We start from the raw sequence: 55,078 nt of genomic DNA on the forward strand, positions 1-55,078 counted from the left end.
CGGCCTGATGGCGACCCTCAAGGCCCTCCCGCTCGCCTACAACCGCGACCTCCAGGAGGACAAGGAGCCGGTCTTCGACTCCTGCGACCAACTGGAGGTCCTGCTCCCGGCGTTCACCGGCATGATGGCCACGCTCACGGTCAACCGGCAGCGGATGGAGGAGCTGGCCCCGGCCGGCTTCTCGCTCGCCACGGACATCGCCGAGTGGCTGGTCAAGCAGGGCGTGCCGTTCCGTGTCGCGCACGAGGTCGCGGGCGAGTGCGTCAAGGTCGCCGAGTCCGAGGACAAGGAGCTCGACGAGCTGACCGACGACCAGTTCGCGAAGATCTCCGAGCACCTCACCCCCGAGGTCCGTACGGTGCTGAACGTGGCGGGGGCGCTCGCCTCCCGCTCCGGCCGCGGCGGCACCGCACCGAGCGCGGTCGCCGTCCAGCTCGCCGAGGTCAAGCAAGACCTGACGGTGCAGCGGACTTGGGCCGACGCCAAGAAGCAGCCGTAACAGGCAGGCAGGCAGGGCAGGGCAGGGCCCGGTTCGTCCGTACGCGGACGGGCCGGGCCCGCTGCTGTGCGCGCCCCGGGCTCAGCGCCGGGACCGCGCCCCGCTCCCGTAACTGGACATGTCGAGCAGCAGCCCGATCAGCACCACGAACCAGCCGATGCCCCGCACCCCGACGACCGGGGCGTACGCGAAGACGTAGGCGAGGGTCGTCCACGGCACGAAGAGCAGCCCGAGGAACGGCAGCAGCCTGCCGGTGAAGGCGCGGTCCACGACGTTCGTGAACAGCCAGGCGAGAACGAGCGCGACCCGCGGCCCGATCGCCGCCATCGCCGCGAAGACGCAGCACCCCATGCCCGTACCTCCCACGAACCCGCTGGACTCACTGCTGCCAGTCGTAACACCGGGTGAACGGGGCGGCCACCGGAGTGACGCGGCGGCCCCCGCACGCGCACGGTGAGACGTTGATGTCTCACATGCGTTACTCTCGTCTCATGCCAGTCGATCGCGAACAGGTGCTGCGCAGCGCCGCCGCCCTGCTCACCCGCAAGTCCACGGCCACGATGGACGAGGTCGCACGGGCCGCCGGTATCAGCCGCGCCACCCTGCACCGCCAGTTCGCCGGCCGCGACGCCCTCGTCCGCGCCCTGGAGGACCTCGGCATCCGCGAGTGCGAGACCGCGCTCGACCGGGCCCGCCTCGACGAGGACCGGGCCGAGGACGCGCTGCGCCGGCTCATCGGCGCGATGGAGGACGCGGCCCCGCTCCTCGCCTTCCTCGTCACCGAGAACCAGCTCTTCGAGGGCGACGGGATGAACGAGGGCTGGGCCCGCCTGGACGCCCGGATAGCGGCACTGTTCCGGCGCGGCCAGGAAGCGGGCGAGTTCCGGATCGACCTGACGCCCGTATGGCTGACCGAGGCGCTCTACGGCCTCATCGGCAGCGGCGCCTGGGCCGTGCAGGACGGACGGGTGGCCGCGAAGGACTTCACCTACATGATCGCCGAGCTGCTGCTCGGCGGCGCACGACGGAGAGTGGAACCATGACAAGCACGAAGCAGCACACCCCCGAGGCGGAGGTGGTGTCGCGCCCCGCACGGTGGCTCGCGCTCAGCGTCCTCGTGCTCGCGGTGCTGCTCGTCGCCGTCGACGCGACGGTCCTCGGCCTCGCGACCCCGTACATCAGCGAGGACCTGAAGCCGTCCGGCACGCAGCTGCTGTGGATCGGCGACGTCTACTCGTTCGTCATCGCCGGACTCCTCGTCTCCATGGGCAGCCTCGGCGACCGCATCGGCCGCAAGAAGCTGCTGCTCGTGGGCGCGGTCGCGTTCGGCGCGGTCTCCGTCCTCAACGCGTACGCCACCTCGCCGGAGCTGATGATCCTCGCGCGCGCCCTGCTCGGCGTGGCCGGCGCGACGCTGATGCCCTCGACCCTCGCGCTGATCCGCAACATCTTCCACGACCCGCGCGAACGCTCCCTGGCCGTCGGCATCTGGGGCGCCATGGCGTCGGCGGGCGCGGCGGTCGGCCCGGTCGTCGGCGGGTTCCTGCTCGAACACTTCTGGTGGGGCTCGGTCTTCCTCATCAACCTGCCCGTCATGGCCGTCCTCGTCGTGGTCGGCGTCAAGCTCATCCCCGAGTCGAAGAACCCGGTCCCCGGGCCCTGGGACCTCGTCAGCGTCCTGCTCTCCCTCGTCGGCATGATCGGTGTCGTCTACGCGGTGAAGGAGGCGGCGGCGCACGGCTTCCGCTGGGACGTGGCGGTGTCGGCGGTCCTCGGCGTCGCGGCGCTCACCTGGTTCGTCCGCCGCCAGCTCACGCTGCGCGCGCCCCTGCTGGACATGCGGCTCTTCCGCAGGCGCGGCTTCTCGGGGGCGGTCCTGGCCGACCTGCTCACCGTCCTCGGCCTGTCCGGCCTTGTCTTCTTCCTCTCCCAGTTCCTCCAGCTCGTGCAGGGGCGGCGGCCGTTCGAGGCGGGCATGGCCGAACTGCCCGCCGCCGTCGGCGCGGTGGTGGCCGGGCTCATCGCCGGAGTGGTGGCGCGCCGCTTCTCCGTGCGGGGCGTCGTCGCGGGCGGCCTCGCGGCCATCGGCCTGGCCCTCGCCGCGCTCACGACGCTGAGCCAGGACACGGGCTACCCGCTGCTCGGCGCGGTGCTCCTGGTCGTCGGCGTCGGCGCGGGCTTCTCCTTCACGGTCACCGCCGACGTGATCCTCTCCAGCGTCCCCAAGGAGCAGGCGGGCGCCGCCTCGGCGGTCTCCGAGACGGCGTACGAACTCGGCGCGGCCCTCGGCATCGCCCTGCTCGGCTCCATCGTCACGGGCGTCTACGCGGGCTTCACCGCGCCCGCGGGCACCCCGGCGGACGTGGCGTCGGCGGCGCACGAATCGCTCGGCGGCGCGGTCGAGGCGTCCTCGTCACTCCCGGCCGAGCAGGCGCAGACGCTGCTGGCCTCGGCCCGGACGGCGTTCGTGGACGGTCTCCAGGTCGCGGCGGGCATCGGCGCCGCGGTCCTGCTCGCGACGGCGGTCGCGGCCTGGTTCCTGCTCAGGGGCCAGCACCTGGAGAAGTGACCCGGGCCCGGTGGCCCGCCCCTGACGAACCGACCCGGACATGTGTGAGCCCCGGTCACCGACCGGGGCTCACACTGGCGGAACGACTTACGCGGCCTTCGCCTTCGTGGCGTACATGTCCACGTACTCCTGGCCCGACAGGCGCATGACCTCCGTCATCACCGAGTCCGTCACGGCCCGCAGCACGTAGCGGTCGCGGCCCATCCCGTCGTAGCGGGAGAACTCCATCGGTTCACCGAACCGCACGGTGACCCGGCCGGGGCGCGGCATGCCCGCGCCGCCCGGCTGCAGCTTGTCCGTGCCGATCATCGCGAACGGGACGACGGGCGCGCCCGTCATGAGGGTGAGCCGGGCGATGCCGGTGCGGCCGCGGTACAGACGGCCGTCGGGGGAGCGGGTGCCCTCCGGGTAGATGCCGAAGATCCGGCCCTCCTCCAGGACACGGCGGCCGGTCATGAGCGCGGCGACGCCGCCGTTGGCGCCGTCCCGGTCGACCGGGATCATGCCGACGCCGGTGAAGAACCAGGCCATCGCGCGGCCCTTGAGGCTCTTGCCGGTGACGTACTCGTCCTTGCCGATGAAGCAGACCTGCCGGTTGCAGACGAGCGGCAGGATCATCGAGTCGATGAACGTCAGATGGTTGCCCGCCAGGATGACGGGACCGGTGCCCGGAATGTTCTCGGCGCCTTCCACACGCGTGGGGAACATCAGGCGCATGATCGGTCCGAGCACTGCCTTGATGAACGCGAAGCGGGACAACGGGCCCTCCGGTGTCAAGGAATGGGTGATGGGGTCTGTGCAGGTGAGGACCATACTCGCGGGCGGGTACCCCACGCACATCGGGTTCACGGACCTGAAACGCACAGTTGACGCGAATCAGACGTCCCGCACATGGCGAAAACGACACCCAGGATCCATCCCGCACCACCCTGACGTTCCGTCCGGGGTCTCCCCCTCGTCACTTCCGCCCACCTACGATCGGTCGCGCCCCGACGGGCGCAAGGCGGTCACCGGCAGGAGGAGTGCTTGATGGGGAACGAGAAGGCACAGCGGGCGCAGGGCGCGCAGGAGTCACGGGCCGAGGGAGCGCTGGGCCGTCGCACGCTGCTGGGGGCCGCCGTGCTGAGCGCGGGCGCCGCAGCGTTCGCCGCGCCCGGCGTGGCCGCGGCCGCAGACCGCGACAGTGGCGGACATCACTCCGGAAAGGGGTACAAGAGCCTGCCCGTGCCCACGATCGTGGCGCACCGCGGTGCCAGCGGCTACCGCCCCGAGCACACCCTGGGCTCGTACCAGCTGGCGCTCGACATGGGCGCGCACGTCATCGAGGCGGGCGACATCGTCCCCACCAAGGACGGCCATCTCGTATGCCGTCACGAGCCCGAAATCGGCGGCACCACGGACGTGTCCGCGCACCCCGAGTTCGCCGGCCGCAAGACCACGAAGGTCATCGACGGAGTCTCCACGACGGGCTGGTTCACCGAGGACTTCACGCTCGCCGAGCTGAAGACGCTCCGCGCCGAGGAGCGCATCCCGGGCACCCGTCAGCACAACACCCTCTACGACGGCCGCTGGGAGATACCCACCTTCGAAGAGGTCCTCACGTGGCGCGCCGCGCAGAGCAAGAAGCGCGGCCGCGAGGTCTGGATCCACGTCGAGACCAAGCACCCCACCTACTTCCGCAAGCTCGGCCTGGGCCTCGAGGAGCGCCTCGCCAAGCTGCTGCGCGCCCACCGCCTCGACAAGAAGGACTCGCCCGCCTTCCTGCAGTCCTTCGAGCCGACGAGCATCCAGCGCCTGAACAAGCTGGTCGCCAACCCGCTCGTCGTCCTGCTCTCGACGGCGGGCTCCCGCCCGGCGGACTTCGTCGACATCGGCGACCCGCGCACCGTCGCCGACCTGATCACCCCCAAGGGGCTCAAGGAGATCGCGGCCTACGCGCAGGGCATCGGCCCGACCCTGGACCTGATCATCCCCAAGGACGCGGCGGGCAAGCTCAAGGAGCCGACCACCCTGGTCAACGACGCGCACCGCGCCGGGCTGATCCTCCACCCGTACACGATGCGCAACGAGAACACCTTCCTGCCCGCCGACTTCAGGAAGGGCACGGACCCGAACGCCTACGGCGACGCGTTCGGCGCCTTCCAGGCGTACTTCGCCACCGGCATCGACGGGATCTTCACCGACAACTGCGACACCGGCCTCCTCGCCCGCGAGGACTTCCTCAACGGCTGAGCCGCCCGCGAGGCGTCGTCAACGGCTGACCGGTTCGCCCCGGTTGGAGTGAGACGCGGCATCCCCGGCAACCCGTTGCCGGGGATGCCGCGTCCCGCCGGGCATGACGTACGACAAGGTGATCGAGGCGCTGCGGCCCCTCCTCGCGGCCGAGGTCCGCGCCGAACTGCCCGGCGCCGCCGAACCCCGCGACCTCGAACAGGCCGTCTGGGTCCGCCTCCTGGAACACCTCGCCGCCCAGGGCCCGCCGCCCGACCCGGCCGCCTGGCTCACGGCGACGGTCCGCACCGAGGCGAGCCTCCAGCGCGGCGCCAGCCTGCGAGAACTCCCGTACGCCGATGAAGGCGCCGCCGAGCGGGAGAGGTCGGACCCCGAGCACCGCGCCCTGGACCGGGAACGCGCCCGCGCGCTGTACGCGGCGATCCGCCGGCTGCCCGGACGGTGCCCGCGCCTCATGAACGCGCTTCTGTCCCCCGAGGACCTCACCTACCGTGAAATCGCAGGCGAGTTGGGTATCTCACAGGGCAGTCTTGGACCGGAACGTGCCAGATGTCTGGGATGCCTCCGCAGAATCCTCGCGTCCGAGGTTGCGCCCGCACCCCGTAGGGGAAAAGGGTGAGGGAACAACCGGCGGAACAGGTGAGCGGGAGGCATGCACACATGGGCATGAGCGTGACCATCTCTGCGGCGACCGAAGCGGACACCGAGCAGATCCTCAAGCTGCAGTACCTCTGCTACCAGAGCGAGGCGCAGCTCTACGGCGACTACTCCATCGAGCCGCTCACCCAGTCCCTGGACTCGGTCAGGGCGGAACTGGCGGGCGGCACCGTCCTGGTGGCCCGCCTCGGCGACGAAGTGGTGGCGTCGGTGCGCGGCACGGTCGACGCCGACGGCACCGCCCGGATCGACAAGCTGATCGTGCACCCGCGCATGCAGCGCCACGGCCTCGGCGGGCGCCTGCTCGCCGCCGTCGAGTCCGCGCTCACCTCGCCGGGCGCGGCCAAGCGGATCGAACTCTTCACGGGCCACCGCAGCGAGCACAACCTGCGCCTGTACCGCAAGCACGGCTACATGGCCGTCTCGACCAGGCGGGTCGACGACCGGCTGACGCTGATCACGCTGGCCAAGGACGTCGAGGCGGTGGCCGCGGCGCCGGCGGCCGGGGCGTTCGTGGCTAGCGCGTAGCGATCCGTGCCCGGCGCAGCCAGAACAGCGCCGAGACGGGCAGGAGCACCGGGATGAACAGGTACTCCATGCCGTAGTCGGACCAGACGGTGGAGTCCGCGAACGCCGAGGGCTCCACCAGCGTCCACGTCCCGACCGCGAGGACGCCCACCAGCTCGGCGGCGCAGCACACCCGCGCCGCCTTGCGGGCCGTCTCGCCGCCGCGCACCAGCGAGTACGTGATGAAGCCGTAGACGACGCCCGCGACCGCGGAGAGCGAATAGGCGAGCGGCGCCTTGCCGAAGTCCGTCGCGATCTGGAAGACGGAGCGCGACACGGCGCCGACCACCATCACGCCGTACAGCCATACGAGCAGGGTGCCGGGTCCGCTGGTCAGCCGCCGGGAGCCGACGCTCTTGTCGGTCTCTTCCGCGTTCCCGGTGTTCTCGGAAGCCACAGCCACCTCATCCTCCCCAGATGTCATAGAGCCGTACTTCGAGAACGGCGAGGACCACGCCGCCCGCGGCGACCGTGACCGAACCCCAGCGCGTGCGCTCCGCCAGCGACATGAACCCGGCCGCCGGGACACAGGCGAAGGCCCCGATCAGATACGCGACGAAGATCGTCGTGCCCTGGTCCGGCTTCTCGCCCCGGGCCAGCTGCACGATCCCGATCACCAGCTGTACAAGGGCGAGCGCCGAGACCACGGCCATACCGATGAAGTGCCAGTCCTTGGTCGGCTGGTCGCGGTAGGCGGCGAAACCGCACCACGCGGCGAGCGCGAGCGCGGCGAGACCCGTCACCAGGGTCAGGGCATCAAGCATGGGCGCACCCTATTACGGGCCAAAAGGCCCGATGCGCTCGGCCCTGCGCCGCCGGGCCGGGACCGTGGCATTGCCCACAACGTACGAGGCGCGCGAGGCCGAGCGGACCCCGCGGTGGACGACCTGTCCACCGTGTCAGCACTGGCCACCGGGGCGGACGCGAAGATCACCGCACAAGCCGGCGCCCCTGGTGGCACGTCCAGCGCTGTCCGCTATTCGGACAACGCGGGCCACGCCTGTCCTCACGTCTGCTTTACTTGCCCGCATGACCACGACGAGCAGCCGCACCCTTGCGACCGAGGCGACGATGACGCCCGGTGCTCGTTGTATGTGTCGAATGTGCGCCTTCTGAGGGCCCCCGCTTTGCCTGTTTCGCGCCCCGAAGCGAGACGACCCCGGGTCTGCCCGCGCACAGCTTCCGTACTGATGCCAGTACCGCTCCGCACCGCTCGGAGCGCGAGCCTGCCGCGCCCGGAACTTGAGCAAGTTCCCGAAATGAATGCCCCGTGCCCGGCGCCACCCGTGCCGCGCACTCGACAGTGACGGAAACCCACGTGATCACCACCCAGGGCCTCACCAAGGTCTACCGCTCGCGCGGCCGCGAGATCACCGCACTCGACGGCGTGGATCTGCACGTGCGCGAAGGCGAGGTGTACGGCGTCATCGGCCAGTCGGGCGCCGGAAAGTCCTCGCTCATCCGCTGCGTGAACCTCCTCGAACGCCCCACGGCCGGGACCGTGTCGGTCGCGGGACAGGACCTCACCGCGCTCGCCGGACGCGGACCGCGCGCCGGACGCGAGCTGCGCGAGGCGCGCAGCCGGATCGGTATGGTCTTCCAGCACTTCAACCTGCTGTCCTCGCGCACCGTCCAGGACAACATCGAGCTGCCGCTCGAAATCCTCGGCAAATCGGGGAAGGAACGTTCCGCCAAGGCGCTCGGACTGCTCGACCTCGTCGGCCTCGCCGACAAGGCGAAGTCCTACCCGGCCCAGCTCTCCGGCGGTCAGAAGCAGCGCGTCGGCATCGCCCGCGCCCTCGCCGGCGACCCGAAGGTGCTCCTCTCCGACGAGGCGACCAGCGCCCTCGACCCGGAGACCACGCGCTCCATCCTCCAGCTCCTGCGCGACCTCAACCGGCAGCTCGGCCTGACCGTCCTGCTCATCACGCACGAGATGGACGTCGTCAAGACAGTCTGCGACTCCGCCGCCCTGATGGAGCGCGGGCAGATCATCGAGTCGGGCACCGTCAGCGAACTCCTCGCGACGCCCGGCTCCGAGCTCGCCGCCGCGCTCTTCCCCGTCAGCGGCGACGCCTCCGGCGCGGACCGCACGGTCATCGACGTCACCTTCCACGGCGAGTCGGCGACCCAGCCGGTCATCTCGCAGCTCTCGCGCACCTACAACATCGACATCTCGATCCTCGGCGCCGCGATGGACACCGTCGCGGGCAAGCAGGTCGGCCGCATGCGCATCGAGCTGCCGGGACGCTACGAGGAGAACGTCGTCCCCATCGGGTTCCTGCGCGAGCAGGGCCTCCAGGTCGAGATACAGGGCCGCGAGGACCGCGCGTCCGCAACTCTGAAGGAAGGTGTCACCAAGTGACCTGGTCGGAGATGCAGCCCCTGCTGTCGCAGGCGTGTTGGGACACCTTCTACATGGTCGGCTGGTCCACGCTGATCGCCGTCGTCGCCGGACTCCCGCTCGGCGTCCTGCTCGTCCTCACCGACCGCGGCGGACTGCTGCAGAACGTCGTGGCGAACAAGGTCATCGGGCAGGTCGTGAACATCGTCCGCTCGATGCCGTTCATCATCCTCATGGTCGCGCTGATGACCTTCACGCGCTGGATCGTCGGCACCACCATCGGCCGCGAGGCCGCCATCGTGCCGCTCGCCGTCGGCGCCATCCCGTTCTTCGCCCGGCTCGTCGAGACGTCCGTGCGCGAGGTCGACGGCGGGCTCGTCGAGGCCGTGCAGTCGATGGGCGGCAACACCTGGACCGTCGTGCGCAAGGTGCTCGTCCCCGAGTCGCTGCCGTCGCTGATCTCCGCCACCACCACGACGATCGTCGCCATCATCGGCTACTCCGCCATGGCCGGCACGGTCGGCGCGGGCGGCCTCGGCGACCTCGCCATCCGCTACGGCTACCAGCGCTTCGAGACCGAGATGATGTGGATCATCGTGGCGATCCTCGCGGTCGTCATCGCCCTCATCCAGTTCGCCGGCGACAGCGGCGCCCGCACCCTGCACCGCCGCGCGGGCAAGGGCGGCGAACCCCTCCGCTTCCGCGCCCTCGGCGGCTTCCGGCCCGGCGGCCCGGCCGCCGCGAAGACCGCCCCCGCGAAGGCCGCTTCCGCCGACACCGCGCCCGTCAAGACCCGCTGACCCGCGGATCACCGTCTCCCCGCCCTACCCCGGCGGGTCGCACCACCCATGGAGAAAGGCACTTTTCGTGCGTAACACCACCAAGATCACCGCAGCTGTCCTCGCCACCGGCGCCCTCACCCTGTCCCTGACCGCCTGCGGCTCCGACGACAAGGGCGACACCAAGGCCAAGGCGTCCGACAAGCTCGTCGTCGCGGCGACCCCCGTCCCGCACGCCGAGATCCTCGAGTACATCAAGGACAACCTGGCGAAGAAGGAAGGCCTCAACCTCGAGGTCAAGGAGTTCACTGACTACGTCACGCCGAACACGGCGACCGAGGACGGGTCCGTGGACGCCAACTACTTCCAGACCACGCCCTACCTCAAGGACTTCAACAAGAAGCAGGGCACGCACCTCGCCTCGGTCGCCACCGTGCACCTGGAGCCGCTCGGCCTCTACTCCGAGAAGGCCGACAAGCTCGACGGCATCAAGAAGGGCGGCACCATCGCTCTCCCCAACGACGCCGACAACGAGAGCCGCGCCCTGCGCTTCCTCGCCAAGAGCGGCCTCATCACGCTCAAGAGCGGCTCCGAGGCCACCGCGACGCCGCAGGACATCGCGAAGAACCCCAAGGACCTGGAGTTCAAGGAGGTCGAGGCGGCCCAGACGCCGCGCTCCCTCAAGGACGTCGACGGCGCCGTCATCAACGGCAACTACGCGATCGGCGCGGGCCTGAGCCCCGCCGAGGACGCCCTCGCCCTGGAGTCCACCGAGAACAACGAGTACAACAACGTGCTCGCGGTCAAGGAGGGCAACGAGGACGACCCGCGCGTCGAGAAGCTCGCCAAGCTCCTGACGTCGCCCGAGGTCAAGAAGTTCATCGAGGACAAGTACAAGGGCTCGGTCCTGCCCTCGTTCTGATCCTTTCCGACCGATCTGACACCGCCTCACACGAGGGGCCGCGCCCGGCCACCGGGGCGGCCCCCATGTGCAGTTACGTGCCTGCATGCTGCATGCTGGGCACTTCACCCGGCGGCCGGCGCGATGTCCGGCGGGCCGCCACGAAGGTTACGGAGCGGCGTATGACGAACACCTTCCCCGACATCTCCATCAGTACGGAGCGACTGGTGCTGCGTCCGCTCGAGGACGAGGACGCCCCCGCCCTCGCCGAGATGATGAACGACGAACTCGTCGCCGCCTGGACCTCCGTGCCCCAGCCCTTCACCGAGGACGACGCACAGCGCTGGATCACCGAGTACGCGCCGAAGGAGCGCGCCGCGGGCACCGGACTCGACCTCGCCGTCACCGAGTTCCTCACCCAGCGCCTCGTCGGCATCGTCCAGCTCACCAAGACCAACTGGCACGTCCGCGCCACCGAACTCTCCTACATCGTCGCCCCCTGGGCCCGCGGCGAGGGATACGCCTCCGAAGCCGCCCTCGCGATGGCCCAGTGGCTCTTCCGTGACCAGGGCATGGAGCGCATCGAGATGCGCACCGCCGCCGACAACACCGCGTCCCAGCAGGTCGCGCAGAAGATCGGCAGCATCAGCGAAGGCGTCCTGCGCAACGCCTGCATAGCGCGCACCCGCACCGAGGACGGCGGGTGGGCCGAGGTCCGCACCGACTTCATCGTGTACGGCCTGCTCCCCGAGGACATCGAGGGCGTCACCGAGCAGCTCGCGGAGGCCGGCGGCTTCACCGCCTTCTCGGACTGGAACTGACCCGGACCGGGACCGGCCTCACAGGCGGTCGCCAGACCCAGCGGGTACGCTCTCCGGTGCCCATCCCGGCTCCCCACACGCCGACGGCATCCCCCGACCCGTGTACGTCCCCTTCGCGCGTACGCACCCGAGCACACCCTGGAGACTGACGACGATGGCCGACCGGGTCACGGTGATCGGCTGGGACGGCTCTCCGCCGACCGCGGCGGCCCGCTCCGCGCTGAGCGCGGCCACCCTCGTGGCAGGCGCCGCCCACCACCTGGCGCTCCCCGAAATCCCCGCCCACGCCGAGCGGATCCGCCTCGGCAGCGTGGCGCTCGCCGCCCGCCGCATCGCGGGCCACCGCGGCACCGCCGTGGTCCTCGCCGACGGCGACCCCGGCTTCTTCGGCGTCGTCCGCACCCTGCGCGCCCCGCAGTACGGCCTCGAGGTCGAGGTGGTGCCCGCCGTCTCCGCCGTCGCCCAGGCCTTCGCCCGCGCCGGGATGCCCTGGGACGACGCCCAGGTCGTCGTCGCCCACCGGCGCACCCTGCGCCGCGCCGTCAACGTCTGCCGCGCCCACACCAAGGTCGCCGTCCTCACCTCGCCCGGCGCCGGCCCCGCCGAACTCGGCCTCCTCCTCGAAGGCGTCCACCGCACCTTCGTCATCTGCGAGGAGCTCGGCACCGACCGCGAACAGGTCACCGTCGTCACCTCCGACAAGGCCGCCGACCACAGCTGGCGCGACCCAAACGTCGTCATCGTCATCGGCGGCACCGTCACCGTCGGCGCCCACGAGAACGGGGGCTGGCTGGCAGGCGGCGACCCCGACACCACCCCGCGCGGCTGGGCGCTGCCCGCCGCCGAGTACGCGGGCCCCTTCGGCGAGGGCGAGAGCGAACAGCTGCGCGCCGCCCAGCTCGCCCGCCTCGGCCCGCGCACCGGCGACCTCGTCTGGGACATCGGCTGCGGCAGCGGCGCCTTCACCGCGGAGGCGGGACGCTTCGGCGCCGCCGTCATCGCCGTCGACCGCGACCCCGACGCCTGCGCCCGCACCCTCGCCACCGCCCGCCGCTTCGGCGTCCAGGCCCAGATCGTCCACGGCACCGCCCCGCACGTCCTGGAGAACCTGCCCGAACCCGACGTCGTACGCGTTGGGGCCGGGGGAGCGGCGGTCGTCTCCGCCGTCGTCGACCGGCGGCCCGCGCGCATTGTCACGCACGCCGCGACCCGCGACGCCGCCGAACTCGTCGGCAGGGATCTGACCGAACACGGGTACGACGTCGAGTGCGCGCTCCTGCAATCCGTCGAACTGGACACGCGTGCCTGGACGGAGAAGGAGCGGACCGTGGGGTTCCTTCTTTCGGGTCGTCTTCCCGACCGCCACCCGTGACCCTGAAGGACCGGCGCGCGCGGTAGGCTGGCCGATCGTTGTACCGCACCAGGACGTACGCCGCTTCGTCGGCCAATGTCCGGGAAACGCACCACTCTTGGCGCGCTTGTGGTACGGCGGCGACCGGAGGACGCGCAACGTGGCGCAGTCCACAGGAGACCGTGGCCGAACCACCTGCCACAGTCGCGATCCGGCCGGGACAATACCTGTTGTCCGGGGCGGTTCGTGCCGTGCGGCTCGCGTGCTCGTTCTCCAAGGAGATGTTCCAAGGAGAGCGGACGCCGGGTTACTCCGGTCTGCGGCTCGCAAGGGGCGCGCGGCTCCGGCGGACGGCCGGGAGCGGCCAGGAAGTTCTCATCGATGGGCGAGGGGTAGGCATGACCGACACCGGTCAGGTTCCGGGCGAAGGGCTGCCGGAGAACGCAGGCGCGGTGGGACAGCCGGGCGTTCCCGCTCCGGGCGCGTACACCTACCTCGATCCCGCCGCCACCGGCGGTGAGGAGGACGAGATGCTCCTCATGCCCGGATCCCAGGGCGCCTGGGGCGAGCCGCAGGCACCGACGCCCCCGCCGCAGCAGTACCCGCAACCCCCCGAGTACGCCGAGTACGCCGAGTACGCGGAGTACGCGGAGTACGCGCAGGCGCCCGCCGCCCACGAGCCGGGCCCGCACGAGATGGCGGGCCGCGACAGCGGACACCACGACATGGGCGCGATGCAGGCGCCGGGCCAGCCGCAGGCCCCGCAGGCGCCCGCCGCGCCGCGCCGCCCGCTCCACATGGGCCCGCCCACGCCGGAGCCCGGCGTCGGCCCCGTCCGCTCGCTGGCCGACCGCGGCCCCGCGCAGCAGACCCCGGCGCAGCCCATGCCCGTACGGCAGGCGGGTCCGCCCACCACGGGCCCCGAGTACCTCGACATCCCGCCGCAGGGCGGCACCCCGTGGGCGCCCGCCGGGTCCGGGCAGCCGCAGGCCCCGGCCGAGCCGGAGCCGCAGCCCGGCCTGTACGCCGAGCAGACCCCGCACTTCCCGCACCCGCAGCACCCCGACGCCTCCCAGCAGTTCGCGCCCGCCGCCGAGCCGGTCGCCGCCTACGCGGGCCACGGCGAGCAGTCGGGCGAGTACGCCGTGCACCAGCCGCAGGCGTACGACCTGCCGCAGCAGCCCGCGCCCGAACAGCCGCTCGGCCAGTTCGTGCCCGTCGAGGGCTCGGTGCCGACGACGCCGCACCTGGCGCCGACGCCGCCGCAGGCCATGGTGGTGCCACCGCTGCCGGAGGAGCCGGTACTCCCTGAGAGCGCTGAGAGCGCTGAGAGCGCCGAGAGCGCCGAGGTGCCGGAGCCCGCGCAGGGGCCGGTGGCAGCCGAGCAGCTGCCGGTGGCCGAGCCCGTCGCCGAGGCGCCCGCTGAGCAGGTGGTGGAGCAGCCTTCGGTGGAGCAGCCCGCCGAGCCGGTCGCGGAGGCCGTGGCGCCCGAGGCCGTGGTGCCCGAGGCCGTTCCCGTCGAGGAGCAGCCCGTGCAGGAGGCCGCGCCCGTCGAGGCCCCGGCCGCCGAAGCCCCCGCCCCCGTAGAGGAACCGGTCGCGGAACCGGTCGCGGAAGCGATCGCCGAGCCCGCCGACGAGCCCGCCGAGCTGGAGATCCTGGCCGTCGTGCCCGCGCCGCGCGAGGGCGACCCGGCCGCGCCCGCCGAACCGGTGGCCGACGACTTCGAGGCCGACGAGCCCGACCTGATCGAGGTCGCCCCGAAGCCCGAGACGGCGCAGACCGTCGAGGCGGCCCCCGAGGCCGGGCCGCTGCCCGTGCCGGACGCCGCCGAGGAACTGGAGCCCGAGGCCGCCGCCGCGTCCGGTTACGACGACGCCGAGCGCGAAGCGGTTCTGCGCGTCATGCGCGAGCGCCGCGACATCCGCAACGGCTTCCGCTCCGACCCCATCCCGCACGAGGTACTGCTCCGCGTTCTGGAGGCGGCCCACACGGCGCCGTCCGTGGGCCACTCGCAGCCCTGGGACTTCGTCGTCATCCGCTCGGCGGAGACCCGCCGCACCATGCACGAACTGGCGATGCGGCAGAAGGACGCCTACGCCAAGTCGCTGCCCAAGGGCCGCGCGAAGCAGTTCAAGGAACTGAAGATCGAGGCCATCCTCGACACCCCGGTCAACATCGTGGTCACCGCCGACCCGACCCGGGGCGGCCGCCACACCCTCGGCCGTCACACGCAGCCGCAGATGGCCCCGTACTCCTCCGCGCTCGCCGTGGAGAACCTGTGGCTCGCGGCCCGCGCCGAGGGCCTCGGCGTCGGCTGGGTCAGCTTCTTCGACGAGCGCGAGATGGTCCGCACCCTGGGCCTGCCCGAGCACCTCGAGGTCGTCGCCTACCTGTGCGTGGGCTATGTCGACGAGTTCCCGGAGGAGCCCGAGCTGATGCAGGCGGGCTGGTCCAAGCGCCGCCCCCTGTCCTGGGTCGTGCACGAGGAGACGTACGGGCGCCGGGCCCTGCCCGGCGAGGACCCGCACGACCTGCTCGCCGAGACCGTCTCCAACATCCGCCCGCTGGACGCCAAGGCGCTCGGCGAGGCGTGGGAGCGGCAGAAGCGGATGACCAAGCCCGCCGGCGCCCTCGGCATGCTGGAGATCATCTCCGCGCAGCTGTCCGGACTCTCCCGGATGTGCCCGCCGCCGATCCCGGAGCCCGCGGCCGTCGCGATCTTCGCCGGTGACCACGGTGTGCACGCCCAGGGCGTCACCCCCTGGCCGCAGGAGGTGACCGGCCAGATGGTCGCGAACTTCCTGGGCGGCGGCGCGGTCTGCAACGCGTTCGCGAACCAGGTCGGCGCCGAGGTCTGCGTCGTCGACGTGGGCGTCGCCTCCGAACTCCCGGCCACCCCGGGCCTGTTGCCCCGCAAGGTCCGCGCGGGCACCGCCGACATGACGACCGGGCCCGCCCTGTCCCGCGAAGAGGTCAAGGCGGCCATCGAGGTCGGCATCGAGACGGCCCGCGACCTCGTCGCGGCAGGCAACAAGGCGCTGCTCACCGGCGAGATGGGCATCGCGAACACCACCGCGTCCGCCGCCCTGATCTCCGTCTACACCGACGCCGACCCCGCCGAGGTCACCGGGCGCGGCACCGGCATCAACGACGAGACGCACGCCCGCAAGGTCGAGGTCGTCCGCCGCGCTCTCGACGTGCACCAGCCCGACCCGGCCGACCCCATCGGCGTCCTCGCGGGCGTCGGCGGCCTGGAGCACGCCGCCCTGGTCGGCCTGCTCCTGGGCGGCGCCTCGCTGCGTACGCCGGTCATCCTCGACGGCGTCAGCGCCGGCGCGGCCGCCCTGGTCGCCCGCGCCATCGCCCCCGAGGTCCTGGCCGCCTGCATCGCGGGCCACCGCAGCGCCGAGCCCGGCCACGTCGCAGCCCTCAACAAGCTGGGCCTGCGCCCCCTGGTCGACCTCGACCTGCGCCTCGGCGAGGGCACGGGCGCCCTCCTCGCCCTCCCGATCGTGCAGAGCGCGGCCCGCGCGATGCACGAGGTCGCCACGTTCGACTCGGCGGGCGTCACCGAGAAGTAACCCCCAGCCCGTGAACGGGACGCCTGCCGGCCTTCGGCGCTGTGGGCAGGCGTCCCGCATGGCGGGACGGGTGGGCACAGCACTCCAGCACCGAGCAACTGTTTCAGGGGGCCAGGCCATAAGCTGACGTCACCCGAACCCGCACGTCACAGGGCTCCAACGTCGCAGCCCAAGAGCCCAGCCGCCAGGAGCCGAACAGACATGCCCGCCGCACAGCACCCCGCATACCCCGTAGGCCTCCGCCTCACCGACCGCAGGACGATAGTGATCGGCGGCGGCCAGGTGGCCCAGCGCCGGCTCCCCGCACTCATCGCGGCCGGCGCGGACCTCACCCTGATCTCCCCCTCGGCGACCCCCTCCGTGGAAGCCATGGCGGACGCGGGCGAGCTGACCTGGATCAAGCGCCGCTACGAGCAGGGCGACCTCGAAGGCGCCTGGTACGTCCTGATCGCCACTGGCGACCGCACCGCCAACGAGCAGGCGTCCGCCGAGGCGGAAGCGGCCCGCGTCTGGTGCGTGCGCTCCGACGACGCCGAGGCGGCCACCGCCTGGACCCCGGCGACGGGCCGCACCGAGGGCGTGACCGTCGCGGTCCTGTCCGCCGAGGCCGCCGACCGCGACCCGCGCCGCACCGCCGCCGTCCGCGACGCCCTCGTGGAGGCCCTGCGCGACGGCACCGTCACCGCCGAGCGGACCCGCACCCCGGGCGTCGCCCTGGTCGGCGGCGGCCCCGGCGACCCGGACCTGATCACCGTGCGCGGCCGCCGCCTCCTCGCCGAGGCCGACGTCGTCATCGCCGACCGGCTCGGCCCGCGCGACCTCCTCGACGAACTCCCGCCACACGTCGAGGTGATCGACGCGGCGAAGATCCCTTACGGCCGTTTCATGGCCCAGGAGGCGATCAACAACGCGCTGATCGAGCATGCCAAGCAGGGCAAGGCCGTCGTCCGGCTCAAGGGCGGCGACCCGTTCGTCTTCGGCCGTGGCATGGAGGAGGCGCAGGCGCTGGCCGCCGAGGGCATCCCGGTCACGGTCGTCCCCGGAATCTCCAGCTCGATCTCCGTGCCGGGCGCGGCCGGTATCCCGGTCACCCACCGCGGTGTGGCCCACGAGTTCACCGTGGTCAGCGGCCATGTCGCGCCGGACGACGAGCGCTCCCTGGTCGACTGGGCCGCGCTCGCCAAGCTGACCGGCACCCTCGTGATCCTGATGGGCGTCGACAAGATCGGGAAGATCGCCGAGGCCCTGATCGCGCACGGCAAGGCGCCCGGCACCCCGGTCGCGCTGGTGCAGGAAGGGACCACGACCGCCCAGCGCCGGGTCGACGCGACGCTCGCGACGGTCGGCGAAAGGGTGATCGCGGAGGGCGTCAGGCCCCCGGCCGTCATCGTCGTCGGCCCCGTGGTGCACGAGAGCCCCACCCGTAACCAGCGGTAACAAGCGCAGTGCTCAACCGTTGGCACCATCACCAGGACAAGGCAGTATCGACCCGTGGCTGAACCCCAAGGTCTCATCACCATCGAGGACCCCGACGACCCGCGTCTGCGTGACTACACGGGCCTGACCGACGTCGAACTGCGCCGGAAGCGCGAACCGGCCGAGGGCCTGTTCATCGCCGAGGGCGAGAAGGTCATCCGGCGCGCCAAGCAGGCGGGCTACGAGATGCGCTCGATGCTCCTCTCCGCCAAGTGGGTCGACGTCATGCGCGACGTCATCGACGAGGTCCCGGCCCCGGTCTACGCCGTCGCCCCCGACCTCGCCGAACAGGTCACGGGCTACCACGTGCACCGCGGCGCCCTCGCCTCCATGCAGCGCAAGCCGCTGCCCACGGCGGACGACCTGCTCGCCACGGCCCGCCGCATCGTGATCATGGAGTCGGTCAACGACCACACCAACATCGGCGCCATCTTCCGCTCGGCCGCCGCCCTCGGCATGGACGCGGTCCTGCTCTCACCCGACTGCGCGGACCCGCTCTACCGCCGCTCGGTGAAGGTCTCCATGGGCGCGGTCTTCTCCGTCCCGTACGCGCGTCTCGACTCCTGGCCGAAGTCCCTGGAGACGGTCCGCGAGGCAGGCTTCAACCTCCTCGCGCTCACGCCCGCCGAGAAGGCCAAGTCGCTCGACGAGGTCGCCCCGCACCGCATGGACCGCGTCGCGCTGCTGCTCGGCGCGGAGGGCGAGGGCCTGTCGACCAAGGCGCTGATGGCCGCCGACGAATGGGTCCGCATCCCGATGGCCCACGGCGTCGACTCGCTCAACGTCGGCGCGGCGGCGGCGGTCGCCTTCTACGCGGTGGCGACGGGCCGCCCGGAGCTCTGACCCGCGCAGGGCTCTACAGGCTCTGGACCACCGCGATCACCAACGCCACGAGCAGCGTCACCACGACGAACACGAACAGCCGCTGCCGCAGCAGCCTCGGGTTGGCGGGCCGCAGCTTCTTGCCCGCGCCCGTCCCGTTCGTACGGGAGTTGGTACGGGGAGCAGTGCGCCCGGTGCCGCTGCGCGGTGCGGGCCTGTTCCCGGAGCGGGAGGCGGTGGAGCGCGGCCCGGAACCGCCGCCCGTGCGCCCGCTGCCGTTCCTGCCGTTGCCGCCGGTCCTGCCGTCCGTGTTCCGGCCGTTCCCGGTGCGTGGCGCGGGCGTCCCCGACTGCGTACGCCGCTGGGTGCTGCGCTGCGTGCTGCGCTGGGTGTGCTGATCCGCGTAGCTCTCCGCGAGCCGTCCCGTGGGCCGGTCGGCCTCGGAGCGGGGCGCGGGCGGCCGTGCCTCGCCCAGACCCTGGGCCTCGCGGGCCGCGATCTCCTTCAGCCGCAGCGACAGCTGCAGCGTGCTGGGCCGTTCCTCCGGGTCCTTGGCGAGACACGCGCGCAGCAGCGGCGCGAGCGCGTCCGGCACGCCGTGCAGCTGGGCCTCCTCGTGCACCACCCGGTAGAGCATGACCTCGGAGCTGCCGTGTCCGAAGGGTGAGTCGCCCATCGCCGTGTACGCGAGGGTCGCCCCGAGGGAGAACACGTCGGTGGCCGGGGTGACGGCCGCGCCGCGCACCTGCTCGGGGGCGAGGAACCCGGGGGAGCCCACCGCGGTGCCCACATGGGTCAGCGTCGAGGCGCCGGTCGCCCACGCGATGCCGAAGTCGATGATCCGCGGCCCCTTCGGGGACAGCAGGATGTTGGACGGCTTGAGGTCGCGGTGGACGACGCCCGCCTCGTGCACGGCGACGAGCCCCTCCGACAGGGCGGCGCCGACGGCGGCCACGTCCGACGCGGGCAGCGGGCCCTCCTCGGCGACCTTGTCGTGCAGCGAGGGGCCCGGCACGTACTGCGTCGCGAACCACGGCCGGTCCGCCTCCAGGTCCGCGGCGACCAGACGCGCGGTGCAGCCGCCCCGGATCCGGCGCGCGGCGGACACCTCGCGTGCGAAGCGGGAGCGGAACTCCTGGTCCTCCGCCAGATCCGGCCTGATCACCTTCAGCGCGACCCGCTGCCCGCGCCGGTCGGAGCCGAGGTAGACGACGCCCATCCCGCCGGCCCCGAGACGTCTGTGCAGCCGGAACGAGCCGACGACGCGCGGGTCCTCGCGCCTCAGGCGCATCATCGCCATGTTCATCCCCGCTGCTGCCCGGTCTCGTCTGACGAGCGACAGCTTACGTTTACGCGGCCGACTGTGTGCTCAGGCCGCGCCCTCACACCGGATTCGATTGTCGGTGCGGGAGGTTATACGTGAAAGGCGATCAGGAAGGCTGCGCCGGACGGCCCTTGCAAGGGGGGCGTCGGCCAATCACCGCGGCCATGACGGAATTTGACGCCACGAAAGCAGGCAGGCCGGCGGCGTGGCGGGGTACACGGCAGGGGGTGCGCACGCCCGGGGCGGTACCGGCCGAACGGGTCCGCACGACGGGGCACCCGGGGCACGGGAGCCGCGGGGAAGTGAGAGAAGTCACCCGGTGAGGCGCTTCGTCCCCCTCGGGGAAGACCCCGAGACCCAGGACTCCGTCTCCACCCAGGGGAGTACGTGGAGGGGGCCCGCTCATCCTCCGGGAGGCCCGGCAATCGGTACGAGGGCATGACGCCCCGATGGGGCCCCGCCCATAGATTTGAGGTCAAGCGGCGGGTGCAGCTCTCGTCCCCCGAGGTCAGGTACCCGCCGCTGCCGACAACTCGACATCCCGCCGGGCCCGACCGGCGGAACCCGAGAACTGCGACCGGGAGAGGACCATGGCGGACACGACACCGCGGACGACAGCGTTCCGCAGCACGTGGGCTCGCAGGACTGCGCCGTACGGCAGCCCCGCGACCGGCCGCCGCCACCCGCTGGTGGCCACGGCCATGGTCCTCCCCCTCGCCGCCCTCCTGGTCGTCGTCTTCGGCGGCTGGGACGCGGTGGTCGCGCAAGCGTCGTCCGTGGGCGTGATGCTGGGGCGCTGAGCGGCGCCCCCAGGCCCGGATGAGCGGTCCGGGCGGGGACATCCGACCAGGAAACCCCGTGGGGACGGGGGTGCGGCGGACGGCACAAATGCCGCGTGCAGCTGGGGAGCTGCACGCGGCATTGCCATGCCCTCCGCGGGCCCACCGGGATACCGGGCCCGCTTCGCACTCCGACTCGGCCACGCTGGGGCGCGGGCCCGAGTGCACCGCGGGCCCGTCTGCGCCGCGGCACGGTGTCCAGTTGTACCGGCGGGCCCGGCCGCGCCGGGGGGCACGGTGTCCCGCTGTGCCGGCGGGCCCGGCCGCCCTGAGGGACGGTGTGCCGCTGTGCCGGCGCGGGCCCGGCCGCGCTGAGGCGCAGGGTCCCGCTATGCCGGCGGGCCCGGCCGCGCTGAGGGACGGTGTGCCGCTGTGCTGGCGCGGGCCCGGCCGCGCTGAGGCGCAGGGTCCAGCGCGCTGGCGGGCGCGGCCGCTCGGCCTCGGGCCGGACCGCGGCCGGGATCGGAGTCGGCGGGCCGCCCCGCCAGCTCGGCCGCAACGCCACCCGCGCGCGCGGCGCCCGGTACTCGCCGACCCCGGCTCGACCCTCCCCGTACGCTCGACCCCGTGAACACGTTCAGCGCGTCCGCGCTTCAGGACTCGGCTCGGCGGGTGCTGCATCGAAAGACGGCGGCGTGCGTGTGCGGCGCGGGGACGCTCGCCGACCGGGTCGATGGGACCGTTGTCCGGCACGGGGACGTGGTGGCCAAGGCGCATGCGGGTGACACGGACCCGGGGGAGCTGGCGGTGCGGCTGGCGGTGGCCGCGCACCCGGAGCTGGACGGCGTCCTCCTGCCACCCCTGCGCCCAGCGGCAGCGACCACGCACGGGCGGCTCGTCACGTTCTGGCCGCACGGCACACCCGTCGACCCGGACCGTCCGGAGGACGCCCCCTGGGAAGCCGCCGCCGGGCTGCTGGCGCGGCTGCACGCGACGCCCGTACACCGGCTGCCGGACGCGCTCCCCTGGATGCGGGGTCCGGCCAAGGCGGCCCGCGCTCTGGCCAGGCTGCGGGCCACCGCCCCGGACCACCCCGCCGCGGCCCCCGCCCGGAGGGCCTGGCGCACGCTTCCGCCGTGGGCCCGCGCCGAAGCCTCGTACGCGCATGCCCGCGCGCTCTGCCACGGCGACCTGCACCTCGGCCAGCTGGTCCGCAGCCCGGCCGGTTCGGGGCCATGGCTGCTCATCGACGTGGACGATCTGGGGGTCGGCGACCCGGCCTGGGACCTGGCGCGACCGGCGGCCTGGTTCGCATGCGGCCTGCTGCCCGCCGAGGACTGGGCCCGCTTCCACGCCGCCTACCGACGCGCGGGCGGCGCCCCCCAGCTGAGCGGCCCGGACCCCTGGCCCGCGCTCGACGTCCCCGCGCGCGCCCTGACCGTGCAGACCGCCGCCCTCGCCATCACGAAGGCCGTCGAGGCGGGCCGCCCGCTGGACGAGGTGGAGGTGGCCGTCGTCGACGCCTGTGACCGAATGGTGCGGGTACCGACCCAGTTGGGTCACGACGCCGCCAAGTAGGGTGCCCAGGACGGAAGCCGGGCAGTGTTCCGGCGAAGCAGTACCGAACGGCGAGGAGTTGACCCGATCATGCAGTGTCCCAAGTGTCACGCACCGATGCAGACGTACAACCGCAACGGCGTCCAGATCGAGCAGTGCAGCGGTTGCCGCGGGATATTCCTCGACTACGGCGAGCTGGAGTCGCTGACGCGTCTGGAGTCGCAGTGGCAGCAGCAGGCCCCGCCGGCTCCGCCGCAGGCCTACCCGGCCGCCCCCGCCCCGGCCTGGGGCGCGCCACAGCACGGCGGGCACGGCGGCCACTACGGGCACCAGGGCCGTCACAAGGGCGGCTTCGGCCGGATGCTCTTCTCCTCCTGAGAAAGCGGCTTGAGCAAGCGGCTTTCTCAGGAGGAGAAGAGCAGCTTGCGCAAGCACGAAAAAGCCCCCGGCGTCACGGCCGGGGGCTTCTTGCTGGTGCGCGATACTGGGATTGAACCAGTGACCTCTTCCGTGTCAGGGAAGCGCTCTCCCGCTGAGCTAATCGCGCGGGAACGGGCCAGACTCTATCAGGCTCCGCAGGGGGTACTGCCAGGTACTGCGTGCGCGATACTGGGATTGAACCAGTGACCTCTTCCGTGTCAGGGAAGCGCTCTCCCGCTGAGCTAATCGCGCGGGACGGATCGACGACGAACCGGAGTCCGAAGATCCAGTGCGCGATACTGGGATTGAACCAGTGACCTCTTCCGTGTCAGGGAAGCGCTCTCCCGCTGAGCTAATCGCGCATGGAGGTGGAGACGGGATTTGAACCCGTGTAGACGGCTTTGCAGGCCGTTGCCTCGCCTCTCGGCCACTCCACCAGGAGCGTAGGGGTTCGGGAAGATCCCCCACATCGAGCGAACGACCGGGTTCGAACCGGCGACCTCAACCTTGGCAAGGTTGCGCTCTACCAACTGAGCTACGTTCGCGTGTCTTTCCGATTCGCTTGCGCGTCCCGGCGACGTGTTGAACTCTAGCGGATTCCTGGGCCAGTACAAAAACGCGTTTGCGCAGCGTGCTGAGGTGCGACGACCGTGCGACGACCGGAGCGACCCCGTGAGCGATCACCCGGGCGGCCACCGGAGCGACCCCGGAGCGAGCGCGCGTCCTGCACTCAAGGTCCCACTCCAGGTCACCGCGCCGTCACCCGGACCGGCTCCTTCTAGACTCGGAAGCGTGATCGACCTCCCCCCTCTCGCCCGCTTCGGCGAACTCCTCGCGACCGGTCTGCGCGACGTGACCGGCGACCCCGCGGCTCTGGAGTCCACCGGCTTCTGGGCGGTGGCCGCCGACTTCGAGGGGCGCCTGGTCTGCGCCCGCTTCGACGACGTGCGGGAGATACCGGTGCCCGCCCCGCGCCCGGGCGCCTGGCGCGGCCCCGCGCCCGCGGACTGGACGTCGTCCCTCGACCACGCCGCGTACACGGAAGGCGTGCGGCGCATCCGGGACCGCATCGCGACCGGCGAGGTCTACCAGGCCAACCTCTGCCGCGTGCTGTCCGCACCGATCGGCGCCGACGCGGACGTGGACGCGCTCACCGCCCTCCTCGCCCGCGGGAACCCGGCGCCGTACGCGGGCACGATCCGGCTGCCCGGCCACGGGGTGGAGATCGCGACGGCCTCGCCCGAGCTGTTCCTGCGCCGCCGGGGCACGCTCGTCGAGTCCGGCCCCATCAAGGGGACCGGGCGGACCGAGGCGGACCTCCTGGAGAAGGACTTCACGGAGAACGTGATGATCGTGGACCTGGTCCGCAACGACCTGGGCCGCGTCTGCGCGCCCGGCACCGTGACCGTCCCCGACCTGTGTGTCGTCGAGAAGCACCCCGGCCTCGTCCACCTGGTGTCGCTGGTCCGCGGCGAACTGCGCGAGGGCGCGGGATGGGCCGGCCTGCTCGACGCCACCTTCCCGCCCGGCTCCGTGACCGGCGCCCCGAAATCCAGCGCCCTGCGCATCATCGACGAGCTCGAGACCGCGCCGCGCGGCCCGTACTGCGGCGGCGTCGGCTGGGTCGACGCGGACCGGGGCACCGGGCAACTGGCCGTCGGCATCCGTACGTTCTGGATCGACCGTACGGGCACGGACGCGGTCCTGCGCTTCGGCACCGGCGCCGGTATCACCTGGGGCTCGGACCCGGAGGGGGAGTGGCGCGAGACCGAGCTGAAGGCGTCGCGGCTGCTGGCGGTAGCGTCGGAGGGGCACTCGTAGGGGGTGCCGGGCGGACGAAGGCTTCGGAGCCCGGGAACGGCCGGGCCGCGCCCGGAAAAGGTGGAGGGACCTCACGTGAAGATCTGGCTCGACGGCAGGCTGCGGGAGACCGAGGAGGCGCGGGTCTCCGTGTTCGACCACGGGCTCACCGTGGGTGACGGCATCTTCGAGACGGTGAAGGCGGTCGACGGCGAGCCGTTCGCGCTCACCCGCCATCTGGACCGGCTGACCCGCTCGGCGCGCGGCCTCGGGCTGCCCGAGCCCGACCTCGACGAGGTGCGCCGCGCCTGCGCCGCCGTCCTCGACGCCAACCCGATGGCGCTCGGCCGCCTGCGGATCACCTACACCGGCGGCCTCTCCCCGCTCGGCTCCGACCGCGGGGAGAGCGGCACCACGCTCGTCGTCGCGCTCGGCGAGGTCTCCCGGCGCCCCGACACCACCGCCGTGATCACCGTGCCCTGGACGCGCAACGAGCGCGGCGCCCTCGCGGGCCTGAAGACCACCTCGTACGCGGAGAACGTCGTCGCCCTGGCACGCGCGCGTGAACGCGGTGCCTCCGAGGCGCTGTTCGCCAACACGATCGGCCGGCTGTGCGAGGGCACCGGGTCGAACGTCTTCGTCGTCCTGGACGGCGAGATCCACACCCCGCCGGTCGCCTCCGGCTGTCTGGCGGGCATCACGCGCGCCCTCGCCGTCGAGTGGACCGGCGCCAAGGAGACGGACCTCCCGCTCGAGGTGCTCTCGGAGGCCGACGAGATCTTCCTGACCTCGACGCTGCGCGACATCCAGGCCGTGCACCGCGTCGACGACCGCGGCCTGCCGGGCGCGCCGGGCCCGGTCACGGCGAAGGCGATGCGCGTCTGGGACGAGCGGGCCGCCGACCACCTGGACCCCTGAGCCGCAGCTGTAAAGCGCTGGGGTCCCGGGCGTACGGGCGGGTAGAACAGCCCTGATGACCACGACCCTGCGGCCGACCGAGCCGCTCCAGCGCACGGTCGACGGATCGCGCTCGCGCCACTACGCGGTGTGCGTGAACAGCCGTCCCGTCGGCACGCTCCACCTCGCCACGCACCCCGTGTACGGCCCGTCGGTCGCCCAGGTCCTCGACCTGAGCGTCGACGAGCCGGACCGTGGGCGCGGGCGCGGCACCGTCGCCGCGCTCGCCGCCGAAGAAGTGGCCCGCTCCTGGAACTGCCGCCGCATCGAGGCGTCGGTCCCCGCCCACCAGGCCGGACTGCTCCGCCTCGCCGCCGCGCTCGGCTACGTGGAGCGCAACCGGAACATGGCGAAGGCGCTGCCCGGCCGGCCTCCGGCGCTCCCGGCGGGCAGTGTCGGGCGCCGGATGACGGAGGCCGAGTTCGGGCCGTGGCTGGCGCACGGCAAGGAGCAGTACGCGCGCACGGTGATGGAGCGCGGAGCCTCCGAGAAGGAGGCCAGGCAGAAGGCCGACCGCGACCACGCGGCCCTGCTGCCCGAGGGCGTGGCCACACCGGACGTCCTGCTCAGCGTCCTGGAACAGGACGGGCAGAGCGTGGGCACCCTGTGGCTGGCACAGCGCGGCGACGGCGCGTACGTCTACGACATCGAGGTCGGCCCCGCCCATCGCGGCCGGGGCCACGGCCGCTCCCTGATGCTGCTCGCCGAGGCCGACTCGCTGGCGGCGGGCGCCACGCGCATCGGCCTCAACGTGTTCGCGGGGAACACCACGGCACAGCGCCTGTACGAGTCACTGGGCTACGCGGCGACGGTGCACCACGTGTACAAGCAGCTGCTCTGACGGCGACCGGGCCCGTCTACGGGTGCTCGGCGAGGAGGCGGTCGGCGATCTCCTCGATGCGCTCGCGCAGCCCGTCCTGGCTCTTGCCGCCGTCGAGGCGTTCACCGCCGATGACGTACGTCGGTGTGCCCGTCACGCCGATCGCCTTGCCCTCGGCCTGGTCGGCGTCGACGATCAGGATGTGCCGGCCGTCTACCAGCGCGGTGTCGAACTCCTCGGCGTCCAGGCCGAGTTCCCGCCCCACGTCGACCAGGAACGATTCGCCCACGCGGTCGAACTCCTCGACCCGGCCGAGCACCGCCTCCACGTAGGGCCACCCCTTGCCCTGCTCGAACGCCTCCTCGGCGGCCTGGGCGCCCGCGAAGGCGTGCTTGTGCTTCTCCAGCGGGAAGTGGCGCAGCCGCAGTTCGAGGCGGTCGCCGTAGCGCTCACGCAGCGCGCGTACGTCGTCCAGGGCCGAGCGGCAGTCGGGGCACTGCAGCTCGCACCACACGTCAAGGATGGGGTTCGGGGCGTTCATGGGGCCAGTCTTCCAGGCGTGGGCCGGCGGCCCCAACCTGGACCTGCGGAGGAGGGGCGACCCCGAGATGTCCCTGAGGTCCGCCCCGCCCGTGGCCCCGGGCCGCCCCGGCGGTGCAGGATGGAAGGGGACGCAGCGTCCCGCACACGTACGAAACGCCCGAGCCCAGGAGGACCGGATGATTGCCGAGACCGTCTGCTCCGCCGTAGCCGTGGCGGGTCTGGGTATCGCCGCGGTCACCGCGTACCGCAAGCGGTTCCTCACGGCGGCCCGCCTCGCCGCCTACTCGCTGGTCCCGCTGGGTCTGGTGATGACCGGCGCGGTCGGCTGGGTCGTGGACACCGCGTTCAGCCCCACCGCGTGGGCCGGTTTCGGGGTGCTCGGCGCGGCCTGGCTGATGTTCGTGGGGACACGGGCGGTCGAGCGGCGCGGCGGCGGCACGCGCAAGGAGCGCAGGGCGGCGGCGAAGGCGGCCCGGCGCGAGGCCGTGGCCCCGGCGGCGTCGGCCCCGTCCCTCGGCGGCGGAGCGCGGACCGCGCCCGCGCAGGCCGCTCAGCCGAGGCGGAAGGAGAAGTCGACGGCCGGTGGGGCGGACGACTTCAGCGACATCGAGGCGATCCTTAAGAAGCACGGCATCTGAGGCCCGGCAACTCGAGGCCCGGCATCTGAGGCCTGGCATCTGAGGCCCGGCACCTGGCGCCCGGTCCGGCAGGCCGTGCTGGTTGGCTCGTACGACTGGACGTACGTACGACAAGCACCGGACTTTTCGCGCAGGTGCCCGGTCGGGGGTCACGTAATCCGGCGAACTCCCGCCGCGGCGGGGCTCGTTGGCGAGGTTCCGGTGGTGACCTGCGCCATCATCACGGCGAGATGTTGGAACCACCGCAGCTGGCCGACCAGCTCGACGCCGAACAGGGGCAGACGCCGCCGCGCAGTGCGACCGCGCCGCCCACACCCGTACCGACCCAGAATCAGCGAGGGTGCCTCTTCGCCCTCTCCCAGCCACCCCTGATGATCTTCCTGGGGGTCATCGGCTCCCTGCTCCTGCTGGCCGCCCTGCACGATCTGCTGCTGCTCTGAACCCGCCTTCGAGGAGGCTCAGCCCGCGGCTTCCTTGCGGCGCGCGCGATAGGCGGCCACATGCAGCCGGTTCCCGCAGGTGCGGCTGTCGCAGTAGCGGCGGGAGCGGTTGCGGGACAGGTCCACGAACGCGTACCGGCAGTCGGGGGCCTCGCAGCGGCGCAGCCGTTCCTGCTCGCCCGCGACCACGAAGAAGGCCAGCGCCATGCCGCAGTCGGCGGCCAGGTGGTCGGCGACGGAGGCGCCGGGCGCGAAGTAGTGCACGTGCCAGTCGTAGCCGTCGTGGTCCGTGAGGCGGGGCGTGGTGCCGGCGGCCGCGACCAGGTCGTTGATCACCGTCGCCGCGCCGCGCGGATCCGGGGCCGCGAACACCTGGGCGAACTGGGCCCGTATGGCGCGTACGGAGCCGAGGTCACGCTCCGCGAGCACCCCCACCTCCACGTCGCTGATGTCGTGCTTCGCCACGAAGTCCGCCAGAGCCGGCACACTCGCGAGGCTGTCGGTCCCGCCGGAGCCGGTGTGGCTGTCCGGTGCGGTGTTCACCAGATCGACCACGGTGTCGAGCGCACACCGGGTGTCATGGGTGATCAGCACGATTAGCTCCCTGCCCTGGAGGGCGGGCCCACACCCGCCGGTGCTGGCCGAGCCTAGCGCCTCCGGGGCCGGGGGAACCCGGACGGTCGGGGCCTCGGGCGGAGGCGCGCACCGGTCCGCCGCGAGCCGCCCGGCCCGCGCGATGACGCGCGTCGGCGCCGCCTCCGTGGAGACTCCCACGGCGGCGACGCCGATGTCTGACCTATGCGGTTGTCGTGCACGTGTGCGGACGCGCCGTCTCCCCGAGTGGACGGCGTGAGGTGCCCTCGCTCTGCTCGCGGCGGCCGGCTGCCGACGCGAACCTCCCGCGCGGCTAGCTTTCCGCGAGAATGTGCGAGAGCTCCTGATCGAGATCGAAATGACGATGCTCCGTGCCAGGCGGCACAGCGGCGTCGGTCCGCTTCAGGAACGACTCCAGGGCCCGCGCCGGGGCCTCGAGCAGAGCCTCGCCCTCCGGAGAGCTCAGGGCGATGCAGACAACGCCCTGACCGTGGCTGCGGGACGGCCAGACTCGGACGTCGCCGGTGCCGGTCGGCCGGTGAAGGCCTTCGGCGAGGAGATCGCGGGCGAAAACCCACTCGACCGTCTCCTCGGCTCCGGTGTGGAAAGTGGCGTGCACGGCATAGGGATCGGCCGTGTCATACCGCAGTCCTGCGGGTACAGGCAGTGAGGACTCGCTCGACACAACGAGGCGCAGGTGCAGCTCGCAGCTGACCGTGGTGTTCATAAGCGCCAGGGCCTTTCGCTCAGTGTGCGCTCGGGGATTCGCACGTCGGCGAAATCGACATGCCACCTACGGTGCCGTTGTAAACCCCTCTGAGTGTTTTGGGCTGCTTTAGGTAGCTCGTACGGCCGAGTCTTATCCGCTGAGTAACGGCCATTCCGGTGACATGAATGGGTCCGGTAGGTTTGGCACCATGAATACGGGGAGTGACGAGGCGGCCGGCCGGGTCGCCGGGGTCGATGAGGGCACGTCGGACGCGTCGGGGACGCCGGAGGCGAAGCCCCTGGGCTCGCGGGCGCCGGGGTTCATCCAGCGGAGCCGGACGCTGCATCTGAGCTGGCAGGTGGGCGTCTTCGTTGTGGGGCTCGCGGTCGTGGGCGCGGGCATCGTGATGCTGCCCCTGCCGGGGCCCGGCTGGCTGGTGATCTTCGGCGGCATGGCGATCTGGGCGACGGAGTTCGTCTGGGCCCAGCTGGTGCTGCGCTGGACGAAGCGCAAGGTCACGGAGGCGACGCAGCGGGCGCTCGATCCGAAGGTGCGCCGCCGCAACATCATCCTGACCACGGTCGGCCTGGTGATCATCGCCGTCCTGGTGGGGATCTACGTGTGGAAGTTCGGCCTCGAGATGCCGTGGAACATCAAGCAGTGACGTCGGCGTGACGGCGGGGCGCAGGGTGGTGCCAGGCACCCTCTGACATGGGGTAATGTTCTTCCTGCGCCCGGGCGATTAGCTCAGTGGGAGAGCGCTTCGTTCACACCGAAGAGGTCACTGGTTCGAACCCAGTATCGCCCACCCGGACCGAAGGCCCCGGAGACATCGAGTCTCCGGGGCCTTCGGCGTTCCCGCCGTCGCCGCGTCGCCGCGACTGGCTCGTTCGAAGCGCTTCGACGCAATTCTTGCCCGAACCGTTGACGCGTCCACGACCTGTCTCTACCTTGGCCCGGCAAGCGCTTACCTAAAACGATTCAATACGAATCGACCCAGCGGGTGGAGGGGCGAACTGTGCCTACTGACAGGGATTTTGACCGGCGTGGACTGCTGAAGGTCGCGGGAGGGTCGCTCGCGGCGCTCGGCCTCACGGCGGCCGGCTGTGGTGGCGGAAGCGGGTCGGGCGACGGCCCCGTCACCCTTCGGTACGCGTGGTGGGGCGGCGAGCCGCGGACGATCGCGATCAAGAAGACGATCGCGCTCTTCGAGAAGAAGTACCCGAAGATCAAGATCAAGCCCGAATTCACCGACTACGAATCGTTCTGGGAGAAGTTCCAGACGCAGGCGTCCGGCGGGAATCCGCCGGATGTGTTCCAGAATTCGGTGGCCTTTCTGCGCAAGTACGACAAGCGCGGCGTCCTCATGGATCTGAAGTCGCAGGCGGACGCCGGAAAACTGAGTCTCAAGAACTTCCGCAACGGCGTATTGACGGCCGGTCAGGTCGACGGCAAGCAACTCGGCGTACCCGTCGGCGCCAACACCATGTCGCTCGTCGTCGACCTGAAAGTCTTCAAGAAAGCGGGTATTTCGCCCGAGATGGGCTGGACCTGGGACGACTACTTCGACGCGCTCCAGAAGATCCAGGACACCCAGAAGATATCCGGCGACACCGGCTACTTCAGCATCATGTACCTCTACGACCTCTACCTGCGCCAGAACGGCAAGGCCTTCTTCACCGACAAGGAACTCGGCTTCACCGAGGCCGATCTGACGCAGTGGTGGGAGGACGGCTACAAGCGCGTGAAATCCGGCCTCGTCGCCGACCCGAAGAAGATCGAGCAGGCCAAGCCCAAGTCCGGCCTCTCCGCCGGGCTCGCCGCCTCCGAATTCACCTGGGACAACTTCTCCATCCGCTACGAGGGCGAGGGCGACTCCGACTACGGGCTCGCCCCGATCCCCACCACCGACGGCAAGGACACCGGCCAGTACCTCGGCTCACTCATGCTCAGCGCCTTCACCGGCACCAAGCACCCCGCGGAAGCGGCCCAGTTCATCGACTTCATGGTCCACGACCCCGAGGTCGGCAAGATCATGGGCTACGACCGCGGCCTCCTCGCCACCACCGAGCAGTACGACGCCTACAAGCCCGACGACGCCAACAACAAGGGCGTCGCGGCCTACGAGGACGAGGTCTCCGCGGCCGGAGTCCTCGGCAAGATCACCCCACACCCGTCGGGCGCCGACGTCATCGAGGCCGCGTTCCTGCGCATCGGCGGCGAGGTCGCCCAGGGCAAGAACAAACCGGCCGCCGCGGCGAAGCAGTTCTTCGGCGAGGCCGAGGCCGCGTTCGCGGGCTGAGCGAGGGGACGTAACGCATGACGCTCGTCAAGGAAGCCCCCGCGACCCTGGGGACGGGCCGGTCCGCCGCGCCCGCCCCCGGGCGCCGCGGGCGGCGCCGCGAGAACCTCGCCGGCTATCTCTTCATGTCGCCGTGGCTCGCCGGGTTCCTGCTGCTCACCGCGGGACCCATGATCGCCTCGCTCTACTACGCCTTCACCAGCTACAACCTCTTCACCCCGCCACAGTGGGTGGGGCTCGACAACTTCACGACCATGTTCCAGGACCCGCGCTGGCAGAAGTCCGTGCAGGTCACCCTCAAGTACGTGGTCGTCGCCACGCCGCTGAAACTGCTGCTCGCACTCGGCGTCGCCCTGCTGCTCGCGCAGAAACGACGCGGCCAGGCCCTGTACCGCGCCGCGTTCTACCTGCCCTCGCTCATCGGCGCCAGCGTCTCCGTCGGCTTCGTGTGGCGGGCGCTCTTCTCCGACGACGCCGTCGTGGACCGTACGCAGAAGGTCTTCGGCCTCGACGTGGGCGGCTGGATCGGCAACCCCGACTACGTCCTCTACGCCCTGGTCGCCCTCTCCATCTGGCAGTTCGGCGCACCCATGGTCATCTTCCTGGCCGGGCTCAAGCAGGTCCCGCAGGAGCTGTACGAGGCCGCCGAGGTCGACGGGGCCGGGCCGCTGCGCCGGTTCTGGAACATCACCCTGCCGATGATCTCCCCGGTGCTCTTCTTCAACGTCCTGCTCGAGTCGATCCACGCCTTCCAGGTGTTCGGCTCCGCCTACGTCGTCTCCGACACCCGCTGCGGACCGGCCGACGCCACCCTCGTCTACACCTGCTACCTCTACCAGAAGGGCTTCAAGGAGTCCCAGATGGGCTTCGCCTCCGCGATGGCCTGGACGCTCGTGATCGCGGTCGCGCTCGTCACGGCGGTCCTGTTCTGGTCGCAGAAGAAGTGGGTGCACTACGACGACGACACGCACAGCACGGAGGCCGCCAAGTGACCAGCGCCACCAGTCCTGTCGTCCGCTCCCCGGGGGAGCGGCGGCGCACCGGCTCCGTCGTCTGGCACGTGGGAGCGCTCGTCGTGCTCGCCGTCGTCCTCTACCCCGTGATCTGGGTGGCCGGCGCGTCCGTCAAACCCAGCAAGGACATCGTCGGCAGCCTCGACCTGCTCCCCGTGAAACCGGTCTGGTCGAACTTCTCCGGGCTCGCCGACGGCATCTCCGGCATTTCCGTCAGCAGCTTCTTCGTCAACTCGCTGATGTACGCGGTCCTCGCCGTCGTCGGCGTCGTGCTCTCCAGCTCGCTGACCGCGTACGCCTTCGCCAAGATCCGGTTCGCCGGGCGGAACCTGCTCTTCACGCTCATGATCGGCACACTGCTCCTGCCGTACCACGTGCTGCTCATCCCGCAGTACGTACTGTTCCGCAACCTCGGCTACATCGACACGCTCGTGCCGCTCGTCGCGGGCAAGTTCCTCGCCACCGAGGCGTTCTTCGTCTTCCTCATGGTGCAGTTCATGCGCGGGCTGCCGAAGGAGCTGGACGAGGCCGCCAAGCTCGACGGCTGCGGGCACCTGCGCACCTACTGGTCGATCGTGCTGCCGCTGAGCCGCCCCGCGATCATCACCAGCGCCATCTTCACCTTCATCAACGCGTGGAACGACTTCATGGGCCCGCTGATCTACCTCAACAGCCCGTCCAAATACACCGTCTCGCTCGGCCTGATGATGTTCCGCGACCAGGAAGGCATCTCCAACTACGGCGGCATGATCGCCATGTCGATGGTGGCGCTGATCCCCGTCATCGCTTTCTTCCTCGCCTTCCAGCGCTACCTGATCGACGGCATGGCGACCTCCGGGCTCAAGGGATGAGGGCCGCGCCGCCGGTCGAGTCCCGGCGCCGCGCCGGATTCGGGGTCTTCGCCGAGTGCCTGCTCACCGGGGTGTGGATCGCGCTCGCGTCCGTGCCCGTGGTCACCGCGCCGGCCGCCTTCGCGGCGGGCTCCCGGCATCTGCGCCGCCACCTCGGCTCGCACGTCGGCGGCCGGCGCGAGTTCATCGCGGACTGGCGGCAAGCGGCGCGGCGGGGGTGGCTCGTCGGGCTCGCGGGGGTTGGAGCCTGGGCGGCCGTCTGGATCGACCTGCGGGTCGCGCGGTCCGGCCTCCCCGGCGGCCGACTCGCGGCAGCGGTCGGCGTGTTCGCGCTGCTCGGCGCCGCCGTCACCGTGCTGCGCGCCGCCGCGGTATGGACGCCCGAGGCGCGCTGGCGGCCCCTCCTGGCCGCCGCGGCCCGACGCACCGTACGGGGCCCCGCCGGGTCGCTCCTCCTCGTGTGCGGCCTCGCCGTCGTCATCCTGTGCGCCGGATTCCTTCCGCCGCTCGCCGTGCCCGTGCTCGGCGTCCTCGCGGCGGCTGCCGTCGCCGTGGAGGAACGGGCCCGCTGAGCCCGCTTCAAAGAACAACCCCTTCTCGTACAGCACCTTTGGCATGCACGGAAAGGAACGTCGATGTCCCCCATTCCCCGCAGATCCCTCCTCAAGGCCGCCGCCGTCGCGGGCGCTGCCGCCCAGTTCAGCTGGGCCCTCGGCGGCAAGGAGGCGCAGGCCGCGCCGAACGCCCCGGCGGCCGGGCCCGAGCCCGTCACCCTCGGCTGGCTGGAGGACGGCGGGCTCGGCGCAGCGCCCGGCTCCACCGTCGGCGTGCCCTGGCCGAAGGGCACGTACGAGAAGGGGCAGGAGTTCGCGCTGACGGACGCCGACGGCAGGCAGGTACCCGTGCAGACCTGGCCGCTGGCCCAGTGGCCGGACGGTTCGCTGAAGTGGACCGCGCACGCCGTCGGCCCGGGGGCCGCGGCCGGGAAGCTGACTCTCACCGCCGGGGACGCCGCCGCGCCCGAGAAGAAGGTCAGCGTCGCGACGAAGGGCGGCGTCGTCACCGTCGACACCGGCGTGGTCGTCACCGAGCTCGGCAAGAGCGGCTCCACCCTCGTCAAGTCCGTCGTACGCGGCTCCACCGAGATCGCCAAGGACGGGCGGCTCGTCCTGCTGCGACAGGGCGAGATCGAGGACGGCGACCAGGGGACCCAGAAGTACGAGCGGTTCGAGAGCGTCGTCGAGGAGACGAAGGTCGAGCAGGACGGCCCTGTCCGAGCCGTCGTCCGCGTAGACGGCAAGCACCGCAAGGGGAACCGGAGCTGGCTGCCGTTCTCCGTGCGGTTCTACTTCTACGCGGGCGCCGAGTCGTTCCGCATGGTGCACACGATCACCTTCGACGGCACGCAGGAGCCCGGCAAGGCGTCCGGCGACTTCATCCGCGGGCTCGGCGTCCGCTTCACCGTGCCGATGCGCGACGCCGCGTACGACCGGCACATCCGCATCGGCGGCGAGGACACCGGGCTGCTCCGCGAGGCCGTCCAGGGCATCACCGGGCTGCGCCGCGACCCGGGCGCGGCCGTCCAGGCGGCGCAGTTCGCGGGCGAGAGACTGCCCGACCCCGCGACCTGGGACCAGCGCGTCACCACCCGGCTCCAGTACATCCCGCACTGGGGCGACTACACCCTCTCCCAGCTCTCCGCCGACGGCTTCACCCTGCGCAAGCGCACGAAGAAGGGCCACGGGTGGATCGGAGCCGGGGGTGGCCGCCGGGCCAGCGGATTCGGCTACGTCGGCGGGCCCAGCGGCGGCCTCTCCTTCGGCCTGCGCGACTTCTGGGAGAAACACCCGGCCGGGCTCGACATCCGCGACGCCCACACCGACGAGGCCGAGGTCACCCTCTGGCTCTGGTCGCCCGAGGCCCAGCCCATGGACCTGCGCTTCTACCACGACGGCCTGGGCCAGGACACGTACGCCGAACAGCTCGAAGGGCTCAACATCACCTACGAGGACTACGAGCCCGGCTTCGGCACCCCGTACGGCATCGCCCGCACCAGCGAACTGCTGTTCTGGGCCAACGCGGCCACCCCGGCGCCCGAGGCGCTCGCCCGGCAGGCCGAGGCCGTCCGCGTCCTGCCGCAGCTCGCCGCACCGCCGAAGCAGCTCATCGAGGCGGGCGTCTTCGGCCCCGGGCTCTACTCCGAGCCCGACCGCTCCACCCCCGCGAAGGCCAGGATCGAGGACCACCTCGACTTCCTCTTCACCTACTACAAGGACCAGGTGGAGATGCGGCGCTGGTACGGCTTCTGGGACTACGGCGACGTCATGCACTCCTACGACCCCGCCCGCCACCAGTGGCGCTACGACGTCGGCGGCTACGCCTGGGACAACTCCGAACTCTCGCCCGACCTGTGGCTCTGGTTCGCCTACCTGCGCAGCGGCCGCGCCGACATCTTCCGCTTCGCCGAGGCCATGACCCGGCACACCGGCGAGGTCGACGTCTACCACCTCGGCAAGTGGGCCGGGCTCGGCACCCGCCACGGCGTCCAGCACTACGCCGACTCCGCCAAGCAGCAGCGCATCGCCAACACCACGTACCGCCGCTACTACTACTTCCTCACCGGCGACGAACGCGTCGGCGACCTCATGCACGCCAACGTCGACTCCGACGAGACGTTCCTCGTCCTCGACCCGCAGCGCAAAGTCCGCCCCGACCCCGACTACCAGCCCGACCCGCACGCCCTGTCCATCGGCTTCGGCACCGACTGGAGCGGCCTCGTCTCGGCCTGGCTCACCGAATGGGAACGGCGCGGCCCCACATGGGAGAAGGCCAGGTCACGCGTCCTGTCGACGATGGAGACGATCGCCGCGCAGCCCAACGGGTTCGTCCAGGGCAGCGGGCTCTACGACCTCGACACCGGGAAGTTCGCCATCGCCGAGAAACCGGTCGTCGGCGTCTCGCACCTGTCGGCCGTCTTCGGCCTCAACGAGCTGTGCGCCGAGCTGATCGACCTCGTCGACATGCCCGCCTTCGAGGAGGCGTACTACGACTACTGCCGCTACTTCAACGCCACCAAGACCGAACAGGCGGCCAGGTACGGGACCGACTTCGGCTCCCTGATCCTCTTCCAGGGGCACTCACGGCTCGACGCGTACGCCGCCGTGCGCACCGGCGACGCGGGGCTCGCCACGCGCGCGTGGGAGAAGTTCTACAACAGCGACGGGTACACCGAGTCCTCGCCCTGGAAGACCGAGAGGGTCGGCGGCCCGCTCACGCTCGTCGCGGGCACCGAGGCCAACTGGGTCTACACCAACGACACCGCCCTGTACGGCCTCGCCGCCATCGAGAACCTGGCCCTCGTCGGGGACCGGATGCCGGACAAGACGCCCTGACGCAGCCCCCCGAACGCGCGGTTTTGCGGGCAGACTCGGGGGCATGGACTTCAGCCCCCTGAGCCGGTACCGCTTCCGCAGCGTCTGGGACGTGCCCGCGCCACCGGCCGCCGTCTTCGCGGTCCTGGAGCGCGCCGAGGAGTACCCGGGCTGGTGGCCGCAGGTGCGCTCGGTGACGCCGCTGGACGACACCAGCGGCGTCGCCGTCTTCCGGTCCTTCCTGCCCTACGAGCTCACGGTCACGGCGCGCGAACAGCGGCGCGACCCGGCCGCCGGAGTCCTGGAGGTCGCGATGGACGGGGATCTCGCGGGCTGGGCCCGGTGGACGCTGGCCGCGCGGGGGCACGGCACCCGCGTCGTCTACGAGCAGCGCGTCGAGGTGCGCCTGCCACTGATGCGGCGCTTCGCCCTGCCCGGCAGGCCCGTCTTCCTCGCCAACCACGCGTGGATGATGCGCGGCGGCCGGCGCGGTCTGCGCGCCCACCTGCGACCGGTTTGAACACAGCCCGCCGCGCCCTGTATGGTTCAACCCGTTCCCGGGCGATTAGCTCAGTGGGAGAGCGCTTCGTTCACACCGAAGAGGTCACTGGTTCGAACCCAGTATCGCCCACCCGGAGAAGGCCGGTCCGTCAGTCGACGGGCCGGTTTTTCGTTTCTGCCTGTCGGGCCCCCAGCGGGGGAACGATCAGGCCGCCGCCGTGAGTTCCGCGGAGCGGTGATCAGGCCGCCGCCGGAAGTTCCGGCCGCAGGGGCCACGCCGTGTCGACCACCTCCGGGTTCCCGCTGCGCGCGAACCACGCCTGGAGACCGCGCGCCTGCGCCGCGTGCCAGAACGTCTGCAGTGCGTGCAGCTCATTGACGGAGAGGCGTTCAAGGCGGGCCGCGAAGCGCCGGCCCACCGCGCGCACGACATCGAGCGCCGCCAGCGCGTCCGCCGCCGCGTCGTGCGCCTCCGCGAGCTCGACCTCGTAGTGCGCGCACAGGTCCGTCAGCGTACGGCGGCCCTTGCGGTAGCGGTCCAGATGCTTGTCGAGCACGCGCGGATCCAGGACGCACAGGGCCGCGTCGCCCAGATAACGGGCCAGCGACGAGGCGCGGTGGCGCTTCAACTCGCGGTCGAGCATGGTCAGGTCGAACGGCGCGTTCATGATGACCACGGGGCGTCCCGCCGCCGCCTGGTCCGCCAGCTCGTGGCCTATCTCCTCCATCACCGGTGCCGGCCAGCGTCCGTTGCGCTGCAGGTGGAGGTCGGTCAGGCCGTGCACCTCCGTCGCCCCGGGCGGCACCGGCACCCCCGGATTGACCAGCCACCGCGTCACCCGCGGCCGCGTGCCCGGCGCGTCCTGTACCACGAGCGCGGCCGACACGATGCGGTCGCTCTCCACGTCCACCCCGGTCGTCTCCGTGTCGAAGGCGGCGAGTGGGCCCTCGTACCAGCACGTCATGACAATGCAACTCCTCGTCGGAATCCGGCAGCTGACGTCCCGTCGAATTGCGCCCGCCGCCCGTTCCGGTGATACCCGGGCCGTTTGCGTCGTACGCGGAGCGGTGACAACACAGTTACGAGTCATGGCAGTTCAGCGGGGTTCCATTGACCTGTCCTTGATCGGTTCCTTGAATTCCGCGCGCTTTGCCGCGGAGTTCCACCACGGGGATTCACCACGTCGAAAGGCCAGTCGCACCATGGCGCTCGCGCAGCCCGAACAGGGCGGGCTGCTGCCCGAGCGGAACGCACCGCCGCGCGGCACACTCGCCACCACCGCCTGCATGGAGACGCTCCAGGTGGGCTATCTGCACGCCGTGGCCGCGGCCGCCGGTTGCTCGCTCTCGCAGCCCTTCCCGGACAACGGCATCGACTGGCACGTCAGCCACAGCGCCCCCGGGCACACGGTCGACGACGAGGTCACCATCAAGGTGCAGCTCAAGGCGACGTACCAGATACCGCCCGATCCACCGGGCCCCGCCTTCTCCTTCACGCTCGACAACGCGCACCTGGAGAAGCTCGCCAGAACGCCGGTGTCCGTGCACAAGATCCTTGTCGTGATGCTCGTACCGCGCTCCCAGGACGACTGGCTGCGCGCCGGGCACGACCGGCTCGACCTGCGGCACTGCTGCTACTGGACCAACCTCGCCGGCCACCCGGTCACCGGCCGGCGCCGGACCACCGTGCGCGTGCCGACCACACGGATCTTCGACGACCGCGCGCTGTGCGAGATCATGACCCGCGTCGGGACGGGCGGGCGGCCCTGACCGGCCGTCCCGGATGGGAGTGACGGAAATGCAGCACCGCTCGGCCGACAGGCCCGTACGGTCCCTCGGCGTGGTCCGCGCCCGCCCCGTCGACGTCGCCGGACCCGATCCGGGCCTGGTCGACCCGGTCGTCCTCGGCGCCCTCCTCGACCGGCACGGCTGGCGGCGGCGCGGCGGCGCCCCGGGCCGGTACGCCCGCTGGACGCTGCCCGGCACCGGCGAGCGGACCAGCCTGCTCGTGCCGGAGAGCCGCGCCTTCCCCGACAGCGAGGAACTGCTGAGCGAAGCGCTGACCGCGCTCGAGCGCAGCGGCACCCCGTCCGCCCGGGAGGTCCTCGTCTCGCTCGCCGTGCCCAGCGACGAGATCCGCTGGTGGCGTGATGTCCCCGAGGGGCCGGCGGGCGCGTCCGCCTGGACCGTCGAGGAACAGCTGCGCTCCGCCGCGCGGCGGATGCTGCTCGCGGGGGCGCTCGCCGCACGTGAGCGCGCCGGGTACTACGGCGCCCGGCACCGCGGAGCGGCCGCGGCGGCCCTGGACGACGTGCTGGTGCAGGCCGCGCCCGACGGCCGCCGGCTCACCGCGTTCGTGCCCGTCGCCGCCGGACGCGCGCTCGCCGTCCGGCTGCACCAGGCCCTGTACGCGGTCCGCGAGGCCGTCGACTACCGGCGGGCCACCGGCGGCATGGACGCCTTCGACGGTGCCGTCGAGGCAGGCGTCAGCCACGAGCTGACCGAGGCGGTCGTCGCCCTGGTGCGCGGCACCGAGGGCGCCCGCGTCGGCGTCGCCTGGGCGCCCGCCGCCGGGGTCCCCGAGGAGTGCACGGACGGAGACGCGCCCGTCGAGTTCTCCCCCGGCGACCTGGACGTGCTGCGGGCGGCCGGCCACCGGTACCTGAACGCCGAGCCCGCCGTCGCCGTCCGCGTCACCGGCACCGTCGTCCGGTTGCGCAGGACCGGTCCGTGCGGGGAGGGGACGGTGCGGCTGCAGGTCATCGCGGGCGCCGACGTCCCGCACATCCGGATGACGCTGGACGAGGAGGCGTACCGGACCGCGGGCCACGCCCACCTCGTCGGCCTGCCCATCCGGGTCCACGGCCGCCTGGAGTCCCGGGGCGGATTCCGGCGCCTCACCGGCGCCTGCGACGTCGTACCCGTACAGGTGGAGGCGGCCGAGCGGGACCGGCTGATGAAGTCGCGCCAGTCCCTCCAGGAGAATCTGGACTTCTACGAGGAGGCCTGCACGGGGGAGGAGTAGCGCCGCTCGCGTCCCGTGGCCCGCTACCGCTTCGCGGACGGCCCCCGCGACTCGGTACGATTCCTGGTGCGCGCGTCACAGGTAATGGCGCGGCGTACCACCTTCAGGCAGGAGAGACCGGTGTCAGACGTCCGTGTAGTCATCCAACGCGATTCCGAGCGGGAAGAGCGCGTGGTGACGACGGGCACTACGGCCGCCGAGCTTTTCGCCGGTGAGCGCAGCGTCGTCGCGGCCCGTGTGGGCGGTGAGCTGAAGGACCTCGCGTACGCCGTGGCCGACGGCGAGACCGTCGAACCCGTCGAGATCTCCTCCGAGGACGGTCTCAACATCCTGCGGCACTCCGCCGCGCACGTGATGGCGCAGGCCGTCCAGGAGCTGTTCCCGGAGGCCAAGCTCGGCATCGGCCCGCCCATCAAGGACGGCTTCTACTACGACTTCGACGTCAAGGAGCCGTTCACCCCCGAGGACGTCAAGCGCATCGAGAAGAAGATGCAGGAGATCCAGAAGCGGGGGCAGCGCTTCTCGCGCCGCGTCACCACCGACGAGGACGCCCGCGTCGAGCTGGCCGACGAGCCCTACAAGCTGGAGCTCATCGGCCTCAAGGGCAACGCGGCGCAGGCCGCCGACGGCGCCGACGCCGAGGTCGGCGGCGGCGAGTTGACCATCTACGACAACCTCGACGCCAAGACCGGCGAGCTGTGCTGGAAGGACCTCTGCCGCGGCCCGCACCTGCCCACCACCCGGAACATCCCGGCGTTCAAGCTGATGCGCTCGGCCGCCGCGTACTGGCGCGGCAGCGAGAAGAACCCGCAGCTCCAGCGGATCTACGGCACCGCGTGGCCGTCGAAGGACGAGCTGAAGGGCTACCTCGACTTCCTCGCCGAGGCCGAGAAGCGCGACCACCGCAAGCTGGGCGCCGAGCTCGACCTGTTCTCCTTCCCGGACGAGCTGGGCCCGGGCCTCGCGGTCTTCCACCCCAAGGGCGGTGTGATCCGCAAGGTCATGGAGGACTACTCGCGCCGCCGCCACGAGGTCTCCGGCTACGAGTTCGTGAACACCCCGCACATCTCGAAGGAGCACCTCTTCGAGATCTCGGGGCACCTGCCGCACTACTCCGACGGCATGTTCCCGCCCATCCAGTTCGACGAGCAGAACTACCGCCTCAAGGCGATGAACTGCCCGATGCACAACCTGATCTTCAAGTCCCGCGGCCGGTCCTACCGTGAACTGCCGCTGCGCCTCTTCGAGTTCGGCACCGTGTACCGCTACGAGAAGTCCGGCGTCGTGCACGGCCTGACCCGCTCGCGCGGCTTCACCCAGGACGACTCGCACATCTACTGCACCAAGGAGCAGATGGGCGAGGAGCTCGACACGCTCCTGACCTTCGTGCTCGACCTGCTGCGCGACTACGGCCTGAACGAGTTCGAGCTGGAGCTCTCCACCCGCGACGACTCCGACAAGTTCATCGGTACGGACGAGGACTGGGCCGAGGCGACCGAGGCGCTGCGCCTCGCCGCCGAGAAGCAGGGTCTGCCCCTGGTCCCCGACCCGGGCGGCGCCGCCTACTACGGGCCGAAGATCTCGGTGCAGGCCAGGGACGCCATCGGCCGGTCCTGGCAGATGTCGACCCTCCAGGTCGACTTCAACCAGCCCAAGCGGTTCGGCCTGGAGTACACGGCGGCGGACGGCTCGCGCCAGCAGCCCGTCATGCTGCACCGCGCCCTGTTCGGCTCCATCGAGCGGTTCTTCGGCGTCCTCCTGGAGCACTACGCGGGCGCCTTCCCGGCCTGGCTCGCGCCCGTGCAGGCCGTCGGCATCCCGATCGGCGACGCGCACGTGCCGTACCTGGAGGAGTTCGCCGAAAAGGCGCGCGCCCAGGGCCTGCGCGTCGAGGTCGACTCGTCCTCGGACCGGATGCAGAAGAAGATCCGCAACCAGCAGAAGGCCAAGGTGCCCTTCATGGTCATCGCGGGCGACGAGGACATGAACGCGGGTTCGGTCTCCTTCCGCTACCGCGACGGCTCGCAGGAGAACGGCATCCCGGTCGACGAGGCCATCGCCAAGATCCTCAAGGTCGTCGAGGAGCGCGCCCAGGTCTGACGCTCAGTCGTCGCGTTCTTCGTGGTCAGAGGCGCCCGGGGGGTTCCCCGGGGGCCTCTCGCCTTCTCTGGCGAAGACCTGGATGAGCCACGACGAGAACGAGCCCGTGACCGCGCCGAGCAGCGCCAGGCCGCAGGCCATGACGCCCACCGTCACGAGCCGCCCGAGGGGGGTCACCGGCGCCAGGTCGCCGTAGCCGACCGTGGACAGGGTCGTGCAGATGAACCACACGGAGTCGCCGTACGTGACGATGTCCGCGTCCGGCGCCGTGCGCTCCTGCTGGTACAGGGCCAGCGAGCCCGCGAAGCCGAGCAGCGCCACCGAGACACCCGCGTACGTGATCACGCGCGCGTGCAGTGCCAGCCGCGGCCGGTCACGGTGGCGCTGCACCGTCTCGTAGGTCCGCACGATCCGCACCGGACGCAGCAGCGGCAGCAGCAGGACCAGGGTGTCCAGGACATGCGTGCGCACGAACCGCGGGAGGCGCTGTCCGCTCAGCCGCCAGCGGATCACGTAGTCCACGGCGAACACCGCCCACGACGCGAGGATGAGCACCAGACACGAGGTGCGCACCGGGCCCGGCAGGTCGTGCCCGAGGACCCGGACCGCGTACGACGCGAGGAAGAGCAGGGACGCCACCGCGAGGACGACGCCGTTGTGCCGATCCCAGCGTTCAAGGGGGCTGTCGGTCATCCGGACAGCATCGCCCCTGCCCGGCGGCGGCGACACCCGCCGACACGCCAAGCCCAGGTGACGCCATATGCTGCACTTCATGACGAGTGAGCCGGAGCAGCAGAGCGGTCCTGTGGGTGAACCGGACGGGTTCGGGCGTCTGTGGACCCCGCACCGCATCGCCTACATCCAGGGCGAGGGCAAGCCGACGGGCCCCGGGGCCGACGACGGCTGTCCCTTCTGTACCGCTCCCGGCAAATCGGACGAGGACGCGCTGATCGTGGCGCGCGGCGAGCACGTCTTCGCGATCCTCAACCTGTACCCGTACAACGGCGGGCACATGATGGTGCTGCCCTACCGGCACGTCGCCGACTACACCGACCTCGACCTGGCCGAGACCGCCGAGCTGGCCCTGTTCACCAAGCGGGCCATGACCGCGCTGCGCGCCGCGTCCGGGGCGCACGGCTTCAACATCGGCATGAACCAGGGCGCCGTCGCGGGCGCCGGCATCGCCGCCCATCTGCACCAGCACATCGTGCCGCGCTGGGGCGGCGACACGAACTTCATGCCGGTCGTCGGCCACACGAAGGTGCTGCCGCAGCTTCTCGGTGACACCCGTACGGCCCTGGCGAAGGCCTGGCCGGACGCCTGAGCGACCCGGCCCGACCCCGACCCGACCAGACCAGGCGGAGCGGCACCGGGCAGGTCTACGCGTCGTACACGTCGGCCTTGCGCGGTGCCGGGTCCTGGACCAGACCGCTGAGCACGCCCGAGCGGTTGTCGAACTTCTCGGTGTTCACGCCGTGGTCCGCGAGGACCTTGATGGCCGCCGCGTGCACCACGCGCAGGACCGGTGTCGCCGTGCGCAGCGCGTCGTCCGCCATGAAGCGGTGGCGCCAGGGCTGGTCCGCCCAGGCGTGCCGCAGGCCGAACGGCTCGGGCAGCACGATCTTGCCGCCCAGGTGCTCCAGGAGCGGCGGATACCAGGTGAGAGGGGCGCGGACCGCGACCCGGACCGCCTCGTCCGCGTCGATCAGCGGCAGCGTCTTCGTGGTCGTCTCCCAGAACCGTATCGACTTCGGGGTCGTCTTCGTCTTCGGTGCGGGCTTCGACGTGAACAGGGAGTTCACCGGGCCGAGAGCGTGGCCCGTCACCTCGATGCGGAGCGTCTCGTGCAGCACCGTCACCGTGATCAGCATGGTGATGACCAACTGGCCGTCCCAGAGCGTGAACTGCACGCCCAAGTAGTGCCGGTCGCCGCTGCCGAACTGCTGCTCGTTGCAGATCCGCTGTATCTCGTGCGACTTCATCTGGTACGCGTCGACGTCCTCGCCCGTCGGGCGGGACACCGCCTTCGCGTTCTCCCCGATCGGGGTGACGACCCAGTTCTTCACCGACGGGGCCGGGAAGCCGCCCGTGTGCAGCGGACCGCGCTGCAACATCCGGAGCTGGTCCTGGATCGCCCGTATCACGTCCCAGCTGCGGAACGGGTGGATCTCCTTGCCCTCCTCGGCCGGGACCAGGTCCTCGGCCAGCTGCCAGCTGCCCCAACGGGTGCCCATGCCCAGGATGCCCTTGGGGCCCGCGTAGAAGACCGTGGTCGCCTGCTGCTCCGCGGTGAGCCGGGCCAGGCTCTGGCGCAGCTGCTCGGCGGCGGTCTCGCCGGGGCTGCCGGGCACCGCCTCCGGGATCTTCGCGCCGACGCCACCGCCGGAGAGCAGCCCGTCCCACCGGTCGCGCAGGTCCCGCGCGGTGCGCTCGCAGACCTGCCGGGCCCAGAAGCCGCCGATGACCGGCATCACGAACGCCGCCCGCAGGTACCAGGCCCACACGCCGTCGAACGGCAGCTTGATGAGCAGGATCACTATGCCGATGCCGACGATCGTCATGATCGTGGTGGCGACGGCGGCCCGGCCGTGGGCCGCGCGCTCCCGCTTCTTCGCCGCGCTGCGCTCCGCGGTGGACTTGTCAGCGGTCTCCTTGACCACCTTCTCGGCCGTCTCGACCCGCGCATTGTTCGAGCGGCGGATCTGGAACGCGGCCATCCACAGCAGGAACCCGGGCAGGAACAGGACGCCGAAGACGACGGTGATGATGGTCAGCAGGCTGTCGCGCTGGCGCCGGATCCGGTTGGCGGCCAGGCAGTGCTCGACGACGACCTGGGGCTCCGTGCCGAACGACTGGATCAGCGGCTTGCGGCCACCGCCGAGCATCCGTACCTGCACGGCCCGGGAGAACGCCTCACCGAGGTTGGGCGCGAACAGCGACCACGTGCCCGCCTTGGCCTCGGTCTTGTGCCACTCGTTGTTGGCGTCCTCTATCTTCGAGGCCTTGTCGTCGCGGTACGCGGCCGACGCGATGGCGAACGTCGCCGCGGTCTGCCCCGCCGATCCCTGCAGCGGGACCTGGGCCCCCGGCCTGAAATCGAATACATCGTCCGCCACTGCCGCCCCCATCACCGCACGCCTTGACTGCGGCCATTCCCGACTTCCGCACCCCGCACACCTGTTGATCAGTTGATCGTCCTGATCCACCCGATCGTGGACCAGCGTAACGGCCACCACCGACATCCCCTCTCGGACAAAAGGATGTCGGTGGTTCCGGAGGACGGCAAGGCCGCGTCCCAAGGCGAGGCCGCGACCGACGGCGAGGCCGTGACTATGCGGTGTCCTGTGCCTGTTCGCGGATCCGGTCGCTCAACTGCGGCGGCATCGGCTCGTGCCGGGCGTAGCCGCGGTCGAACCGGGCCGTGCCGTGCGACAACGACCGCAGATCCACCGCGTACCGGCCGATCTCGATCTCGGGCACCTCGGCCCGTACGAGAGTGCGCCCGCCCGGGGCCTGTTCGGTGCCGACGACGCGCCCCCGACGCCCGGACAGATCGCTCATGACGGCGCCCACGTAGTCGTCGCCGACCAGGACCTGCACCTCGGCCACCGGCTCCAGGAGGTGGATCCTGGCGTCCGACGCGGCCTCGCGCAGCGCGAGCGCGCCCGCCGTCTGGAACGCCGCGTCGGAGGAGTCCACCGAGTGCGCCTTGCCGTCGAGCAGCGTCACCCGGACGTCGATCAGCGGATATCCGGCCGTGACGCCGCGCGCCGCCTGGGCCCGTACGCCCTTCTCGACCGACGGGATGAACTGGCGGGGCACCGCGCCGCCGACGACCTTGTCGACGAACTCGATGCCGGACCCGCCGGGCAGCGGCTCCACCTCGATCTCGCAGATCGCGAACTGGCCGTGCCCGCCGGACTGCTTGACGTGCCGGCCGCGCCCGGCCGACTTCCCCGCGAACGTCTCCCGCAGAGAGACCTTGTGCGCGATCACGTCGACCTGCACCCCGTACCGGCTGCGCAGCCGCTCCAGGGCCACGTCCGCATGGGCCTCGCCCAGGCACCACAGCACCAACTGGTGCGTGTCCGGGTTCTGTTCCAGGCGCATCGTCGGGTCCTCCGCGACGAGCCGCGCGAGCCCCTGGGAGAGCTTGTCCTCGTCGGCCTTGCTGTGCGCCTGGATGGCGAGCGGCAGCAGCGGGTCCGGCATGTCCCACGGCGCCATCAGGAGCGGATCGTCCTTGGCGGAGAGGGTGTCGCCGGTCTCGGCCCGGTTCAGCTTCGCCACGCAGGCCAGATCGCCCGCTATGCACTGAGTGAGCGTGCGTTGCTGTTTGCCGAAGGGCGCCGACAGCGCGCCGATCCGTTCGTCCGACTCGTGCAGCGGGCGGTCGTCGTGCGCGCGGTCCGTGAGCCCGTGCCCGGACACGTGCACCGTCTCCTCCGGGCGCAGGGTGCCCGAGAAGACCCGTACGAGCGAGACCCGGCCCACGTACGGGTCGGAGGCGGTCTTCACGACCTCCGCCACCAGCGGGCCCCCGGGGTCGCAGGCGCCGACCGGGCGGGCCTTGCCGCCGCGTGAGGTCACCGCGGGCGCCTCGCGCTCCAGGGGCGAGGGGAAACCGCCCGTGATCAGCTCCAGGAGTTCGACGGTGCCGATGCCCTGCCGCGCGCCCTCGGGGGCGGGGGCCGCCGCGAGGACGGGGTGGAAGACGCCGCGCGCCACCGCCCGCTCCAGATCCTCCACCAGCGTCTTGAAGTCGATGGCCTCGCCGCCGAGATAGCGGTCCATGAGGGTCTCGTCCTCGCTCTCCGCGATGATCCCCTCGATCAGCCGGTTGCGGGCCTCCTCCAGCGCGGGCAGCTGCTCCTCGCCCGGCTCGGACTCCTTGCGTTCGCCCGACGCGTAGTCGTACACGCGCTGCGAGAGCAGGCCGATCAGGCCCGTCACGGGCGCGTGCCCGTCCGGGCCCTGCGCGCCGTGCAGCGGCAGGTACAGGGGGAGTACGGCGTCGGGGTCGTCGCCGCCGAACACGCGCGCGCAGGTGCGTGTCATCTCCTCGAAGTTCGACCGTGCCGCCTCCAGATGCGTGACCACGATCGCCCGGGGCATGCCGACCGCCGCGCATTCCTCCCACACCATCCGCGTCGCGCCCGCCATCGTCTCCGGGCTCTCCGCCGCCGAGACGACGAAAAGGGCCGCGTCCGCGGCGCGCAGACCGGCCCTCAACTCCCCGACGAAATCCGCGTAGCCGGGGGTGTCCAACAGATTGATCTTGTAGCCGCCCCACTCGACCGGGACGAGGGAGAGCTGTACCGAGCGTTGCTGGCGGTGCTCGATCTCGTCGAAGTCGGAGACGCTCGTGCCGTCCTCGACCCGGCCCGCCCTGTTCACCGCCCCCGCGGTCAGCGCGAGGGCCTCCACCAGAGTCGTCTTGCCCGATCCGCTGTGGCCGACCAGCACCACATTCCGTACGGACGCGGGATGGTCGGCCGTCGCCGCCCTGCCGGCGGCTCCGGGATGTCCGTTCGCCTTGTCGCCCATGTCTGGCCTCCCGGTCGCACGGTGAGGTGATACCTGTGGGACGTGCACAGCGGACACGCGAACCCGCGTGCGGAGGCGGCTTCGGCGACGCCCGCGGTGTCATCGAGCTTTCCACTCCGGTCACTGTGCGTCCATACGTCGTACGCGATCGCACGCGCGCGTGGTGGCCGGGCGGTCGTTCCCGTGCGCGCGTGACTACGATGGGCCAGCCGGTGGCCAGAGGGGCCGCCCGGCACCGACCCTCGGGAAGGCCATGCTGAACAAGTACGCGCGTGCATTCTTCACGCGTGTCCTCACACCGTTCGCCGCGTTTCTCATCCGTCGCGGGGTCAGCCCCGACACGGTGACGCTCCTCGGCACCGCCGGCGTCATGGCGGGAGCGCTGGTCTTCTACCCGCGCGGAGAGTTCTTCTGGGGCACGGTCGTCATCACGCTGTTCGTCTTCTCGGACCTCGTGGACGGCAACATGGCGCGCCAGCTCGGGCGCACCAGCCGCTGGGGCGCGTTCCTGGACTCCACGCTCGACCGGGTCGCGGACAGCGCCGTCTTCGGCGGCATGGCCCTCTGGTACGCGGGTTCGGGCGACGACAACGTGCTGTGCGCGGTCGCCATCTTCTGCCTCGCCAGCGGCCAGGTCGTCTCCTACACCAAGGCGCGCGGTGAGGCGATCGGCCTGCCCGTCGCCGTCAACGGCCTGGTGGAGCGCGCCGAACGGCTCGTCATCTCGCTGGTCGCCGCGGGCTTCGCGGGCCTGCACAAGTTCGGCGTGCCCGGCATTCAGTACCTGCTGCCCGTCGCCCTGTGGATCGTCGCCGTCGGCAGCCTCGTCACGCTGATCCAGCGTGTGGTGACCGTCCGCCGTGAATCCGCGGAGGCCGATGCCGCCGCTGCCGCCGCCGCGCAGGAGGAGACCGCCTCGTGAGCGGCGCCCAGGAGCGGGTCACGGACGCGCTGTACGGGCTCGGCTGGGCGGGGGTGAAGAAGCTTCCGGAACCCGTCGCGCGGCGTCTCGGCCGGACCATCGCCGACCAGGTCTGGAAACGGCGCGGCAAGGGCGTGCTCCGCCTCGAGGCCAACCTCGCGCGCGTGGTGCCCGATGCCACGCCGCAGCGGCTCGCCGAGCTCTCCAAGGCGGGCATGCGGTCCTACCTGCGGTACTGGATGGAGTCCTTCCGGCTGCCCGCCTGGAGCAGGCAGCGCATCGAGGACGGGTTCACTCCCAAGGACGTGCACCACCTGACCGAGGGCCTTGCCGCCGGTAAGGGTGTCGTTCTCGCCCTGCCGCACATGGGCAACTACGACCTCGCCGGCGCCTGGGTCACCACCAAGCTGGAGACGCCGTTCACCACCGTCGCCGAGCGGCTGAAGCCTGAGACCCTCTACGACCGGTTCGTCGCCTATCGCGAGGGGCTCGGCATGGAGGTGCTTCCTCATACGGGAGGCTCTGCCTTCGGCACCCTCGCGCGGCGCCTGCGCGCGGGCGGGCTCGTCTGCCTCGTCGCTGACCGCGATCTCTCCACCTCCGGCGTCGAGGTCAAGTTCTTCGGCGAGACGACGCGGATGCCCGCCGGGCCCGCCATGCTCGCTCAGCAGACGGGCGCGTTGCTCCTGCCCGTCACCCTCTGGTACGACTCGTCGTCCGTCATGAGGGGCCGCGTCCATCCGCCCGTCGACGTGCCGGAGACAGGTACGCGGGCCGAGAAGACGTCCGTCATGACACAGGCGCTGGCCGATGCCTTCGCCACGGGGATCGCGGACCATCCGGAGGACTGGCACATGCTGCAACGTCTGTGGCTCGCTGACCTGGAACACTTCGAGGAGCGATCCGCGTGAGGATCGGAATCGTCTGCCCGTACTCGTGGGACGTGCCGGGCGGCGTCCAGTTCCACATCCGCGATCTGGCGGAGCACCTCATCGCCCTCGGGCACGAGGTCTCCGTCCTCGCCCCTGCGGACGACGAGACCCCGCTGCCGCCGTACGTCGTGTCGGCGGGCCGCGCGGTTCCTGTCCCCTACAACGGCTCGGTCGCCCGTCTCAACTTCGGGTTTCTGAGCGCCGCGCGCGTACGTCGCTGGCTGCACGACGGCACGTTCGACGTCATCCACATCCACGAACCGGCCTCGCCCTCGCTCGGGCTGCTCACCTGCTGGGCGGCGCAGGGGCCCATCGTGGCCACCTTCCACACGTCCAACCCGCGTTCGCGGGCCATGATCGCCGCTTATCCGATTCTGCAGCCCGCGCTCGAGAAGATCAGCGCGCGCATCGCGGTCAGCGAGTATGCGCGCCGTACCCTCGTCGAACACCTGGGCGGCGACGCGGTCGTCATCCCCAACGGGGTCGATGTCGACTTCTTCGCGCGGGCCGAGCCCAAGGCCGAGTGGCAGGGGGAGACCATCGGGTTCATCGGCCGGATCGACGAGCCGCGCAAGGGTCTGCCCGTCCTGATGAAGGCGCTGCCGAGGATTCTCGCGGAGCGGCCCGGGACCCGGCTTCTGGTTGCCGGGCGCGGTGACGAGGAAGAGGCCGTCGCCTCCCTGCCAAAGGAGATGCGCTCCCGGGTCGAGTTTCTCGGCATGGTCAGCGACGTCGACAAGGCTCGGCTGCTGCGCAGCGTCGATGTCTACGTCGCTCCCAACACCGGTGGCGAGAGCTTCGGGATCATCCTCGTCGAGGCGATGTCCGCGGGCGCCCCGGTGCTCGCGTCCGACCTCGACGCCTTCGCCCAGGTCCTCGACCAAGGTGCGGCCGGTGAACTCTTCACCAACGAGGACGCGGACGCCCTTGCCGGGGCGGCTCTGCGCCTTCTCGCCGACCCCGCTCGTCGTGCCGCACTCCGCGAGCACGGGAGCAAGCACGTCCGGCGCTTCGACTGGTCGACCGTCGGGGCGGACATCCTCTCGGTCTACGAGACGGTGACCCATGGCGCGGCTTCGGTGGCTGCGGACGAGCGGACGGGGTTGCGGGCGCGGTTCGGGCTGGCCAGGGACTGAGTGCGGGGCCTTTCGAAATCAGCCGGGGGGCGTAGCGCCTTGTGCCCGTAGTGGGGCGGGGCACGCGCCGACGTGGGCGCCTAGAGCGCCGTGCGCCGCCTGGTGGGGCGGGGCCGTGCCGGCGTACCTCCTCGGCCGGATCGGTCTCCCCGCCCCCTGAACGCCGTAGGCGCGTCGTCCTGCGCTGAGTTCCCGCGGAGTCCTGCGGGGGCACCCCGACACGTCCCCTTCCGTTGCGACGCGGGTGCCGGTCCGGTGGGCCGTTCCGGCCAGGCATGGTCGGCCGTCCTGTCGCCGGGCCCCGGGCCGGTAACCTTGCCGCCCGTGACCGCCACCCTGATCTGGATCGCCGTCGGCCTCTTCGCGATCGGGCTCTATCTGAGCTGGACCGCGGGGCGGCTCGACCGGCTGCACGCCCGTATCGACGCGGCGCGGGCCGCGCTGGACGCGCAACTGCTGCGGCGGGCCTCCGTCGCGCAGGAGCTGGCCACCTCCGGAGTCCTGGATCCGGCCGCCTCGATCGTGCTCTACGAGGCGGCGCACGCGGCGCGGCAGGCCGAGGAGGAGCAGCGGGAGGTCGCCGAGAGCGAGCTGAGTCAGGCGCTCAGGGCCGTCTTCGGGGAGGTCGATCAGGTCGAGGCGGTGCGGGAGGCGCCTGGCGGTGAGGCCGCCGCGGAGGAGCTCGCGCAAGCGGTGCGGCGGGTGCCGATGGCCCGGCGTTTCCACAACGACTCCGTCCGCGCGGCGCGGGCGTTGCGTCGGCACCGTGCGGTCCGCTGGTTCCGGCTCGCCGGGCACGCCCCGTTCCCGCTGGCCTTCGAGATGGACGACGAGCCGCCCACGGCTCTCGCCGATCGCGCCGCCGCGTAGCCCGTACGAAAAGAGCCACCGGCTGTTCATTGGCTCTTGCAGTGGACTGGTCCGCGGAGGTTTCCTCGATGACGCAGCAACGCCTTCGTCACCGAATGAGGTCTTCCGTGTCCACCAGCATCCCGCAGCCCGCCGTCCCCACCGAGGCCCCTGCCACCGGCACCGCCCGCGTCAAGCGCGGCATGGCCGAGCAGCTCAAGGGCGGCGTCATCATGGACGTGGTCAACGCCGAGCAGGCGAAGATCGCCGAGGACGCGGGCGCCGTCGCCGTCATGGCCCTGGAGCGGGTCCCCGCCGACATCCGCAAGGACGGCGGCGTGGCCCGGATGTCCGACCCGAACATGATCGAGGAGATCATCGGCGCGGTCTCCATCCCGGTCATGGCCAAGTCCCGGATCGGTCACTTCGTCGAGGCCCAGGTTCTGCAGTCGCTCGGTGTCGACTACATCGACGAGTCCGAGGTGCTCACCCCGGCCGACGAGGTCAACCACAGTGACAAGTTCGCTTTCACGACGCCCTTCGTCTGCGGTGCCACCAATCTTGGTGAGGCCCTGCGTCGTATCGCCGAGGGTGCCGCGATGATCCGGTCCAAGGGCGAGGCCGGTACCGGCAACGTCGTCGAGGCCGTCCGCCACCTGCGCCAGATCAAGAACGAGATCGCTCGCCTGCGCGGCTTCGACAACAACGAGCTGTACGCCGCCGCCAAGGACCTGCGCGCCCCGTACGAGCTGGTCAAGGAGGTCTCCGAGCTGGGGAGGCTGCCGGTGGTCCTGTTCTCCGCCGGTGGTGTCGCCACCCCTGCCGACGCCGCGCTCATGCGCCAGCTCGGCGCCGAGGGCGTGTTCGTCGGCTCCGGCATCTTCAAGTCGGGCGACCCGGCCAAGCGCGCCGCCGCCATCGTGAAGGCCACCACCTTCTACGACGACCCCAAGATCATCGCGGACGCGTCCCGCAACCTCGGCGAGGCCATGGTCGGCATCAACTGCGACACCCTCCCCGAGGGCGAGCGCTACGCGAACCGGGGCTGGTAGATCCTATGAGCGACATGCCCGTCGTCGGCGTCCTGGCTCTCCAGGGCGACGTACAGGAGCACCTCGTCGCCCTGGCCACGGCCGACGCCGTGGCCAGGCCGGTGCGGCGCCCCGAGGAGCTGGCCGAGGTCGAGGGGCTGGTCATCCCTGGAGGGGAGTCCACCACCATCTCCAAGCTGGCCGGGCTGTTCGGCCTCATGGAGCCGCTACGCGCGCGCGTGCGCGCCGGGATGCCCGTCTACGGCACCTGCGCCGGGATGATCATGCTCGCCGACAAGATCCTCGACCCCCGCTCGGGCCAGGAGACCCTCGGCGGCATCGACATGATCGTGCGCCGTAACGCCTTCGGGCGACAGAACGAGTCCTTCGAGGCGGCCGTCGATGTACGGGGTGTCGACGGCGGCCCCGTGGAAGGCGTCTTCATCCGCGCCCCCTGGGTCGAGTCCGTGGGCGCCGCTGTGGAGGTGCTCGCCGAGCACGAGGGACACATCGTCGCCGTACGCCAGGGCGACGCGCTCGCCACGTCCTTCCACCCCGAGCTGACGGGCGACCACCGTCTGCACGGGCTCTTCGTGGAGATGGTGCGGGCGAAGGACGCTTCGGGTTCCTTGTAGGATCGCTGCGTTCGTACTGAGGTTGGTTACGCGAAGGAGACAGGCAGATGTCCGGCCACTCTAAATGGGCTACGACGAAGCACAAGAAGGCCGTGATCGACGCCAAGCGCGGCAAGCTCTTCGCGAAGATGATCAAGAACATCGAGGTCGCGGCCCGCACGGGCGGCGCCGACCCGTCCGGTAACCCGACCCTCTTCGACGCCATCCAGAAGGCCAAGAAGAGCTCGGTCCCGAACAAGAACATCGACTCCGCGGTCAAGCGCGGCGCCGGTCTCGAGGCCGGTGGCGCCGACTACGAGACGATCATGTACGAAGGCTACGGCCCCAACGGTGTCGCGGTGCTCATCGAGTGCCTCACCGACAACCGCAACCGCGCCGCGTCCGACGTCCGCGTCGCCATGACGCGCAACGGCGGCAACATGGCCGACCCGGGCTCCGTGTCGTACCTGTTCAACCGCAAGGGCGTCGTGGTCGTTCCCAAGGCCGGGCTGACCGAGGACGACGTCCTGGGCGCCGTGCTCGACGCGGGCGCCGAGGAAGTCAACGACCTGGGCGAGTCCTTCGAGGTGCTCTCCGAGGCCACCGACCTGGTCGCGGTACGCACCGCTCTGCAGGACGCGGGCATCGACTACGACTCGGCCGACGCCAACTTCGTCCCGACCATGCAGGTCGAGCTGGACGAGGACGGCGCCCGCAAGATCTTCAAGCTGATGGACGCCCTGGAGGACAGCGACGACGTGCAGAACGTCTTCGCCAACTTCGACGTCTCCGACGAGGTCATGAAGAAGGTCGACGCCTAAAGGCGCCCTGAGCACCTCTCACGGCAGTAGCGGCGGGCCGACGGGACACACACCCCGTCGGCCCGCCGCTTTGTCAGTGGCACCCGATAGCCTGCACGAACAGGCGAGTGAAGTGGGGGCTGGGCGTGCGAGTGCTGGGCGTGGACCCGGGGCTTACCCGGTGCGGTGTCGGCGTGGTCGAGGGGGTCGCGGGACGCCCCCTGACGATGCGCGGCGTCGGCGTCGTGCGGACACCGCCCGACGCGGAGCTCGGCCACCGCCTGGTCGCCATCGAGCAGGGCATCGAGCAGTGGATCGAGGAGCACGAACCCGAACTCCTCGCCGTGGAGCGGGTGTTCAGCCAGCACAATGTGCGCACCGTGATGGGCACCGCCCAGGCCAGCGCCGTCGCCATGCTGTGCGCCGCGCGCCGCGGCATCCCCGTCGCCCTGCACACGCCCAGCGAGGTCAAGGCCGCCGTCACCGGCAGCGGGCGCGCCGACAAGGCGCAGGTCGGCGCCATGGTGACCCGGCTCCTGCGGCTCGACGCGCCACCCAAGCCGGCCGACGCCGCCGACGCGCTCGCCCTCGCCATCTGCCACATCTGGCGCGCCCCCGCGCAGAACAGACTCCAGCAAGCCGTGGCCAAGCACGCGGCTCACGCATCCAGAGCACTGAAAGGCCGTACCGCATGATCGCCTTCGTCAGCGGCCCCGTCGCCGCCCTCGCCCCCGACACCGCGGTGGTCGAGGTCGGCGGTGTCGGCATGGCCGTCCAGTGCACGCCGAACACCCTGTCCACGCTCCGCGTCGGCCGGCAGGCCAAGCTCGCCACCTCCCTCGTCGTACGGGAGGACTCGCTCACCCTGTACGGCTTCGCGGACGACGACGAGCGCCGGACG

54 protein-coding genes and 7 tRNA genes (2 of these 61 running past the window's edge) are annotated in these 55,078 nt (G+C 71.4%); 44 read left to right on the forward strand and 17 right to left on the reverse strand.

What is annotated here, in order from left to right; all coding sequences use genetic code 11:
* A protein-coding gene (gene argH / locus ACH4RC_RS22920; RefSeq protein WP_398203846.1) for an argininosuccinate lyase crosses the window boundary here: on the forward strand, positions 1-499 show its 3' portion. Its footprint begins 935 nt before the window's first position; only the last 499 of its 1,434 coding nucleotides appear in the window; the start codon falls outside the window, past its left edge; the stop codon is at positions 497-499.
* Positions 500-580: 81 nt separating this feature from the next.
* On the opposite strand, the gene ACH4RC_RS22925 is transcribed toward argH, so the two are convergent.
* Entirely contained in the window at positions 581-850 is a 270-nt protein-coding gene (locus ACH4RC_RS22925; protein ID WP_394435452.1) for a hypothetical protein, read from the reverse strand.
* Between the two features lie 140 nt (positions 851-990).
* On the opposite strand from ACH4RC_RS22925, the gene ACH4RC_RS22930 reads away from it, so the two are divergent.
* Positions 991-1,542: a TetR/AcrR family transcriptional regulator gene (locus ACH4RC_RS22930; protein ID WP_398203849.1), complete on the forward strand. Its 552-nt coding sequence runs from the start codon at positions 991-993 to the stop codon at positions 1,540-1,542.
* The gene (locus ACH4RC_RS22935) at positions 1,539-3,068 is read left to right on the forward strand and encodes an MFS transporter (protein WP_398203851.1); all 1,530 of its coding nucleotides are present in this window, start codon (positions 1,539-1,541) and stop codon (positions 3,066-3,068) included. Before ACH4RC_RS22930 ends, ACH4RC_RS22935 begins: the two co-directional genes overlap by 4 nt.
* Positions 3,069-3,155: 87 nt before the next feature.
* Here ACH4RC_RS22935 and ACH4RC_RS22940 read toward each other — a convergent pair whose 3' ends face one another.
* Complete coding sequence (locus ACH4RC_RS22940; RefSeq protein WP_398204189.1) at positions 3,156-3,908, reverse strand: lysophospholipid acyltransferase family protein; 753 nt, start codon at positions 3,906-3,908, stop codon at positions 3,156-3,158.
* 189 nt (positions 3,909-4,097) lie between these two features.
* Here ACH4RC_RS22940 and ACH4RC_RS22945 point away from each other — a divergent pair, with 189 nt between their 5' ends.
* The 3 genes from ACH4RC_RS22945 to ACH4RC_RS22955 all read left to right on the forward strand — a co-directional run bounded on the left by ACH4RC_RS22945 (position 4,098) and on the right by ACH4RC_RS22955 (position 6,485).
* On the forward strand, positions 4,098-5,300 hold the full coding sequence (locus ACH4RC_RS22945) for a glycerophosphodiester phosphodiesterase (RefSeq protein WP_398203854.1): 1,203 nt from the start codon (positions 4,098-4,100) through the stop codon (positions 5,298-5,300).
* Positions 5,301-5,403: 103 nt separating this feature from the next.
* Entirely contained in the window at positions 5,404-5,919 is a 516-nt protein-coding gene (locus ACH4RC_RS22950) for a sigma-70 family RNA polymerase sigma factor (RefSeq protein WP_398203857.1), read from the forward strand.
* A 41-nt stretch (positions 5,920-5,960) separates the two neighbouring features.
* The gene (locus tag ACH4RC_RS22955) at positions 5,961-6,485 is read left to right on the forward strand and encodes a GNAT family N-acetyltransferase (RefSeq protein ID WP_398203859.1); all 525 of its coding nucleotides are present in this window, start codon (positions 5,961-5,963) and stop codon (positions 6,483-6,485) included.
* On the opposite strand, the gene ACH4RC_RS22960 is transcribed toward ACH4RC_RS22955, so the two are convergent.
* Positions 6,475-6,948: a hypothetical protein gene (locus ACH4RC_RS22960; RefSeq protein WP_398203861.1), complete on the reverse strand. Its 474-nt coding sequence runs from the start codon at positions 6,946-6,948 to the stop codon at positions 6,475-6,477. The genes ACH4RC_RS22955 and ACH4RC_RS22960 overlap by 11 nt on opposite strands.
* Positions 6,929-7,288, reverse strand: coding sequence for a hypothetical protein (locus ACH4RC_RS22965; protein WP_398203863.1), 360 nt, complete (start codon positions 7,286-7,288; stop codon positions 6,929-6,931). Before ACH4RC_RS22965 ends, ACH4RC_RS22960 begins: the two co-directional genes overlap by 20 nt.
* A gap of 554 nt (positions 7,289-7,842) precedes the next feature.
* Between ACH4RC_RS22965 and ACH4RC_RS22970 the strand changes: the two genes are divergently transcribed.
* The 8 genes from ACH4RC_RS22970 to ACH4RC_RS23005 all read left to right on the forward strand — a co-directional run bounded on the left by ACH4RC_RS22970 (position 7,843) and on the right by ACH4RC_RS23005 (position 18,623).
* Positions 7,843-8,889: a methionine ABC transporter ATP-binding protein gene (locus tag ACH4RC_RS22970; RefSeq protein ID WP_398203866.1), complete on the forward strand. Its 1,047-nt coding sequence runs from the start codon at positions 7,843-7,845 to the stop codon at positions 8,887-8,889.
* On the forward strand, positions 8,886-9,668 hold the full coding sequence (locus ACH4RC_RS22975) for a methionine ABC transporter permease (protein WP_398203869.1): 783 nt from the start codon (positions 8,886-8,888) through the stop codon (positions 9,666-9,668). The genes ACH4RC_RS22970 and ACH4RC_RS22975 overlap by 4 nt, the downstream gene beginning before the upstream one ends.
* 67 nt (positions 9,669-9,735) lie before the next feature.
* Complete coding sequence (locus tag ACH4RC_RS22980; RefSeq protein WP_398203872.1) at positions 9,736-10,569, forward strand: MetQ/NlpA family ABC transporter substrate-binding protein; 834 nt, start codon at positions 9,736-9,738, stop codon at positions 10,567-10,569.
* Positions 10,570-10,730: 161 nt separating this feature from the next.
* Positions 10,731-11,369 carry a GNAT family N-acetyltransferase gene (locus ACH4RC_RS22985; RefSeq protein ID WP_398203874.1) on the forward strand — a complete coding sequence of 213 codons (639 nt, stop codon included), beginning with the start codon at positions 10,731-10,733 and terminating at the stop codon, positions 11,367-11,369.
* A gap of 154 nt (positions 11,370-11,523) precedes the next feature.
* The gene (gene cbiE / locus ACH4RC_RS22990) at positions 11,524-12,741 is read left to right on the forward strand and encodes a precorrin-6y C5,15-methyltransferase (decarboxylating) subunit CbiE (protein WP_398203877.1); all 1,218 of its coding nucleotides are present in this window, start codon (positions 11,524-11,526) and stop codon (positions 12,739-12,741) included.
* A 377-nt stretch (positions 12,742-13,118) separates the two neighbouring features.
* Positions 13,119-16,304 (forward strand): nicotinate-nucleotide--dimethylbenzimidazole phosphoribosyltransferase, encoded by a 3,186-nt coding sequence (gene cobT / locus ACH4RC_RS22995; protein WP_398203879.1) that lies wholly within the window; start codon positions 13,119-13,121, stop codon positions 16,302-16,304.
* A gap of 201 nt (positions 16,305-16,505) precedes the next feature.
* A complete protein-coding gene (gene cobA, locus ACH4RC_RS23000; RefSeq protein WP_398203881.1) occupies positions 16,506-17,741 on the forward strand; it encodes a uroporphyrinogen-III C-methyltransferase in 1,236 nt (411 codons plus the stop codon).
* A 54-nt stretch (positions 17,742-17,795) separates the two neighbouring features.
* Positions 17,796-18,623, forward strand: a complete 828-nt coding sequence (locus tag ACH4RC_RS23005) for a TrmH family RNA methyltransferase (RefSeq protein ID WP_398203884.1) — start codon at positions 17,796-17,798, stop codon at positions 18,621-18,623.
* Between the two features lie 13 nt (positions 18,624-18,636).
* Here the strand turns inward: ACH4RC_RS23005 and ACH4RC_RS23010 are convergent, their stop codons facing one another.
* On the reverse strand, positions 18,637-19,908 hold the full coding sequence (locus tag ACH4RC_RS23010; RefSeq protein WP_398203885.1) for a serine/threonine-protein kinase: 1,272 nt from the start codon (positions 19,906-19,908) through the stop codon (positions 18,637-18,639).
* Between the two features lie 608 nt (positions 19,909-20,516).
* On the opposite strand from ACH4RC_RS23010, the gene ACH4RC_RS23015 reads away from it, so the two are divergent.
* The 3 genes from ACH4RC_RS23015 (at position 20,517) to ACH4RC_RS23025 (ending at position 22,640) form a co-directional block, all read left to right on the forward strand.
* The gene (locus ACH4RC_RS23015; RefSeq protein ID WP_398203886.1) at positions 20,517-20,726 is read left to right on the forward strand and encodes a hypothetical protein; all 210 of its coding nucleotides are present in this window, start codon (positions 20,517-20,519) and stop codon (positions 20,724-20,726) included.
* A gap of 606 nt (positions 20,727-21,332) precedes the next feature.
* On the forward strand, positions 21,333-22,283 hold the full coding sequence (locus tag ACH4RC_RS23020; protein WP_398203888.1) for a phosphotransferase family protein: 951 nt from the start codon (positions 21,333-21,335) through the stop codon (positions 22,281-22,283).
* Between the two features lie 69 nt (positions 22,284-22,352).
* Positions 22,353-22,640 (forward strand): zf-TFIIB domain-containing protein, encoded by a 288-nt coding sequence (locus ACH4RC_RS23025; protein WP_398203889.1) that lies wholly within the window; start codon positions 22,353-22,355, stop codon positions 22,638-22,640.
* A 94-nt stretch (positions 22,641-22,734) separates the two neighbouring features.
* Here ACH4RC_RS23025 and ACH4RC_RS23030 read toward each other — a convergent pair.
* The 5 genes from ACH4RC_RS23030 to ACH4RC_RS23050 form a co-directional block, all read right to left on the reverse strand.
* Positions 22,735-22,809, reverse strand: a tRNA-Val gene (locus tag ACH4RC_RS23030).
* Positions 22,810-22,862: 53 nt separating this feature from the next.
* Positions 22,863-22,934: transfer RNA gene (locus ACH4RC_RS23035), tRNA-Val, on the reverse strand.
* Positions 22,935-22,972: 38 nt separating this feature from the next.
* Positions 22,973-23,044 (reverse strand) — tRNA-Val (locus tag ACH4RC_RS23040).
* A 1-nt stretch (position 23,045) separates the two neighbouring features.
* Positions 23,046-23,119: transfer RNA gene (locus tag ACH4RC_RS23045), tRNA-Cys, on the reverse strand.
* 35 nt (positions 23,120-23,154) lie between these two features.
* Positions 23,155-23,227, reverse strand: a tRNA-Gly gene (locus ACH4RC_RS23050).
* Between the two features lie 247 nt (positions 23,228-23,474).
* Here ACH4RC_RS23050 and ACH4RC_RS23055 point away from each other — a divergent pair.
* The 3 genes from ACH4RC_RS23055 to ACH4RC_RS23065 all read left to right on the forward strand — a co-directional run bounded on the left by ACH4RC_RS23055 (position 23,475) and on the right by ACH4RC_RS23065 (position 26,280).
* A complete protein-coding gene (locus ACH4RC_RS23055) occupies positions 23,475-24,503 on the forward strand; it encodes a chorismate-binding protein (RefSeq protein ID WP_398203891.1) in 1,029 nt (342 codons plus the stop codon).
* A 75-nt stretch (positions 24,504-24,578) separates the two neighbouring features.
* On the forward strand, positions 24,579-25,400 hold the full coding sequence (locus ACH4RC_RS23060; RefSeq protein ID WP_398203893.1) for an aminotransferase class IV: 822 nt from the start codon (positions 24,579-24,581) through the stop codon (positions 25,398-25,400).
* A 55-nt stretch (positions 25,401-25,455) separates the two neighbouring features.
* Positions 25,456-26,280, forward strand: coding sequence for a GNAT family N-acetyltransferase (locus ACH4RC_RS23065; protein WP_398203895.1), 825 nt, complete (start codon positions 25,456-25,458; stop codon positions 26,278-26,280).
* A gap of 16 nt (positions 26,281-26,296) precedes the next feature.
* Here the strand turns inward: ACH4RC_RS23065 and ACH4RC_RS23070 are convergent, their stop codons facing one another.
* The gene (locus ACH4RC_RS23070; protein ID WP_398203897.1) at positions 26,297-26,800 is read right to left on the reverse strand and encodes a DsbA family protein; all 504 of its coding nucleotides are present in this window, start codon (positions 26,798-26,800) and stop codon (positions 26,297-26,299) included.
* Between the two features lie 178 nt (positions 26,801-26,978).
* Here ACH4RC_RS23070 and ACH4RC_RS23075 point away from each other — a divergent pair, with 178 nt between their 5' ends.
* Together ACH4RC_RS23075 and ACH4RC_RS23080 are read left to right on the forward strand one after the other, a co-directional pair.
* Entirely contained in the window at positions 26,979-27,440 is a 462-nt protein-coding gene (locus ACH4RC_RS23075; protein WP_398203898.1) for a hypothetical protein, read from the forward strand.
* 230 nt (positions 27,441-27,670) lie between these two features.
* Positions 27,671-27,880, forward strand: a complete 210-nt coding sequence (locus tag ACH4RC_RS23080) for a hypothetical protein (protein WP_398203900.1) — start codon at positions 27,671-27,673, stop codon at positions 27,878-27,880.
* Positions 27,881-27,898: 18 nt separating this feature from the next.
* On the opposite strand, the gene ACH4RC_RS23085 is transcribed toward ACH4RC_RS23080, so the two are convergent.
* Both ACH4RC_RS23085 and ACH4RC_RS23090 read right to left on the reverse strand, forming a co-directional pair.
* Entirely contained in the window at positions 27,899-28,474 is a 576-nt protein-coding gene (locus tag ACH4RC_RS23085; protein WP_398203903.1) for a CGNR zinc finger domain-containing protein, read from the reverse strand.
* A 313-nt stretch (positions 28,475-28,787) separates the two neighbouring features.
* The gene (locus ACH4RC_RS23090) at positions 28,788-29,201 is read right to left on the reverse strand and encodes an SsgA family sporulation/cell division regulator (RefSeq protein WP_004002642.1); all 414 of its coding nucleotides are present in this window, start codon (positions 29,199-29,201) and stop codon (positions 28,788-28,790) included.
* Between the two features lie 190 nt (positions 29,202-29,391).
* Between ACH4RC_RS23090 and ACH4RC_RS23095 the strand changes: the two genes are divergently transcribed.
* From ACH4RC_RS23095 to ACH4RC_RS23135, 9 genes are all read left to right on the forward strand, one after another.
* Positions 29,392-29,847 (forward strand): TIGR02611 family protein, encoded by a 456-nt coding sequence (locus tag ACH4RC_RS23095; protein ID WP_398203905.1) that lies wholly within the window; start codon positions 29,392-29,394, stop codon positions 29,845-29,847.
* A gap of 72 nt (positions 29,848-29,919) precedes the next feature.
* Positions 29,920-29,991 (forward strand) — tRNA-Val (locus ACH4RC_RS23100).
* 210 nt (positions 29,992-30,201) lie between these two features.
* A complete protein-coding gene (locus tag ACH4RC_RS23105) occupies positions 30,202-31,485 on the forward strand; it encodes an ABC transporter substrate-binding protein (RefSeq protein WP_398203908.1) in 1,284 nt (427 codons plus the stop codon).
* 17 nt (positions 31,486-31,502) lie between these two features.
* A complete protein-coding gene (locus ACH4RC_RS23110) occupies positions 31,503-32,477 on the forward strand; it encodes a carbohydrate ABC transporter permease (RefSeq protein WP_398203911.1) in 975 nt (324 codons plus the stop codon).
* A complete protein-coding gene (locus tag ACH4RC_RS23115; protein WP_398203914.1) occupies positions 32,474-33,349 on the forward strand; it encodes a carbohydrate ABC transporter permease in 876 nt (291 codons plus the stop codon). Before ACH4RC_RS23110 ends, ACH4RC_RS23115 begins: the two co-directional genes overlap by 4 nt.
* Complete coding sequence (locus ACH4RC_RS23120; protein ID WP_398203917.1) at positions 33,346-33,921, forward strand: hypothetical protein; 576 nt, start codon at positions 33,346-33,348, stop codon at positions 33,919-33,921. The genes ACH4RC_RS23115 and ACH4RC_RS23120 overlap by 4 nt, the downstream gene beginning before the upstream one ends.
* A gap of 63 nt (positions 33,922-33,984) precedes the next feature.
* The gene (locus ACH4RC_RS23125) at positions 33,985-36,741 is read left to right on the forward strand and encodes a Tat pathway signal sequence domain protein (RefSeq protein ID WP_398203920.1); all 2,757 of its coding nucleotides are present in this window, start codon (positions 33,985-33,987) and stop codon (positions 36,739-36,741) included.
* Between the two features lie 43 nt (positions 36,742-36,784).
* A complete protein-coding gene (locus ACH4RC_RS23130; RefSeq protein ID WP_398203923.1) occupies positions 36,785-37,240 on the forward strand; it encodes an SRPBCC family protein in 456 nt (151 codons plus the stop codon).
* Between the two features lie 39 nt (positions 37,241-37,279).
* A tRNA-Val gene (locus tag ACH4RC_RS23135) sits at positions 37,280-37,351 on the forward strand.
* Positions 37,352-37,460: 109 nt separating this feature from the next.
* Here ACH4RC_RS23135 and ACH4RC_RS23140 read toward each other — a convergent pair.
* Positions 37,461-38,186: a 3'-5' exonuclease gene (locus tag ACH4RC_RS23140; RefSeq protein WP_398203926.1), complete on the reverse strand. Its 726-nt coding sequence runs from the start codon at positions 38,184-38,186 to the stop codon at positions 37,461-37,463.
* Between the two features lie 238 nt (positions 38,187-38,424).
* On the opposite strand from ACH4RC_RS23140, the gene ACH4RC_RS23145 reads away from it, so the two are divergent.
* From ACH4RC_RS23145 to thrS, 3 genes are all read left to right on the forward strand, one after another.
* On the forward strand, positions 38,425-38,991 hold the full coding sequence (locus ACH4RC_RS23145) for a DUF4365 domain-containing protein (protein ID WP_398203928.1): 567 nt from the start codon (positions 38,425-38,427) through the stop codon (positions 38,989-38,991).
* Between the two features lie 28 nt (positions 38,992-39,019).
* Positions 39,020-40,246, forward strand: a complete 1,227-nt coding sequence (locus ACH4RC_RS23150) for a hypothetical protein (protein WP_398203931.1) — start codon at positions 39,020-39,022, stop codon at positions 40,244-40,246.
* 120 nt (positions 40,247-40,366) lie between these two features.
* Positions 40,367-42,346: a threonine--tRNA ligase gene (thrS, locus tag ACH4RC_RS23155; RefSeq protein WP_398203934.1), complete on the forward strand. Its 1,980-nt coding sequence runs from the start codon at positions 40,367-40,369 to the stop codon at positions 42,344-42,346.
* Between the two features lie 3 nt (positions 42,347-42,349).
* Here thrS and ACH4RC_RS23160 read toward each other — a convergent pair whose 3' ends face one another.
* A complete protein-coding gene (locus ACH4RC_RS23160; protein ID WP_398203937.1) occupies positions 42,350-43,039 on the reverse strand; it encodes a potassium channel family protein in 690 nt (229 codons plus the stop codon).
* 67 nt (positions 43,040-43,106) lie between these two features.
* Between ACH4RC_RS23160 and ACH4RC_RS23165 the strand changes: the two genes are divergently transcribed.
* Positions 43,107-43,670: an HIT family protein gene (locus ACH4RC_RS23165; RefSeq protein ID WP_398203940.1), complete on the forward strand. Its 564-nt coding sequence runs from the start codon at positions 43,107-43,109 to the stop codon at positions 43,668-43,670.
* A 55-nt stretch (positions 43,671-43,725) separates the two neighbouring features.
* Here ACH4RC_RS23165 and ACH4RC_RS23170 read toward each other — a convergent pair whose 3' ends face one another.
* Together ACH4RC_RS23170 and ACH4RC_RS23175 are read right to left on the reverse strand one after the other, a co-directional pair.
* Complete coding sequence (locus ACH4RC_RS23170; protein ID WP_398203943.1) at positions 43,726-45,474, reverse strand: hypothetical protein; 1,749 nt, start codon at positions 45,472-45,474, stop codon at positions 43,726-43,728.
* Positions 45,475-45,676: 202 nt separating this feature from the next.
* Positions 45,677-47,893 (reverse strand): elongation factor G-like protein EF-G2, encoded by a 2,217-nt coding sequence (locus ACH4RC_RS23175; RefSeq protein WP_398203945.1) that lies wholly within the window; start codon positions 47,891-47,893, stop codon positions 45,677-45,679.
* Positions 47,894-48,146: 253 nt separating this feature from the next.
* Between ACH4RC_RS23175 and pgsA the strand changes: the two genes are divergently transcribed.
* The 9 genes from pgsA to ruvA all read left to right on the forward strand — a co-directional run.
* The gene (gene pgsA, locus ACH4RC_RS23180) at positions 48,147-48,815 is read left to right on the forward strand and encodes a phosphatidylinositol phosphate synthase (protein ID WP_398203948.1); all 669 of its coding nucleotides are present in this window, start codon (positions 48,147-48,149) and stop codon (positions 48,813-48,815) included.
* A complete protein-coding gene (locus ACH4RC_RS23185; protein ID WP_398203951.1) occupies positions 48,812-49,726 on the forward strand; it encodes a phosphatidylinositol mannoside acyltransferase in 915 nt (304 codons plus the stop codon). Before pgsA ends, ACH4RC_RS23185 begins: the two co-directional genes overlap by 4 nt.
* Complete coding sequence (locus ACH4RC_RS23190) at positions 49,723-50,883, forward strand: glycosyltransferase family 4 protein (protein WP_398203953.1); 1,161 nt, start codon at positions 49,723-49,725, stop codon at positions 50,881-50,883. Before ACH4RC_RS23185 ends, ACH4RC_RS23190 begins: the two co-directional genes overlap by 4 nt.
* 324 nt (positions 50,884-51,207) lie before the next feature.
* A complete protein-coding gene (locus ACH4RC_RS23195) occupies positions 51,208-51,753 on the forward strand; it encodes a hypothetical protein (RefSeq protein ID WP_398203956.1) in 546 nt (181 codons plus the stop codon).
* Positions 51,754-51,848: 95 nt separating this feature from the next.
* Positions 51,849-52,784: a pyridoxal 5'-phosphate synthase lyase subunit PdxS gene (gene pdxS, locus ACH4RC_RS23200; RefSeq protein ID WP_398203959.1), complete on the forward strand. Its 936-nt coding sequence runs from the start codon at positions 51,849-51,851 to the stop codon at positions 52,782-52,784.
* A gap of 5 nt (positions 52,785-52,789) precedes the next feature.
* The gene (gene pdxT, locus ACH4RC_RS23205) at positions 52,790-53,398 is read left to right on the forward strand and encodes a pyridoxal 5'-phosphate synthase glutaminase subunit PdxT (protein WP_398203961.1); all 609 of its coding nucleotides are present in this window, start codon (positions 52,790-52,792) and stop codon (positions 53,396-53,398) included.
* Between the two features lie 47 nt (positions 53,399-53,445).
* Entirely contained in the window at positions 53,446-54,198 is a 753-nt protein-coding gene (locus ACH4RC_RS23210) for a YebC/PmpR family DNA-binding transcriptional regulator (protein WP_398203964.1), read from the forward strand.
* 125 nt (positions 54,199-54,323) lie between these two features.
* The gene (gene ruvC, locus ACH4RC_RS23215) at positions 54,324-54,872 is read left to right on the forward strand and encodes a crossover junction endodeoxyribonuclease RuvC (RefSeq protein ID WP_398203967.1); all 549 of its coding nucleotides are present in this window, start codon (positions 54,324-54,326) and stop codon (positions 54,870-54,872) included.
* Positions 54,869-55,078, forward strand: the start of a protein-coding gene (gene ruvA / locus ACH4RC_RS23220) for a Holliday junction branch migration protein RuvA (protein ID WP_398203970.1). The gene runs 402 nt beyond the window's last position; only the first 210 of its 612 coding nucleotides appear in the window; the start codon lies at positions 54,869-54,871; the stop codon falls past the right edge of the window. The genes ruvC and ruvA overlap by 4 nt, the downstream gene beginning before the upstream one ends.

The organism is Streptomyces sp. NPDC016845, assembly GCF_044332585.1.
Taxonomy (GTDB): domain Bacteria; phylum Actinomycetota; class Actinomycetes; order Streptomycetales; family Streptomycetaceae; genus Streptomyces.

What these genes read in the sequence shown, in the direction of transcription:
- ACH4RC_RS22925 (WP_394435452.1), bottom strand. Translation starts at nt 850, where the DNA reads ATGGGGTGCTGCGTCTTCGCGGCGATGGCGGCGATCGGGCCGCGGGTC.
- ACH4RC_RS22930 (WP_398203849.1), top strand. Translation starts at nt 991, where the DNA reads ATGCCAGTCGATCGCGAACAGGTGCTGCGCAGCGCCGCCGCCCTGCTC.
- ACH4RC_RS22935 (WP_398203851.1), top strand. Translation starts at nt 1,539, where the DNA reads ATGACAAGCACGAAGCAGCACACCCCCGAGGCGGAGGTGGTGTCGCGC.
- ACH4RC_RS22940 (WP_398204189.1), bottom strand. Translation starts at nt 3,908, where the DNA reads ATGTGCGTGGGGTACCCGCCCGCGAGTATGGTCCTCACCTGCACAGAC.
- ACH4RC_RS22945 (WP_398203854.1), top strand. Translation starts at nt 4,098, where the DNA reads ATGGGGAACGAGAAGGCACAGCGGGCGCAGGGCGCGCAGGAGTCACGG.
- ACH4RC_RS22950 (WP_398203857.1), top strand. Translation starts at nt 5,404, where the DNA reads ATGACGTACGACAAGGTGATCGAGGCGCTGCGGCCCCTCCTCGCGGCC.
- ACH4RC_RS22955 (WP_398203859.1), top strand. Translation starts at nt 5,961, where the DNA reads ATGGGCATGAGCGTGACCATCTCTGCGGCGACCGAAGCGGACACCGAG.
- ACH4RC_RS22960 (WP_398203861.1), bottom strand. Translation starts at nt 6,948, where the DNA reads ATGACATCTGGGGAGGATGAGGTGGCTGTGGCTTCCGAGAACACCGGG.
- ACH4RC_RS22965 (WP_398203863.1), bottom strand. Translation starts at nt 7,288, where the DNA reads ATGCTTGATGCCCTGACCCTGGTGACGGGTCTCGCCGCGCTCGCGCTC.
- ACH4RC_RS22985 (WP_398203874.1), top strand. Translation starts at nt 10,731, where the DNA reads ATGACGAACACCTTCCCCGACATCTCCATCAGTACGGAGCGACTGGTG.
- cbiE (WP_398203877.1), top strand. Translation starts at nt 11,524, where the DNA reads ATGGCCGACCGGGTCACGGTGATCGGCTGGGACGGCTCTCCGCCGACC.
- cobT (WP_398203879.1), top strand. Translation starts at nt 13,119, where the DNA reads ATGACCGACACCGGTCAGGTTCCGGGCGAAGGGCTGCCGGAGAACGCA.
- cobA (WP_398203881.1), top strand. Translation starts at nt 16,506, where the DNA reads ATGCCCGCCGCACAGCACCCCGCATACCCCGTAGGCCTCCGCCTCACC.
- ACH4RC_RS23010 (WP_398203885.1), bottom strand. Translation starts at nt 19,908, where the DNA reads ATGAACATGGCGATGATGCGCCTGAGGCGCGAGGACCCGCGCGTCGTC.
- ACH4RC_RS23015 (WP_398203886.1), top strand. Translation starts at nt 20,517, where the DNA reads ATGGCGGACACGACACCGCGGACGACAGCGTTCCGCAGCACGTGGGCT.
- ACH4RC_RS23025 (WP_398203889.1), top strand. Translation starts at nt 22,353, where the DNA reads ATGCAGTGTCCCAAGTGTCACGCACCGATGCAGACGTACAACCGCAAC.
- ACH4RC_RS23065 (WP_398203895.1), top strand. Translation starts at nt 25,456, where the DNA reads ATGACCACGACCCTGCGGCCGACCGAGCCGCTCCAGCGCACGGTCGAC.
- ACH4RC_RS23070 (WP_398203897.1), bottom strand. Translation starts at nt 26,800, where the DNA reads ATGAACGCCCCGAACCCCATCCTTGACGTGTGGTGCGAGCTGCAGTGC.
- ACH4RC_RS23075 (WP_398203898.1), top strand. Translation starts at nt 26,979, where the DNA reads ATGATTGCCGAGACCGTCTGCTCCGCCGTAGCCGTGGCGGGTCTGGGT.
- ACH4RC_RS23080 (WP_398203900.1), top strand. Translation starts at nt 27,671, where the DNA reads ATGTTGGAACCACCGCAGCTGGCCGACCAGCTCGACGCCGAACAGGGG.
- ACH4RC_RS23090 (WP_004002642.1), bottom strand. Translation starts at nt 29,201, where the DNA reads ATGAACACCACGGTCAGCTGCGAGCTGCACCTGCGCCTCGTTGTGTCG.
- ACH4RC_RS23095 (WP_398203905.1), top strand. Translation starts at nt 29,392, where the DNA reads ATGAATACGGGGAGTGACGAGGCGGCCGGCCGGGTCGCCGGGGTCGAT.
- ACH4RC_RS23110 (WP_398203911.1), top strand. Translation starts at nt 31,503, where the DNA reads ATGACGCTCGTCAAGGAAGCCCCCGCGACCCTGGGGACGGGCCGGTCC.
- ACH4RC_RS23120 (WP_398203917.1), top strand. Translation starts at nt 33,346, where the DNA reads ATGAGGGCCGCGCCGCCGGTCGAGTCCCGGCGCCGCGCCGGATTCGGG.
- ACH4RC_RS23125 (WP_398203920.1), top strand. Translation starts at nt 33,985, where the DNA reads ATGTCCCCCATTCCCCGCAGATCCCTCCTCAAGGCCGCCGCCGTCGCG.
- ACH4RC_RS23130 (WP_398203923.1), top strand. Translation starts at nt 36,785, where the DNA reads ATGGACTTCAGCCCCCTGAGCCGGTACCGCTTCCGCAGCGTCTGGGAC.
- ACH4RC_RS23140 (WP_398203926.1), bottom strand. Translation starts at nt 38,186, where the DNA reads ATGACGTGCTGGTACGAGGGCCCACTCGCCGCCTTCGACACGGAGACG.
- ACH4RC_RS23145 (WP_398203928.1), top strand. Translation starts at nt 38,425, where the DNA reads ATGGCGCTCGCGCAGCCCGAACAGGGCGGGCTGCTGCCCGAGCGGAAC.
- ACH4RC_RS23150 (WP_398203931.1), top strand. Translation starts at nt 39,020, where the DNA reads ATGCAGCACCGCTCGGCCGACAGGCCCGTACGGTCCCTCGGCGTGGTC.
- ACH4RC_RS23160 (WP_398203937.1), bottom strand. Translation starts at nt 43,039, where the DNA reads ATGACCGACAGCCCCCTTGAACGCTGGGATCGGCACAACGGCGTCGTC.
- ACH4RC_RS23165 (WP_398203940.1), top strand. Translation starts at nt 43,107, where the DNA reads ATGCTGCACTTCATGACGAGTGAGCCGGAGCAGCAGAGCGGTCCTGTG.
- ACH4RC_RS23170 (WP_398203943.1), bottom strand. Translation starts at nt 45,474, where the DNA reads ATGGGGGCGGCAGTGGCGGACGATGTATTCGATTTCAGGCCGGGGGCC.
- ACH4RC_RS23175 (WP_398203945.1), bottom strand. Translation starts at nt 47,893, where the DNA reads ATGGGCGACAAGGCGAACGGACATCCCGGAGCCGCCGGCAGGGCGGCG.
- pgsA (WP_398203948.1), top strand. Translation starts at nt 48,147, where the DNA reads ATGCTGAACAAGTACGCGCGTGCATTCTTCACGCGTGTCCTCACACCG.
- pdxS (WP_398203959.1), top strand. Translation starts at nt 51,849, where the DNA reads ATGAGGTCTTCCGTGTCCACCAGCATCCCGCAGCCCGCCGTCCCCACC.
- pdxT (WP_398203961.1), top strand. Translation starts at nt 52,790, where the DNA reads ATGAGCGACATGCCCGTCGTCGGCGTCCTGGCTCTCCAGGGCGACGTA.
- ACH4RC_RS23210 (WP_398203964.1), top strand. Translation starts at nt 53,446, where the DNA reads ATGTCCGGCCACTCTAAATGGGCTACGACGAAGCACAAGAAGGCCGTG.